The sequence below is a fragment of the Rhizobium sp. 10N414 genome (genome assembly GCF_056394785.1).
This window is the reverse complement of the sequence record NZ_JBFTIN010000006.1, coordinates 57,672-115,342: the sequence shown is the minus strand read 5'-3', so window position 1 is coordinate 115,342 and position 57,671 is coordinate 57,672. Positions and strand designations below refer to the sequence as shown.

The window sequence follows — 57,671 nt, the reverse complement described above, 5'->3', positions numbered from 1 at the left end:
CCTTCTTGCTGCCGTCGCCGCGCTGAAACCCGCCCCCTTTCTTGTGCTTTCGGGAACGCATGCAGATGCATGGGGCGGTCTGGTTGTCGTACTCCTTCCATCGCGTGAAAGACTTGTTCTGCTTGCGACTGCTCTGGAAGCACCCAACGCGAACGAAGTGTTCGGATTCGGACCCCGCAGGGCAGTCGGCCTTCGAATGCTGATGGAGCCGGATCTGATATTTGTTGAGCAGGGTTTCGCAGTCCTGGCCCCCGGCGCTCAATCCGGCCATATGGGGCCATGTAACCGTGTTGGGGCCTGGGGAGGAATGATTGTTGGTGGCGAGATCGGTGAAGCGGATGACCGGCTCCCCGTCAAATTTCACATCATTCGACCAGCTGTTGAAATACTCTTTGCCAGTGTTGTTCGATGTGATGATGCCCTTCTTGGTGGCACAGCCTGCTTCGGTGCCGGACGTTCTCGACAGGTCTGACTTGTTCTTGATATTGACGGTTTGCCCGCCGATTTTGACCGTGCCCGTGCCCTTCTCTGTGTCGCTGGCAAATCCGAAGCTGGGGTAGGGGATGGGCACGCCGGGTGGTGTTGCCGGGTTCTCAGGCGGGGTGAAGCAGGTGTCCGGGAAGACCGCGATGGTTCTGGCGTTCACGGCCCTGCCAGAAATTTCAAGGCCGTTGGCGAAGACGTTGGACATTTAAGCTGCCCTCGTCGCCAGGATAGCAGCGCCGCAGGCGCCAGAATCGCTGGAGGCTTCGATTAAGACCGGATTGCCGGCGGCGTAGCCCTTGCGGGCGGCCATGAAGGCCATGCCGATCATAATGGGCACAGCGGCCGCGCCGACATTGCCGAGGCTTTCTCCGGGCGACCAGATGTCCTGGAAGTCGTGCCGGCCACGCAACAGACGCAGGCTCGCCAATGCCGATTGTTTGAACCAGTATTGCTCGCCGACAAGATCAGCGATGCGGTAGCCCACCCGGCTCATTTCAATGCCGGCTTCGTGAAGTGCGGCACGGTAGGCCGAGGTCATGCCGTCGCCCCGCAGCGGTAGATCCTCCGCATTGTAAATGAAGGCCCGCTCGCGGGTCAGACCGAGCCCGGCCAGACCAAGGGCGCCACTATGTGAACGGGTGCAAAGCACGGCTGCTGCTGCTTCCCCCGGGATAAAGCCATTTGGATTATCCGCAGTCAGCAGGCGTTCGCTGGCGAGATAATAGGAAAGGGTCTCTGCCGTCAGATAGCTGTCGACGCCAGCGATCATCACAAAGGGCGCTGCATCCGCCGCCAGTATGCRGCGGGCCTGTTCCAGGGCGACATGCCCCGACGGACGACCATAGGGTACAATTCTCGAGCGGCCATGCGGCGGACATTCCACGATCTCAGCTATGCGCTGGAGCAAACGGGCACCTTCGGGAGCGGGGCGGCCGTGCCTGTCCTCCTCGGCGAGGCAGAGGATAAGCGCAGTCTGGCCGCGGGCTTCAGGAGCCGCCTCGAAGGCCTCGCAAATGGCACCCGCGGCGAGACGGGCCATACGCGTTTCGCCAAGCCAGTTGCGCGGCAGAGGTACTGGAGCTCCGATCAGCCATTCTCTACCAGGTCCCAGAAAACGCGTTTCTTGAAAGCCGTCCAGGCGCGCTCTCATTGCCGCGCAGGCGGATTGTGTGTCGAGGCCGACGGCCGTTGCCATTCCAACCGAGACGATGTCGATCGGGGCGGTCATGCCTCTTCCTCCTGCGCCGCGGGCGCACTGCTCGCGCGCACGTAGGTGCGACCGGTGGCCCGCGCCCTTAGCATCGATTGGGTCGGCGGTCCGACCCAGCACTCGCTGAAGTCGAGGATCGTTCGGTGGATGCGTTGCGACATGCGCCAGACCAGCGAGAAGCGCCTGTTCTCCGGATCGAACAAGACAGTGTCGGGCGCCAAAGCGCCCTCAAAGGCTTTCTCGCGCCCCTTGAACAATGTCATCGGAAGTCCAGTGGCTGGCAGCCGGAAACTCTCGCGCCCGGCCGGTGTCAAATTAACGAGTACCACCTCCTCGCCGCCCTTCGGACGTTCTATCTGCTGGTCGGATGGCGACATCTGGAAGTAGCGCTCGTCGAAATCGGGCGGAAGGAACGGGAAGATGTTGTCGATCCAGTTCTGATCATACGTGCCGCCGAATTCAATGCGGCCCGGCCACCCCCGCCCGTATGGGCCAAAGCTCATTGGCCGGTAGTCGCCAAACGGCGAGCGGATTTCCTCGCCTATCGCCTGTGTGTTTGGAAGGGGTAGACCGGGGACCAGATGCTGGTTCTTCGGTCGCGCCCATCCCCTGCCGACGGGGTTGAGCGGATAGCTCGCCGGAAGCTTGTCCTCCGGGTCGAGGCGGTCCGTACCGCCCCACGCAGTGTCGTAGGAGAAAGGTTGCCGCAGGAAGGATTGCGCACTCGTGGCAACGAAGAGTGGGCCGCGGGCGCGCCACTCGCGATGGCCGAGGACATCAAAGACCTTCGACCAGTTGCCGACCTTGATCCCGACACTGACGCGGTCGACTGGACGCCCGCCGGGAGCATAGGCAAATCCGTTAGCGATGACGTCGCAGCGCGGCTTGCGAAAGGCAAAGTCGGTCTCCCAGAGGGTGGCCGAAAAACCGGGTGCACCCGTGTATGTGTCAGCCATCACCAGCGGTGTCTGCACGGATGATTTTTGCACGGGACCACCTGGCGTCTCGGGAAAGTCGAAGGTTCCCTTGACGACGATGGCGATGTACTCGCGGCCCTCCTTGTCCATCCCCATCGTGAATTCGGTCGGGAAGCCTGTCTGGTTCCAGATCTGCATCAGCTCGTCTCCAGACTTTCGGGGAAGAGGTGGCGAAGCGCTGGTTCAGGTGCACCAGGATCAATCTCGATTGGCTCGCCAGGCTGCGTCCACAATGCCATGCCTCGGACCGCGCCGCCTGATATCTTGATCGCGGGATAGGGCAGGGTCGCAAGAAGGGCAGCGAGCCCATCGCCATCCATCGCGCCGTCGCGCGCAGATTTTCCCGCCGCTTCCAGTGCATCGAACCAGTCCGCGGCGGAGACGGCGATTTCGGTCGTCAAGGTCGGCGGCGCGGCCGCGATGGTCAAGGGAAACCGGCGGCCTGCGCGGTCGGAACTTGCCATCACGATGCCGGTCATGGGCCCAAAGGCCTCGGATCCGAGGATAAACCGCAACGCCGGATGAGAGGTCACCGAACCTTGAGAAAATCGATGAACCAGATATCGGCTGATCCAGCGATCCCACGGGCCAACGAAGACTGCCGGCAGACCGCGCGTCACGAAATCCCCCATCGCGGGCAGCTTTCCAAAGAAGCCTGGCAGGATCAAAGCCTCGTCGGGCATGAGAACCTCGCAAACATTTTCAGATCGTAGGGATTGGCCACGCTCGCGGCCCGCAGCTCGAAATCGGCGTAATGGCCCTGAGCGGCAAGCCGCAACTTGTAGAGTTCGGGCAGTTCCGTTCCGCTCAGACGACCGGCACGCAACATTCGCAGGAAAGCCCAGCTTCCGGTTTCGCTGACCATCACTTCCGGTGAGCCGTCGAGCGGTTGGAAGGCAAGGGTAATCACACCGGTCCCGTCCTTGCCTGGCCAGGTCATTGGCTGCGGGCGTGTCGGGTTGTTGAAATAGGTGAGGCTCTGGCCATCGACGTTTAACGTCACACGGCCGACGGTCGGAGAGAGATCCTTCGGTTCGAGCGTAAAGGTTAGGATCGGTCCGGCGCCGCCAGGAAAGAGGTTGTCGCGGATCAGCCGGGCCTGCTCCAACGCTGCCAAAGACGATGAATCGAGGTGGATGTCCGCTCGCCATTTCCACGGGTGGCGGGTCACGTCAATGTAGTTGATCAGGTGATTGTTGATGAAGCTGTCAATCAGCCCGCCCGGGCCAAAGACGCGTGCAAAGTCGACGACGTTCACATCGATTGCGCTGTCAGCAATGAATGGATAGCGGTTCGCGAGCGCTGCCTGGCAGAAGGGCAACACATCAGCGCGCCAGATGGCGTTGAGTTCCGAGGTCACCGCTTTCGTCGCAATGCCGCTCGTATCGCCAGCGATGCCGGCCAGCCAGTCGTCCAGTGGATCAGGCAGGGTTATGGCCTGCTTTGCCACTGCCCCCGTGAGCTCGGCCAAACCGCCTTGTCGCTTTATGGCATCCTGGGCGTCGGGGCTGGCCGATACTGTCTGCAGCATGTTCGAAAGCGCGGTCATCGCGGCCACGGCATCATTGAGTGCCGGAGGCTGGCCATCGACCTCGGCAATTGCGCCCTTGATGGATTTGAAGTGCTCGGCGACCGGAGCGCCCGAAAGGTCCACTTCGGCTTTGGAGCCGGCGGGTATCAACTTCACGCCCGTCTTGGCAAGCTTGCCGATCTTGCCGAGCTTGGACAGGAGCTTGGAGGTTGCCGCAGGAGGGACTTTGCCGCCACCCTCATCTTCGGGACGGGTCAGTTCCGTCTCATGCACGACGGCGTCCAAGAGCCGTTTCATGGCTGAGTCTGCGCTGGAGAGATCCTTGAGATTTTCGCTTGCCGTCTGCAGGTCGGTCAGTGGAGCGAGCCTTACGTCGCGCAGGAAGCTGTCCCACTTGGCAATGTAATCGTCGTAGTAAAGCTTGAGGATGTCCTGGGACAGAGCGGCGACAGAAGGGGTGGCGCTTTCCGAGCAACCGCCGGCAAAAACAGAGCGGTCGAGCGCAGCCTGCGTGGCGACGTCTTCCAGCCGCGCAAGAACCACGTTGTGGAAGCCGTCATAGGTGAAGGTACCGCTGATGCCTACCCGAAGCGTCTTGTCCGAGCGCCGAGCGAGTACCTTGAGGCCATTCGGGCCGACATGATCTGCCGGGACCCATTCCTTGAGCGCCCTGACTTCCGGGTCGGACAGCAGTGCATTATAGGCACGCACTGGAAGTGGAATTGAACAGATGGCCCGCAAGGCTTCGCTCACCAGCGCCTCATCGGGTTGAATAAGGGCCTGCTCCGCCGCCATGTTGTCGATTGCCGCAAGTTGATGATCGGTGGCCATGTCGGTGCGGAAAGGAGGAACCGGTGCGAATTCGGGCAGCCGCTCGGTCCACCATTGCTTGGCGAATTCGGGATCCATCGGCGATAAGCCCGTCATCATGCGATATGTCTTCAGCGCTCCGAGCAGGTATTCGGGGTCGCGGATCTGACGCCACATGGTCGCTTCGAGCAGGGCGACCATGCGTGGTTCCAATATGTTGCGCAGCGAGCGAAGGTAGGCGTCGGCCTGCGCCTGTCTGATCTCGGTTGCCGCGGAAGGGCCGATCAAGGCAGCCATGCCGCCTGGCGGCTCGGTACGGGCATTTAAGACTTCGGTTGCAGCTTCGAGCGCCACATCCAGATCGAGCGGTTCGAGTGGCGCCTGACGCGCAGCAATCGGAGTGAGCGGAATCTGCAGGGCTTCGAGCTGCTCGGCCTGTGCGGCAAGCGCGGCGCTGTTTTTCCGATAGGAGATCGTAAAGAACAGGCCGGCCACGAGAACCAACGCCGCCGCGGCCACTGCCGCACCGCGCCATATCCATATGCGCCGTTCCTCCGCCGCGGGATCAAACGTACCGAGACCTGCTTCCTTGAAGATCACTTTCGTGAGCAGGTCCTTCAGGAAGAAGCTGCGCGTTTCAACCCGAGGCATTGGGGTGGCGGGCTGTGCGGGCAGGCCGAAAGAAGAAGAAAGTGCTGCTGTCAGCCGGTCGATTGCGGTGCCTTCCTGAGTGGCGGAGGTCAGATAGATACCGCGCAGCCAGGCGCTCTCTGCATAGCGGCTTTCACCGAAAATGGTCTCTACCAGCACGCGAATAGGCTCGGAAAGGCTCTCGACCTGCGCCGGGAAGCGGAAGATCTCCGCACGGGCATTAAGGTTTTCTTCGCTTTCCAGACGGGGAATGAGGCGTCGTTCGAGCACGCCAGCCAATGCTTCGAGTTCCCGCGTGACTTCGCTGCCGTCGATGCGAGCGCCCGGTGAGAAGGTTGCTCCCCAGACCTGCTCGCGTCCCGCCGTCGACAGGCCTGCGAAGAAAGTCTCGAACCCCTTGATGAGATCGGCCTTGGTCAGCATCAGATAAACGGGCAGACGAATTTCCAGCCTCTCCTGCAGTTCGGTGAGCCGTTTGCGGATCTGGCGGCCATGTGCCCGAATGGCCGCGTCACCTTCCGCCAGCGTGTCAATTGCCAGTGCCACGATGACGCCGTTCAGGGCTCGGCGGCCCCGGTGCTTTTTCAGAAGATCGAGGAAGCCAAGCCATTCGGCTGCATCGACGTCGGGCTGGCTTTCCTGTTGAACGTAGCGGCCTGCAGTGTCGATCAGCACAGCCTCTTCAGTAAAGAACCAGTCGCAGTTGCGCGTCCCACCGACCCCATGCAAATCATCCGACAGATCAATGGGAAAACTCAGTCCAGACTGCCGCAGTGCGGTTGTCTTGCCGGTTGCCGGGGGCCCGATGATGACGTACCACGGCATCTCCCGTAGAAGTTTTCGGCCGCCGACTTTCTGGCGTTTCAGCTCCGCCATCACCTCTCGGAACTTTGCGCCGACAGAGGCGACCCCTTCTTCCGCCGGGCTTGGCGGCGCTTCCGGTGGGGGGGCGATCTCGGAAACGAAAATGCGATTGGCCTTGATCGCCCGGCGTTGCGCCGCGATCCACCAGATGAGAAAGAGGACGACGAGAAGGCCGATGACAACCAGTCGTACCGTCTCAGAAGCCAATGGCGCGCTTTCTGCGACACTGATGATTGGGCCGAAGATCCAGATGATCAGGGACAGCAGCACGAGCCCGATGAAGGTCCAGAGCCAGCGCGAGGTGAGGATTGCCCAGAAGAATCGGAAGAACGCCATCTCAGAGCCCCTTTTCGATCAGGAGCTCGATGCGGCGGTTGGCAGCCCGGCCTTCGCGACTGTCGTTTCCGACCAGAGGCTGCGTTGCTGCACGTCCTTCCGACCTCAGGCGATCCGGCGGCAGGCCGCTGGCACGCAACAAGGCGGCAATCGTTGCAGCGCGCGCCTCCGAGAGGCGCTGATTGTTGGACAGGGGATTGGTGGCCTGGAGCGGAACATTGTCGGTGTGTCCGACGATCGTGACACTTCTGATCAGCTCGGCGTTGTCCTTGAGCACAGCCGCAATCGATGCGACGAGGGGTTCGAAGCTTTTTGTCAATTCGGCCCGGGCAGAAGGGAAGAGCTCCGGAGTGCTCGACTGAAGCAGGAGTGTGACCCGAGAGGCGTTTTCATTGCCTTTCAAAGCCGGAAGAAGCGCAGGAGGCGCGGCGGCACGGAACTCTGGTAAAAGCGCAAGGACGACGGGTTCGACTGGCGGCGCGCCCGGCGGCGGTGTGCGTTTCTCCGGGCGATAAATTTCGGCGCGCTCCGGCGGTGGTAGCGCCCGAACGAGCGTCGCAAGCTCTTCCGCCTTGGAGCCCAACCGCGTCGATAACAGCACGTAGATCGCCGTCGCGAGTGCGACCGCCACGACAGCGAGTACCCAGATCGGAATGGCAAAGCCGGAAGGCTCGTCTTTCGCCGTAACGCCCTCCCACCTCGGCGAAAGCGGCGCACCCTCGGCATCCACGTCCCGCAAGAAGCGCGCGGCCGCAGCACGAACGGCGTTAATGGAGCGATCGCCGGCACGCCCCGGCACCCGATATTTGCCGCGGAACCCAAGCGCCAGGCACATATACTGCAGCTCCAGCAATTCACGATCGCGACCGGGATGGCGTTCCAGCTCCTCCAGCCTGGCGAAGAACTGCTCCCCGGCATCCACATCGCCGCGTAGCATGACGACCAGCGGCTGGCGCGGCCATGCGCTGGATCCACCCCAGGGCGTGTTCAGTGCCAGATCGTCAAGCAGTGCGGCGACAGCCCAAGCGGCCGCATCAGCGCGGGCCAGGCTTTCGCCAGACGCCACGGCCGCATCGCGTGCCGAAACGAGTTCCTCCATCAGCCTGGTTCGCAATGCTTCCGGATTGCCGGGTGGCAATGCATTCTCGAGTTCGGGGGCAAATTCGAACAACCTGGCGAAGGCATTGACCAATGGATTAGGATGGGATCGGGCGCGTCGAGCCAGTGTGCCGGTGGCAATGACCGGCATTGCGCCCGGGGGGACGGGGCGGATACGCGTACGACCTTGATCTTCCGATAGGCCGAATGGATCCTCACTTGACATGGTACTACCTGTTTACCGAGTAGCAGTCGATCTGTGGTTCGTTGGGCAAAACACCGGAGACTCCAATCACAAAACCGGGCGAGCGTAGAAGCGACTCCCAGTGCTCGCTGCGTTGATCGAGTTCGAGGCAGAGGCGATCTCCGTCGTAGGGAATTTCGCGGGGCTGAGAGTGAAGAGGTTTGAGGCCGATACCGGGCAGTCGAGACTTCCACAGCGCCTCGAATTCGTCCGCAGCACCCACAGTAACCTGGTTGACGAAGATTTTGCGCAGCGCCTCGTCGGACATGTCGCATCCGACCCGCACGACAATGCGGCTGGCCGTCAGAAGTTCGGGATTGTCGATGCGGACCTTCCAGACATTGGTGGCGTGTTTCAAAACAGGCAGCGCCCGCGACTTCGGCTCGACATAGCGCAGGCTCAGGATCAGTGAGCGCAATGTGTCGGCGAGTGCAGCAAAAGCTGGTCCAGGCGCCATGTGCTCATAGATGGGAAGCTCGCTCAGTCGCCGAGAGCCCGACCCGTAGGTCGCCATCCGGCCAGCCAGACCGCTGAGCTCCAGAAAGAGCTCGGCCGGATGAAAAACCTCCTGAGGAAGCATATGCGCCAATCGGGCGCGGGCGCTGTTGGCAAGATCGAGCACCAGCAGATTTTCTACGCTGCGGCCGGGGCCGCCGAGCACCATCTTGCCATGGGCTTCAGCTATGCGGTCAAGCCCAGTGATGACCTCCTGCAGGAGTTGGCCATAAAACAGCACGGTACCGGTTGCGAGTGCGGGCGGCAGGAAGTTTTCGGAGATCGCCACCCTGCCATCGGACAGGAGCCCGGTAACGTTGGTCACCGGCATTGCGGTGTAGCCACCGGTCGCCTGCGCCGGGGAAAGGAGCAGGGCTTGCGGACGGGCGATCTCGATCTCTTCGGGATCAGCGCCGCCATGCACGGCATCGCGAACCCACTCGATCCTTCCTCTATACCTCGCACCGGTGGGATCCCGGTGGGCGGGATCGAAGCTGGCACCTCCCGGAGGTTCGAGCGGCAGGGCGAGCTGAACAGCGCCGGCGCCCATGTCGTTGGTGATTGTCAACGGGGTGGGGGCGTCCATCGTTTCGGGTATTGCGAACGGGGTGCCATCCGGGAAAATGCCACGGGCCGACGTCACCGCTATCCGTCCGGTTTCCAACTGCGCGGCATCCAGCATCAGGGACTTGAAGCCGAAGGTCTGCAACCGTCCAGCCTGCAGCGAGCCGCGTATCAGCGCTTCGGTATAGCGGTCCTGCTGCTGGAAATGCTGCGTTCGCAGAAAGAGCCCCTCGGACCAAAGAACCTTGTTGGTATCGGTCATGCTAAACGCCCTCCATTCAGGCGAGCGCGAGCGTCATACCGCCGCGGCTGAGTACGACATTCGCCGTCACCGTCGATTCCGGCCTGATCGGAACACTCCTTCGCCACGTACGGCTGCCGGGTTCCCGGAACAGCGCGACAATCCCGAGGAAAGTGGCCTCCGGCGGGAACGCCACCGTCTTTGAGGCGGTTGCACCGGGAGCGACCGTCAATTGCTCGGATCCGACGAGGTCTGCGCCGAGCGCACCGGACGGATCTGACTGAAGGGCAAAAATGTCAGCCGAGTTGAATTTCCCGACATCCTTCAGCCGGAGAACGAGGAGGGTTACGGGACGCTCCCCGCCACCGGCGGCAACATTCATTCCGGCCTGTCCCGTCGCCCTGACGATTACGGTCGAGGATTTGGGTGGACCGCCCATGCAAGCGGAAAGCAGGCCTGTCGCGCCGGTCACAATGAGAAAACCGCGTCGGTTAAGCATCAATTGTCCTCCCTCTCTTCATAGCCATCCCGAAAGTCGCTCCCGATTTCGCCGAGGAAGCGCGTCGACGCGCTCTTGGCGATTTCGCGATAGCGGTTCTCATAGAGCTCCCAGAGTTTCGCCCGCCGTCCACCGGCAAACAGGGCATCCAACGCTGAGTGCGACTTCAGTTCGCTTTCGAGCGCCGCCGGGTCGAAGCGGTCTATCATCCTGGCAAGCGCTGCTTGGACGCCACGCCACGTTCGCACATGGTGGTGGGCGAGATCGCGGATGGAATTGCCGATGGCGGCCTGCGGAGAAAGAAAGCCTGCGTTGCGCTGAGCCAGGAAGGTTGCGATTACATCATCCACCGTGGGAAGGAATTTGAGAGGGTTGACCTCGGATGCGCCAACCACAGTCTGGGCGATTCTTGCTTCGCCCTTTTCTTCGGCTCGTTTGCGCAAGAGGTGCATCAGTCCTTCCAGCATCAGCCGGTATTCCCGACCGAAATTCTCCATCTGGGCAACCGGATCGGATGTGGCAAACTCTTCAGCGCCAAGCCCCAGTCCGCGCAAAAAGGCTTCGCGCAAGACGGTTTCGGGTTGTCCGGTCTCTTTCGGCGTCGGCGTCGCCTGCGGTACTGGGGAATAACGAGGTTCGGGCGGGGGCTCGGAGACGGGCTGCGATGGCGTGCTGGGCAAGGAAAAATCCCAGGCGGGTTTGCCCTGGTCTGATGCTGGCAGAGGATCGAGGCTGAAGGGATCGTCGAATATCGGCGCCCTCTTTGCTGTCTCGCCCCTGTCCGACGCGACAAACGCACCCGGGGCTGGTTGTTCGAACGGGTCCGGTAGTCCAACCGGCCGCGGGGTAGGAACTGTCGGCTCCTTGCGCTCGGCGAAGAAGTCGTCCCGCTCGAGCCCACCCTGTGGCAGAGGATCCGTCTGTTCGGAAGCTCGCTCCGACGGTGTTGCCTGGAACTCAACCCGGACGACGTAATTTCCAAGCTGCAGGCGCGCTCCGTCATGCAGCGGGGCGGAATTCCCCAGTCCAAGCGGCGTGCGCGAGCCGTCAATGAAAAGCCCACCGCTGGAGGTGTCAGTCACCACATACCGGCCGCGAACGAAACCGATGGTGCAGTGAGCGCGTGAGATATACATGTCGGGGTCGTCAATCCGCCAGCCAGCGTCTGCGCTGCGGCCGATGACGAGCTCGCCATCAACAAGCCGCATCTGGCGAACAGCCTGGGGTCGGGGTGAGTGTTCAAGGGTGAGGATCAGGCTCATGCCGCGGCCTCCGGCATTTTTGGCCGCCAGCCAATGATGGTGCGCATGCACAAGTCATCCGCGTCACCGCGGTCTTTCGGTCGAGCAAGCCATGCGATGTGTCCGATCCGCATGGCTCCGATCCTGGCAGCGGGAACGTCGTCCCTCTTGAGCACCAGCCTGACATCGACGTCGAGCCCGTCTCCCACCAGATCGCGAACAGCGGATTGCAAGGTTTCGCGCCGTTCACCGCCCGGCAGAAAAGCGACATAGTCGGTAAACGTCAGCGGGCCGATCGAGAGCTCTATCCTCTGCTGTCGCTGGAACGACCTCGGTCCAATCGTGGCGCTTCGTCCGAGTTGCCCATGCCCGCCGCCAATCCGTGACTGAAGCTCTGGCGGTATTGACGTCCAGGAGCCGACAAATTCGCGAAGCCGAACCGGCACTTTCAGCAGGTCGGCGAGAAACAGCGTAAGTCTCTCTGGTCCATCCACCTGATGGGCGAGGGCCGACGCGTGGGAGATCTTGGTGGCGTCGATTTCCGAGGGCTCGGGCCCCGTTCCGCACAAGCCGAGACCCGCCAGGGCTGCCGACATCGCGCGAATGCGGCCGCCGTCGTTGCGTGTGACCTGAACCGGCGGATGAGCGTCGGCCCAGGCCCGATAAAAGAGTGCGATCATGCGATGCTGAAGAATGTTCACGAAATCGACGAATGTTGTATCGGAGACCTCCCGCATGTCCGCCCTTGCGAACCACCGCTGCGAAAGTCGGTCCAGCACCCAGCGCGTCAGATGGAGGGGCATCGGGCCTTCTGGCCCGAGCAAGCCGATATTTGCCACCGTGACACGGGCCGGCGCGCTTTCCGTGGCCGGCTCGACCTTTGCGACATCCTGCACGGCAAAACCAAGCCGCACGTGCTGTCCGAGCCGGGCCGGCTCCCGGTCCGGTCGCCCGGCCTGGCCAAAGAGCTGTCCGTCGTCTTCGAGGTGTCGCAGGAGCTCGAAGAAGTCGAATGCCTCAAGGGATGGAGTGGCTTCCTTCGTCAGATCAGGAAGCGGTTGCCCGGCGCTATCGGCCATAGCACATCCTCCTGTTTCTGTATGATGCGCGTGCGGGTGCGCACGAATGCGTTGATTGCCGAATAGCGCGCAAAAAGCTTCGACAGCAGCGCTGGAAGCAAAAAGGTGCTGTGCCCGGCAAGCACAGATTGATCGATGTGAAGCGTAACCTCAGTGCCGCGCGCAAAGCACATCGGCCCGGCAATTGCCAGGCGCTCGATCACGGGCCGAGCCTCGACGCGGGCGATCGCGCGAACGTGCCTGCTCAGGCTTGGATCCCCACGGTGCGCGTAAAGTTCAAGCAGCGCATGAAGCGGATCCACGCCGCGACCTTCTTCCGCCAGGCTAAGAAAGTTCAGCGAAAGTTGCGCGATGAGCCGCCAGGCGAGTTCATCGGCCCTCGAGCCTTCCACCGCTCCAGCCGGAAGCGTCGCTGGAATCGAAGGCCACGGCGGCCGCAGCGCCCCGAGGAGCTGGACGCTCTCGACCGGGTCGCCGCTTTCGAGCGAGAGGGACGGTGTGTCGTCCAGGATAGGCAGATCGCGATTGGTACAAAGCGCCGTAACCTCAATCCGCTTCAGTTGCCGGGCCGCTGTCGACTTGGCAGGGCGCGAAAGCGTGAGGAAGACATCGTCGCCGGTATAGGATGTCCGAGTTTGTCCTTGGCGCAATTCGTCCTCACCCGGCCGCCGCGGACGGCGCTCGGCGAAATAGACCCAGCCGTTTCCACGGTTCTGGCCCAAGCTAAAGAGTGCCGGTATTTCCGCATCAGGGCCTTCGGCGTCGGCGTCTTCGACGCCGATTGTGCGATAGATTTCGAAGTCTCGTGGGCGCGTGCGATCAGCGTGAAGTACTTGCCGGGTCCGGCGTGTATCGAGTTCAATGACGTTGCAGCTGCGCTCGAACAGATTGATGATTGGCGTTACGAAGAGTTCGAAATCCTTTGTCGTGATATTCGCAAGCTCTGGAACGGGACGCCGTAACAGAAAGACCAATTCCAAGCCGCTCCCGCAGCGCCGAACGACCGGTTTCAGGCTTCTCACGCGCGCATAGTGAAATCTTTCCGGCGCCATGAAGTATTCGCGCAAAAGCCTATAGCCTTCGAATGTTTGGCGCGTGCGCGGCATAAGTGCTTCGTCGTCGCAAATCCCGACCATCTCTGGATCCGGAAGTGCGCTCAGAATGTTATCGCGCCCTTCAGGGCGGGCTCCGACGGCCGCGCAAGCGCCAAAGAGCGTATCGAAAAGCAGGGGCGCCTTGCTCTTGTCGCCAAAATGCAGATCCAGACAGTCGAGCGACAACTCGCTGAGCTTGCCTTTGCCGGTTCGATTGACGATGACGCTCAGCGCCGCCGAACCGCTTGCCCCTTCAATTGGGGCTATCCCGGCCGCTGCAAGCGCGCTTCGATCCTGAATATAGGAGACCGAGCTTATCGCGAGCGGCCAAAGGGTAACGTCCTGGGCCGTCGTATAAATGCACCGGGTGGGTACTCCAGGGCGGACGCTCGAGACCAGTCGGGTTCCTCGCTTTACGAGGTGCCCTGCGAGCATCGTCTGGACCTGTTGGCCCGGCTTCAGCAAAGCCATGGCGGTCGCGGGGGCAGGCGCGATCAGGTCCGGATAGAAATTTTCGAGCACGCTTCGTGCGAAACGCGAGCTCTCGGCATCGACCTTCTGGCGAGTGCGCGCAGCAAGATAGGCCACACCGTCAAGAAGGCGTTCGACGAAGGGGTCGGKACACGGGATCGTGTCGAGGGAGAGGTTGCGCGCGATCGAGGGGTGCATTCCCGCGAACTCGGAGGCGAGTGCCCGAATGTGGGTGAGTTCTTCCTCGTAATACTCCAGGAAGACCCGGTCCATGGTCAGGTGTCCTTCAGCTCAGTCCGCGCCGAACCGTTATCGAGGTTGAGTATTGTGCGCAGCAGCAGCCGCTCTGGTGCGGGGGAGGTAAGCAGCAGCGCGTCGATGTCGATCCTGAGACCGGCTGCCCTGTCGCCAAGACTGACGGTGACTTTCGTCGCGCTCTCCTTGAGCCGGGGTTCAAATGCAGCGAGCACGCTTCGGATCTCTTTGGCCAGTTCATCGCGGTCGAAGTCACGCGAGGAACGGCCGGAAAAAGGCGGGACGCCATAATTGATCACGCTGCGGCGTACCTCCGGGAAGTCCTCGAGCGATGGAGGGTCGTCTCCTGCCTGATCGGCTTCGAAGTCGGTCAAGAGTGGCGAGGATTCGAAGCGTTGCGCATTGAAAAGCGCCTCTATGTCGCGTCGCACTGCTTCGCGCAGCACATTGATCGAGACGACGACGCCACGGCTTTCCAGTTCCGCCTGCCGTCGCTCCAGAGAGAGCAGACGGTGGATGTTTTTCTTCTGCTCGGAACTGATATCCGTGGCAGCGTCGATCTGATGGAGGCCTCCCGCAATCAGCGCGTTGAGACGTTCCTCGTCCATTTCGTTCTGGATCGCCTGCCGGAGTTGATGGATTTCCGAACTGAGCCCCGGCAGGTCGTTCACAAGGCGATCCCACAGGGACGGCTGGATCGCTTCGCGAGTTGCCCGCGGGTGACCTCCGGGCGGTCTTGCCTCCCGTCCCAATCCTTTTTGCCAGCTGTCACTTGCCGACATAGACATCCATTTCGACCTCGTCCTTGTCGTCATAGTTGAACGTGATGTTCTTGTAGGCGAAACCGATCCGCTCTTCGAGCACGTCTGGTTCATCGGCACTTGGCTTCATGTGGTAGTTGGTCACCGAAGCTTCCTTCAGCGTGATGACCAGGTAGTCGCTCGTTTCGCCTTCGATCGTTCTGCGCGCCGAAAACTTCACCTCGTCCAGAGGCGTGTTGTCGAAGAGAGCCTTCTTCAGATAGGGCGAGGACTTGTCGTAATGCTTGATGAAGTTGACCATTCCCAAGCTGACGCGGCCTCTGCGCGACAATGAATTGGGGTCGAAGGGAGCCACCATCTCAAACTCCACTCCGTAGACCTCGATTTCTTCCTCGTGGCCATCGCGAACGCTGGGTCCCGTGATATCAGGTACTTTGAGAAATCCGTCAATTTTCATGAATAACCTCCCATCAGCTATCTGTTGCTCATGACTTCATGGACGGCAGCTCCGAAACCAGCCGGAGCGAAGCGTTGATACCTTCCAACTGGTAGTGGGGCCGCAGATAGAACCGGGCATTGTACCAGCCGGGACGGCCCTCAACACTGTCAACCTGGACCTCGGCAGCAGCAAGGGGACGTTTTGCGCGGGCCTTTTCGTCGGCAAAGACAGGGTTGGCGAGAACGTAGCGGTTGATCCACTCCGTCAGCCAGATCTGCATGTCGGCACGTTCCTTGAACGAGCCGATCTTGTCCCGGGCGATCGCCTTCAGATAATGGGCGAACCGCGAAACCGGGAACAGGTAAGGCAGGTTTGCACTCAATCTCTCGTTGGCCTGAGCGTCCGGGTCGACCAGCCGGCCGGCCCTCGTTTCGTCGTCCTGCAGTGAATGGGCGCCTATGAAGGCGGCAATATCGGTGTTCTTGCGATGGAGGATCGGCATCAGCCCCAGCTTGGCGAGCTCGGCCTCTCGCCGATCGTCAATGGCGACCTCGGTCGGGCATTTCATCGCCACCGTGCCGTCGTCGGTCGGGAAATTGTGGACAGGCAGATTGATCACTGCCCCGCCGTTCTCGACACCACGGATCTGCGTGCCCCAGCCAAACAGCTTGTGGCTGCGGTTGATGTTGACGCCCATCGGAAAGGCCGCGTTCATCCAGACATACTTATGATGATCGCCCTGGACTTCTTCCTCAAATGCAAAGCCCTTCACCGGAACGGTTTCTGCACCATAAGGCAGCCTTGCCAGCACGCGCGGCATCGTCAGGCCTATGTAACGGGCATCCTCGCTCTCGCGCAGCGACTGCCATGAGGCATAGGCCGGCGACGAGACGATCTGTTGGAGGTCTTGCGGGTTCGGCAATTCCTGCCAGCTTTCCATGCGAAAGAGACGAGGGGCGGCTGCCGCTATGAACGGTGTGTGCGCCGAGGCGCAGATGCCGGACATGTTGCGAAGCAGACCGACATCCTTCGGGTGGTTCGAGAATTCATAGGCGCCGATCAGGCAGCCGAACGGATTAYCCCCAAGCATCGAGTATTCGTCGGTGTAGACTTTTTTGAATATGGGACTTTGATCCCACATCTGACCTTCGTAATCCTCAAGCGTATCAGCCAGCTGCTCCTTCGAAATGTTCATGACGCGGATCTTCAGCTTCTGATCCGTCTCGGTATTGTTGACGAGGTACCACAGCCCGCGCCATGTCCCTTCCATCTGGAGCACTTCAGGCGCATGCAGAATTTCGTTGGTCTGCTCGGTCAGCAGCTTGTCGATGCCACCGATCAAGGACTTGATCGATTTGATCGCGTTCGATGAGATGACGGTCGATTCCGCGCGGGCGCGGGCAGCAAGCGCCAGGTTCCTGACCAAGGTTTGAAGCTTGTCGCTGTCATCCTTCTTGACCTTGAAGTCCTTCTCCAGAAGACCGCTGAATTCCTGAAGGTCGACTCCCTCGGCTTCCGCGACACCAGCGGGAGCGGCTTTTTCCTGTTCGGCCATGGCTCAGACCTCCGACTTGCTGCTATCGTCGAGCGCCTGGTCGGCGATCTTTGCTAGCAGGGGCTCATTGTTCAAAAGTTGCGCGATGCGTTTTTCAGCGTCGACGCGTCCATCCATGAAGCCGAGCAATTCTTCGAGTTGGCGGCGCATTCTCAAGAGTTCTGCAAGCTGCGGGACTTGTTCGGCCACACGATCGGGCGCGAAATCAGCCATGCTGGTAAAGGTCAGGTCGATTGCAAGCTCTTCATCGCGCTCTTCACCCTCGGGTTGGGGAAGGGTGTTCTTCACGCGAGCTTTCACACGTGGACTGAGCGCTTCCATGAAGCRGCCAAACCTGTTTGCGTCCGTTTCGACAAAGGCGCGGTCCCGGACGGACTTGCTGGCCTCCGGCGTCTGGGAGGCGCCTGCGAGATCGGCCATCACGCCCATTACAAACGGCAATTCAATGGTTGTCGGGCTGCCGTAGGTTTCGACTTCGTAAGCTATCTGGACGCGAGGCGCCCGGTTTCTTTCAATTACCTTGGCCTTAGTTTCGCTCATTGATGGTCACCTTTCGTCCCAGGGACAGGTTTCTTGCTTTCCGGCACCCCGGCCAGAAGCCGGAATTCCTTCAAACCGGAGGGCGCCAGGTCCTCCATGAGTTCCAGAAAATCCATCGGCACCATGCGTTTGATCCTCCGCGCCAGATGGGGGATGGGGCTCGACGGTTCAGTACGGTCGTAAAAGGCGATGATCAGGTCGATGCACTTTGTGACATCCTCGCGCGATGTAAGCCGTGACGGAAAGACTGCCGGTGCTCCGATGTAAGTCGGAGCGGCGGGGGCGGTGGCTATTGCGGGCGCACCCTCACGGTCGAGGCCTTCATCGTTTGCGGTTTCCTGCCTGGGGCTCGGCTTTACTCGTTCAAGCGTGGAAACCGCTCGCTGCAGGAACCGGCTCAAATCCGGCAATGTGACACGTACATCCTCCCCGATTTGCCGATTGAGCGATGTTTCAAGCGCCTCCATTGCAGCCGCCGCAGCCTTTGCGCTCTCAAAAAGCGCTATCGCCTCGTCGGGGGTTTGTTCTGCAAAGGCAGCGCAACCGATCCTTACACGGTTCAGCAACTGGTCATGGGCGCTTACAAGCGACGCCTTCTCGGCCTCGCTCAGTCCGGGTGCGGCCTCGCTGAGAACGGTTCGGGTGTCGATCGCCCCGCGATCCAGATCGCGCCCTGTGACAGGGCCGACGCCCCGCGGCGTAAAAAAGGTCATCTTGCGAAGATCGCCGAGCAAGCCATCCTTGTCGTTCTGAAGCTGTAGAAGAGCGTTGATCCGACGTAGGGCGGCGTCGCGGAGTGGCAAGCCCTCGCGAAGTTCCGGATGCATCGTTTTCCAATGCATGTCGAAGGTTCCAGTGATCAGGTTCAGCCCGTCAGCGAGCCCGGCAAGACCCTGTTCGTTGGCAAGCGCGCGCGTCACGATCACCAGGAGCCTCAGATCCCGTCCATGGGGGCGCAACTCTTCAGATTTTCGAAGGACTGTCGACCAGTCGACCGGGACCTCGGTCCGTGAAACGGGGTTGTTGCGCTCGTCACGGCTAATTTCTATCTGCGGTTGCACGAGGCGCTCGAGCTCGTGAAACCGTCCGTCATTCCGCAAGCTTTCACCTGACGGGTTCACACCGTCCAGCGGACTTAACCAGAGAGCAGAGTCGAACAACCGAACCCCCGTTAACCGACTAGTATTCCCTTGCAATTTGCTTTTTACCACAACTTCCCGGTCTATACTAATGCCGTGTATGTCCGGCTTCTAATTAATTCCGGGTGTCGATCAGCCGGGTGCTCATCGAGAGAATTGACACATGCCCATTAGCTATCGCAGCGCGTAAATCTTCGGCAAACGACTTGGTGGACTCCGTTGTTGGTCGAAGCTGTGAGAAAAGTGGCTGGTCGGTCTGCATGACAATTATCAGACTTCTGCCGAACGTCGCGTCGACGGAAAAGGAGAGCTTGGAAGGATCGGCTGCACCCTCTGCGGCAGGGTAGGCAACACGGATAGTGCGCATGCCACCCGACACGGACCCAATTTGGGCAAGGGCGTGATCGGGCCTCTTTATGTTCGGAAGAACATTGAAAAGATTGCCGGTGACGTCGGCGATAACGACCCACAGGTATCCCTTGTCGAGCGAGGCCGGCGCAATTACGTCAATGACCGGGTTGTCGCCGACCGAATAGACGCCTGCCATGTTCGGTTCGGTCCTGTCGCCGTAGCCGAGAACGATCGACATTTGACCTTGCGGTGCATCTGGCAGCAGCTCTTGAACAACGCACAGTTGGCTGTTGAGCACTGTGGCGTCGAAGCGTAGCTCGCGATCTCCGACACGAGGGGCGAGCGTCTTTTTCAGGGCTTCGACGTCATCGCCGGACGCGACATTTCCACGGACGACCAGCGTCGAGCCGAGAGGAAAGCTGCCGCTCGCCGGAGGTTGAACGAGGAGCGGACCGCAGGTTTGAAGTGGCACGAGAAGAGGCTTCAACTGGTCCGGCGACAGGTCCCGCGGACCGGCCGCGATCCGGACGATACTCTGGTAACCGGTCGACTTTGCCGCAGCGTCAAAGCGGGTGACCGCATCTTCGCGTGCAGCTTTGTCCGCCGCCAGACCGGTGAGGCGAGCTGTCCGATCAGCGACTTCGAGCTTCCACTCGACGAGTGGAGCGGCGGCTTTAAACAAGGCGTCAATGTCCTGCGCCCAGCGTTTAGATGGAGCACCCTGGGCAAGCGTCAGAGCGCCATTGGGCGGAGGAAGCCCGACCGTTCGGTTGAAGGTCGACAGGATTGCCTGTTGCTGCTCAGCATCCGGAGCAAAACCCGCAAGCATGGGGCGGCTTTGGGCATCCACCCCGGCCGTGAGTTTGTAAGGGGTTGCGATCGGAAGCGCAGTCGGGGACAAATGCTCAAAAACCCCGAAAAACCAAAGCCCGGCGATTGCCGCCAGCGCCACCAGGGGCAGGATCGCGAGCCATGGCTGCCACCTGGGCCTTGCTTGATGCCCGGTCTCCCGCCGTGCCTTGGCGAGACCAGGCTGCAGCAATCTGCCGATTTCCTTGACGACTGCGGCAGCACTCGGAGGGCGTTGGGCAGGGTCCGGCCTGGTGAGATCGTCGATCAGCGACTTCAACGGTTCAGGAACACCCGAGGTATCAAGTCGCCGTTCCTTGTGACGGACAACCTCGCCGGGACTGGTTCCGACGTCAGGAATCCTTCCTCGAAATGTGGCAAGCAGCGAAGCGCCCAGCGCATAAAGGTCAGAGCGTGGCTCCGCCTGCCCATGCAACTGTTCCGGCGCCGCATATTCGTATTTGCCCGCAAATTCCTTGCCGACAATTGTACGAGCCCCTGTCTTGCTGTCCTTCGCGATACCGAAGTCGATGATAACGGCTTCCTCCGGCCTGCCGTCGCGCAGGATGATATTGTCAGGGGAAAGGTCGCGATGAACGATCTTGTGCTCGTGCGTCGCGACAAGGCCTTCGGCCACTCTGTGGGCCACGACCAGCAGATCCCGAGGCGACGCCCCGCCACGTTCGAGCCACTCGCTGAGAGGTGTTCCGGCGACGTAGTCCATCACCAGATAGACGTGGCCGTCTTCGGTCTGGCTGCAGTCGGTGTAGCGCACAACCGCATCGTGGGAGATGTTGCGCATCTCCTCCTCACGCTTCATAAGCTCCAGATACCCGGCGTTTCCCGATAGCTCGCGTTTCAGCGCCTTTAGCGCCACCACACGGCCTGTGATCCGGTTGCTTGCCCTGTAGACCTCACCTGTGCCGCCGCGGCCGAGGATACCCTCGATCTCGTAGGTGTTGTTAAGCACCTGAGCTTTGCGAAAGATGTCGCCAGGCAGCGGATCGATCATCTGGAGCCTCCCAGCGCACCCAGTGGAAATTACGCGAGACTGTTCACCAGGAACACGTGGCCCTGAATATTTGTCAAGAATACTCTAATGTGGCACGCTGTGACCAGCGATCAAAGACGAGGCTCGGGACCTCTTTAAGATCACCTGGGCAGGAGCCGATCGACATGGAGCAGAACATGTCTTCGCAGAGCTTCAAGCGCAAGGAACTGGTCGGAAAACTTAATCCCGTTTGCCTGCGCGCGTTCAAGGCGGCGGCCGACGCGGCCAAGCTTCGCGGCAATCCCTACGTCGAACTTGTTCACTGGGTCGAACAGCTGGCTCTGGTGGACCGTGCGGATTTTCAGCTTCTCTTTGCCGATGCCGGCATCGATCTTGGCCGGCTTGCTGCCGACATGGCAAGGGCAATAGACAAGCTGCCTTATGGCGCGACCTCTATCGAGGAGTTTTCCGATCACATATTTCATGCCATCCAGGAAGCCTGGAGCCTGGCAGGCCTGCAGTTTGGATCCGAAGAAGTCCGCGGGGCTTATGTGCTCCTGGCATGCAGAAAGGTTGCGGTGCTTGACGGCCTTCTGTTGAAGATCAGCGCCGAATTCGATCGGATCGAGGCGGATTCGATACTTCCACGGCTGGATGACCTGCTTGCCGGATCACTTGAAAATGCCGGCAAGGCCGAGATCCAAGAACAGCCCCGGAAAAAACGCCCGGCAGGCGGTGACTCCGCATTGGCGAAGTATGCGACGGACCTCACCCGTCGAGCGCGCGATGGGAAAATTGACCCGGTCGTCGGCCGCGATCCCGAGGTCCGCCAGATTGTCGACATTCTCATGCGACGGCGACAAAACAACCCGATCCTGACTGGTGAAGCCGGCGTAGGCAAGACAGCTGTGGTCGAGGGTTTTGCGCTTCGCCTTGCAGCAGAAGATGTCCCGCCTCCGCTGAAGGGCGTGGCGCTACACATGCTTGACATCGGATTGATGCAGGCGGGGGCAAGCGTCAAGGGTGAGTTCGAAAAGCGGCTAAAGATGGTCATCGACGAAGTTCAGGCATCGGAGACGCCGATCATCCTCTTCATCGACGAAGCTCATACCTTGATCGGGGCAGGCGGGGCAGCGGGAACGGGAGATGCTGCGAACCTTCTCAAGCCAGCCTTGGCGCGTGGCGAGCTTCGCACAATCGCCGCAACGACATGGGCAGAGTACAAGCAGCATATCGAAAAAGACCCGGCGTTGACCCGCCGGTTCCAGGTGGTCAAGATTGAAGAGCCTGATGAGGAAGCTGCCATCCTGATGCTGCGTGGGGTGGCCGGTGTATTGGAGAAACACCATCAGGTGCAGATCCTGGACGAAGCGATCGAGACGGCCGTCAGCCTGTCACATCGCTACATTCCCGCCCGCCAACTTCCGGACAAGGCAGTCAGCCTGCTCGATACGGCCTGCGCGCGGGTGGCGGTATCGCAGCACGCGACGCCGGCTGAGGTTGAAGACCTTCTGAGGCGCAAGCAGTCCCTTGAGATCGAGCAGGGCATTATCGGGCGTGAAGCGGCAATCGGCATTGAAGTCGCCGAGCGCCAGTCCAAAGTTGAAGCCGCTCTCGCCGAAATAGAGTCCGCGTTGCTTGCTGCAAAGGCTCGCTGGGAAAGCGAACAGTCGATGGTCGACGAGATCCTTGGTCTGCGAGCTAGCCTGCGAGGAAGAGGAGTTGCGCTCGATGCCGCGCTTGCTGAATCGGAGGCAGGCGGGGAATTGCCGGGTGCCGCCGACGTAGAGCGTGCCGGGCGGGAGGCCGCCGATGCATCGGATCAACGCGCCGAGCTTGAACGGCTCAAGGCCCGGACGGCGGAGCTTGCCGGGGTTCAGGGCGAGGCACCGCTGGTCCTCCTTTCCGTCGACAAGAACGCTGTTGCCTCTGTCGTAAAGGACTGGACGGGCATTCCTGTCGGTCGGATGCTGACCAGCCAGACCGAAAAGGCGCTAAAGCTTGCCGCGGTTCTGGGCGAGCGTGTCGTCGGCCAGGAGGACGCAATGGAATCGATCGCCCGGCGTGTGCAAACCAGCCGTGCGGGCCTGGCCTCTCCCGAAAAGCCGGTGGGCGTGTTCCTGCTATGCGGTCCGTCGGGCGTCGGCAAGACAGAAACGGCGCTGGCTCTCGCCGAAACCCTATATGGCGGCGAGCAGAACCTGATCTCCATCAACATGTCGGAGTTCCAGGAGGCCCATACGGTCTCGACCCTTAAGGGCGCGCCTCCCGGCTATGTCGGCTATGGCAAGGGGGGCGTGCTGACCGAGGCCGTGCGCCGGCGGCCCTATTCCGTCATTTTGCTCGATGAAGTGGAGAAGGCGCATCCCGATGTGCACGAAATCTTCTTCCAGGTTTTCGACAAAGGAATGATGGACGACAGCGAGGGCCGGCGGATCGACTTCAGGAACAGTCTCATCCTGCTGACGTCGAATGTCGGTTCGGATGTTATCATGAAGCTTGCCGACGGCGGCAAGAGGCGGCCGCCGCCCGAGGAGCTCGAACGCGCACTACGTTCACCACTGTTGAAAGTGTTCCCGCCAGCCTTCCTCGGACGTGTGATTGTCGTTCCCTATTATCCGCTCTCGGATTCAATGATTGAGGCGATAACACAACATCATTTCGCGAAGATCGCGCGCCGGCTTCGCGCCAACCATGACGCCGAGCTGGTCATCGGAGACGGGGTCCTGGAGTTGATCAAGGCACGGTGTACCGAGGTCGAATCGGGGGGGCGCATGATAGACGCGATCCTGACCAATACACTTCTGCCGACCCTCAGCCAGGGTCTTCTGAACTGGTCCCTCGAGGGTAAACGCCTTACCAAGGCCACGATCGGAACATCCCCGGAAGGCTTCACTTACGCATTCGAATAGGCAAAGACGTGGCTGTCGCCGGGGAGCGCCGTTAGCTCACCGCCTGGAATTCCACGCGCCTGTTTTCGTCGGCCTTCGGGTTTTCCTGGTTGAGAAGAAACTGCTCGCCGACACCAACCGCTTCGAGCCGCTCGCGCGGGATATGGCAATCATCCGTGAAAAACCGCGCAACTTCCTTCGCCCGCAGAACCGACAGATGCTGGTTGTAGCTCGCGCCACCGACAGAATCCGTGTGACCGATGATACGGACGAGTTTGATGTCCATGTCCTTTACGACTTCGCAAAGCTGCCTCAGCATTGGTCTTTGCTCCGAAGCGATCGCCGCAGAGTCAAATGCAAAATTCACCCGGACGTTGATCTGGTCATCAGGCGGGAGCTTCCAGTATGTCTGTGGGTCTGTCGTCGCCGCGGCCGCGGACACTGCCGTTGCCGACGACGTCGCCGTCGGCTTCGGGGCAGATGGCTGAGCTGTATTGGGGGCCGCTGGAGCAGTCTGGGTGCCTTGGGACTCAACGGTTGCATGGGAAGAGGGAGCTGGAGCGGTCTTGGCCGGTTCAGTCTCGGGCGTTGCAATTGTCACCGGGACGGCTTGGGCGTTGGGCGCTGCGTTGCCGTTGTTAAGAACCAGGCCGCGCGTCGCTCCGAGGCGTGCCGCCTTGAACAAGTCGATCTGTCGCTGGAATCGTTCCTTGAGCGCGGAATCGTTCAGTTCCTGTGCACCCAAACCACCTTGTGTCACGAAGAACAGAGCGAGAAACACCGTCAGCTTTGTGGTCATCAGGCGCTTCATCTCAGGCTCCTTGGCAAAAAGGTTTCGCCCCCCTTGAAAATACTATAGGATCATTGTGGCTGCAACCGATCCGGCAGTTGCGCTCACGACGGATCGATCAATGGGGTTATCCGATCATGACCCCGGATTCTCGGGACAATCCTTCGACGCGCTGGCCCTCCAGGCCGCAAGGAGCGGGACTGAGCCATACCGGGCATGTGCGCACAAACAACGAAGACGCGATTCTCATTGACCCCTCAGGCGCACTTTGGGCGGTAACTGACGGGATGGGCGGATACGGCCACGGGGATGTCGCGGCAGACCTGGTCATCGAACAGCTCGCCCTCCTTCCGCATGCACCCATTTCCGGCGCTCATCTCGTCGCTGCACTGCAATCAGCCAATGCCGCCATCCGTCGTTGGGCGGCGTCGGCCAATGTCGCGCAGATGGGCGCAACAGTGGTGGTCGCACTTATTGATGGTGGAACAGCGACGATCGCGTGGGTGGGCGATAGCCGGGCCTACCGTTTGCGGGCAGGGGATTTGTTGCAGCTCACGCGCGATCATTCGGTCGTGCAGGAACTTGTCGATGATGGACGTTTGACGCCTGACGCTGTCTGGCAGCATCCGCAAGCGCACGTTGTTACCCGCGCGATCGGTGCCGCCGAACGGCTCGATGTCGACTCTATCGAAGTCCCTCTCAAGCCGGGGGATTATTTGCTTCTTTGTTCCGACGGATTGACTGACTGTGTTGCCGAGCCAGAGATCATCGCACAGTTGAGCGCGCCAAACCCCGACGTCGCCTGCCAGCGACTGATAGCCGCCGCTCTCCATAATGGCGCTCCGGACAACGTCTCTGTGGTGGTCGTTCGGATTGACGGAGCTGCAGCGCCTTGAGGCCACTAGATCCGATTGCAGCCGTCGTCATTGGAATGAGCATCATTCTTGCGGCGGTCGCGTTCGCGTTGGTTGGAGACTTGCTGCGAAATACCGAGCTCGATCCGAATGAGGGAAGGATTGATCGGGCAACGCAACAGCTTGCCAAACAGGACGCGGAAATCCAGGACCTGCGCGCTGAACTGAACTCATTTAAGCGAAGGGTGACCGATCTAGAAGGAAAGGTGAAGGAACTGGCAGAGGCGCCTCGTCCCGAACCCGTCCCGCAAAGCTCTGCGGTTTCGCCGCCGCCCGGCGAACCTGTGAGCCCGCAGTCGTTTTCGATCGATCAGTTCGGTGGCATTGCGCCGCCGGAAGAAACCGAAAATATGACGGAGCCCATGCAATTGGCGAAGAAGCGCTTCAACGAGCGTGTCATACGCCCGACCCCGGCAGTGTTACGCGAGGTCCTTGGCGAGCCACGAAGTGTCTATTCCACAAGCTGCCAGCCGGTCACCAACCCAAAATTACTGAGAACCCTGGAAAGCCGAGACATAGGGCATTTCCGCCTGACGATGATCAGGCCTGCGCTCGATTCCTTGGGGCAGATCATGGAGCGTCTGCGAAAGGAAGAGCCAGACATCTACGCCGCGATCGGAACGGCCGGTGCGCTTTGCGCGCGTTATGTGCGCGGCTCCACGAAATCTGTCTCCTCGCACGCCTGGGGCGCGGCCGTCGACCTGACACTCAAGAAGAACCTCGACCGAATGGGCGATGACAACACGCAGTTCGGACTTGTTGTCCTTGCGGAGTTTTTCAACGATGCCGGCTGGTACTGGGGTGCCGGCTATAGTCGCGAAGATTCCATGCACTTTGAAGTCGGCGAGGCGCTGCTGCGCAAATGGGCTGCGGAGGGCAAGCTGTGAGCGACCATGGCCAACCGCCGGGTCGGGATTTCACGGGAGCGGACATGCTTCCCGCATTGGCCGAGCCGCTGCTGAGCCTCGCCAAGCGCGCCGAAAGCGAGAAGCGGCCGGATCCGCAGGAGCTGGCAGCGACTGCCCGCCTCCTTGTGGCCGAGTTCGAGAAAGAGGGACGCCGCAGGAACATTCCTCCTGACTGGCTCCTGGATGCTCGCGACGCGCTCGTCGCGCTGCTTGACGTGCGGGCTCGCAGCAATCCGGCGCTGCCGGCCAAGCGATGGGAACGTGCTCTTGCAGCCGCCCTTCCAATTGGCCACATGATTGGCGCCGATGGGCTCGCAGAACGCGCTGCCCAGGCCGCGAAAGGAGGCTTGGCGCGGCGCGATCTGGCCCGCTTTCTCGGGCATTGCAATGAGGCAGTGCAAGCCGCGCAGTCGAAGGCGGAGCAGCATAGAACGCGGGCAGACCGTGGACTCGTCTTGCTTGCGATTGTCCTTTTTTTCGCAATGCTCGTCGGCTGGGCTGGATGGGCGGAATGGCGGTTTCGCGAGCGGTTGTTGGCGCAATTGCCAGCCGTTGGAAGCGTTGTAGAAGCTGGCAAGGCCGCTACGCCGGCTGCGCGGGCGGCCCAACTCGATGCGTTCCTGGCGGCAGTCCAGCTTGTCGAGCAGGACGCGGGCCAGTCTCCGCTTGGCCTGATTCATCATATCGAGATGCTCGACCCGGCAGCGGCTGCACGTCGTCGCTATGGCGAGGCGGCCGAATCCCTTGTTGCCGAGCCACTCGCCGAGGCACTCGGTGTTGCGCTTGCCACCGAAGGCGAGGCCAATGCACTCTACGATTCCCTGCGCGCCTGGTCGATCCTGAAGGGCACTTCTGACTGGCAGCCTCGGTTTCTTGCTGGTTGGGTTGCCGACCGAGCCGAGGCCTTTCCCGAGCTTGCCTTGCTGGCCGAGCATGTCGCCGCCATGTCCGGGCCACAGCCGAGACTTCCATCTCCGGATCCCGAAACGGTCGCCCAGGCACGGCAGTTCGCTGCTGAAGGCTCGGCAAGCGAGCGCGCATTGCTTGAACTGACCCGTGCCGAAAAGGCCGCAGCACTTCCTGCCTGGTCTCTTTCCCAGGCAGTGCCAGGTCTCGAGACGATCCTGATCCACCGGTCAGGCGTACCGATCGGGCGCGGTATCGCCGGCCTCTATACGGAGGCTGGATGGAGCTACGCGCGGTCCGACGGTGCAAGCGAGGCGATCCGCAGGGCAAGGTCCGAGGCCGCTACTCTTATTGCCTCCAATGGCACGACGACCGAAGACGCGGTGATGGATCTGCTTCAAAAGCGTACGCTTGACGTATGGACGGAGTACCTGGGTGAGCTACGCGTCAGGCCGTTCACCGACCAGCCAACGGCGGTCGTGATCAGCGGTGCGCTAAGCGCACGCAACTCGCCGCTCTCGGCACTTATCCGTGAGGCCTGGCGCCAGTCGGGCGGGACGGATCGTGGCCGAAGCCACGCCAATCAGCTTCGGATCGCGGCGGCGTTGGGGCCGGCGATCCAGTTCGTCGAGCAGGGGCGGATGTCGGAAATCTCGCAACTTTTCGTATCGTTGAACGTCGCTCTTGCTGTTCTCGATGCAGATACACAGATTGGCAAGAAATCCCTCATGGACGCACAGGAGCGTGCGAACTCCATCGTTGCCTTGCAGCAAGCACCTCTTCTGGTCGTGCAAATCGTCGAGGATGTGATCTCCCAGACGGCTGCCCCGAGGGCCGCCGAACCTACGTTGGATCAGGCGCCGGACGTTGCAACGGATCATGTTGCAAAGGAGGTGCCGCAGCCCCAGCCCCAGCCCCAGCCCCAGTCTCAGTCCCAGTCACCTTGGGGTTCGCAGATTTCAGCCGCCTGCCGGGCCGCCGTGAATGGCCATTATCCGTTCTTCGATGGCCCTGACGCGGACATGGCCGAGGTCGCACGGATCTTCGCGCCGGAGGGCACGATCGAAAAGTATTTTCGGGCGCAACTGGCACATTTGATGGACACGTCGACGACACCGTGGCGTTGGAGACCGGAGGCGCGGCTTTCCGGCTATACACCGGAAAGCGCAGCATTCTTGCAGCGGGCAGTGGCCCTTGGGCAGGCTCTGTTCCAACAGGGAACACCGCCCAATGTCCCGATCGTGCTGGAGGCGCTCGCCCAACGAGGAGCTGCGACCGTCTCAATCGGCGGCGCTCATGCTCCGGTCGTCACTTCAGGGGAGGCAGTGACCTTGAAATGGCCAGGAGCGTCACCATCGCGCGGATTTGAGATATCCTTCGATAACGGCATTGCAGTCGACAAGAAGGGTGAAGCCGGACCGTGGGGCCTCCTGCGGTTCCTGGACGGATCACGGTTGCGGCCCCGCGACGCCGGCCGGCGGTTCCTGATCGATGTGCGCGCCAAGGGCGCGCGCGCCTATCTGCAGATGTCCTTCGCCGGGCCTGCCAATCCGGTGTCGGCGCGCTCGCTGATGCGCGGTCTGACCTGTCCGCTGACATTGTGAATTTCACTATCGTATCTTTCGCACGCGGGCGAAGCCTCGTGCGATTTGGAAGAGTGCGACCCCGTCGGGCCTACGCCACAAAATTCGTCTGGAAGATCGCTGAGCTCCCAGCGGTCAGAAGGATCGCGCCCGTTCGTTGTTCAAGCGATCAAAGGGACTTATCGGGGTCATCGATATTCGGAACTGACGGGGAGTGGTCCCAGTGCGCTCTTTGAAGGTTTCGTAAAACCGGCTGCTCGAGCCGAATCCGCAATCAAACGCAATTTGCAAGACTGACCGGTCCGTATCAGTGAGAAGTTGCATCGCCCGGGCGATGCGGTAACGGGTCAGATATTCGTTGACGGACATCCCGAGAACATCCCGAAACGCCCGGTTGGCGGTGGTCTCATGCATACCCGCGATCTTTGTGAGGTCCGGCACGCTGATTGCATTTGAAAACTGCGAATTGATCAGGTCGCTCAGTATCTCAACGTGCCGGACCGCGTGTCCCTTCGTGGTAGTGCCGACAGTATGTCGGGTCGAAGTCGCCGCGTCCGCATTATCCAATATCAATCGCCGAATTCGGACTTTCACCTCGTCCACAATCAATCTTTGCCGAACAGCATCAGCATTTTGCCATTCACGTTCCCACCGCGGAAAGGCGATCGCATCTGACCCATCCGATAGCTGATCTGCGAGAAATCTCCCCTGCATGATCAATCGTCTGGCGTCCTTGTCTATTGGCAGAGCCAGAAAATCAACGAGCGGAAGGTAAGCGCAAACAAGCGGCGCGTTATCGCTGACCAATATCGTCTGGTGCGGAATAGCGGCCCAGAAGAGAACCATTCTGCCCGCCTCAACCACTTCCTGTCGCCCATTGAAAAGGTAGGTCATTTGCCCTTCCAATAGCAGATTAATTTCCAAGTGGTCGTGCCAGTGAGCGGAGGCCATAGCGTCCGCGGTATGACACTCCACTAAAAAGGCGCCTCTGGAACCTGTCCATTCCCCGCGCTCACCTCTGCGTTTCATTAATATCTTTCGCGCTCGATTCTCGGAGTAAATTGGCATTTCGAAGGAGGAAATCCCTAATTTTAAAGCGCATTACGAAGCATGATCTGAAAGGAGATTGCAATGCCGAAGATTTGCCTCGTCGGTGCCGGCAGCACCGTTTTTGCTCAGAATATCCTTGGAGACGTGCTTTCATCGCAAGGCTGCGACTTCACGATCAGCCTGTTCGACATCGATCCAGAACGTTTAAAGACATCGGAAATTGTTGCGCGCCGGATTTGCGACGCCCTCAAACTCGTCGGGGTCAAAGTGGAGGCGACCCTGGACCGGCGAGTGGCGCTGAGCGGATCGGACTTCGTGATCCTGATGATGCAGGTTGGCGGCTATCGGCCAGCCACGGTTGCCGATTTCGAAATTCCAAAAAAGTATGGACTAAGGCAGACGATCGCCGACACACTTGGAGTTGGTGGCATCTTCCGAGGGCTGCGCACTATACCAGTGCTGGAAGCGATTTGCCGTGACATGCAAGAGGTCTGCCCGCAGGCAATCTTGATGCAATACGTAAATCCCATGGCCATCAACTGCTGGGCGATCAAGGAACTAGCCCCGGAAATCCGAAGTGTGGGTTTGTGCCATAGCGTCCAGCACACGGCCGGACACCTGGCGAAATGCCTCGGTGAAGACGTCGCAGACGTGAACTACGTTTCGGCCGGGATAAATCATGTCGCGTTCTTCCTGCGCTACGAGAAGGTTCATCAAGATGGGCGCCGTGAAGACTTATACCCGCGCCTCAAATCCCTGGCAGCTGAGGGGCGTGTTCCGGCGGATGACCGCGTTCGCTTCGACGTGCTCAAGCGGCTCGGTCACTTCGTAACAGAGTCGAGCGAGCATTTTTCCGAATACACATCCTGGTACATCAAGGAAGGAAGGGGCGATCTGGTTGATCAACTCAACATTCCTCTCGACGAATACATCCGTCGTTGTGAAGTTCAGATAGCTGATTGGCACGCACTGCGCAGGGGCCTTGAAGGCGACAAGCCGATCGAGGTTTGCCGGAGCAATGAGTATGCCGCAGGGATCATTCACGCGGCGACAACAGGCAGTCCAGCCCTGATTTATGGAAATGTTCCAAACAACGGACTGATAGAGAACCTGCCGAACGAGTGCATTGTCGAAGTGCCTTGCCATGTGGATCGCAATGGAATTCAGCCGATCAGGATAGGGCGGATACCCTCGCAGCTTGCGGCCGTCATGAGCCTGAGCGTTTCCGTTCAAAAGCTCACCGTTGAAGCCGCGCTGACAAAAAATCGAGATCGCATCTACCAGGCGGCCCTGCTTGATCCCCACACCTCCGCGGAACTCTCTCCCGATCAGATCTGGAGTCTTGTCAACGACTTGATCGAGGCACACGGAGACCTCCTGCCGACATATCACTGAATGGGATTCCCGCTCAGCGGCTGACCGTGCGCAGTTCCCGCTGCTCTGCTTTTCATCGCAAAAACATCAGAAACGATCAAAATTGTGATTGACTCTGATTAATTGCGGTGGGAGGGTGATTGATATTGTATCCTGGGAGATGTGAATGAGCCAACCAATCGGGGTTAAGGTCGATCGCCTGGATGCTATTCGCAGCCATTTGTATGCGAACGGATTTTCGACGATCCAGGCGCTGGCTGATGCAACCGGTTCATCGCTTGCGACCGTTCGGCGGGACCTCCAGATCCTTGAGGAAGAAGGTGCGATTGACCGGGTGCATGGGGGGGCCCGCATTGCCGAGGGATCGTCGGTAGAGATTGCATTTCAGGAGCGGGAAAAGCAGCACCTTTCGGCTAAGCGGGTCATCGCGACGGCCGCCTATGAATTGCTTCATCCGCGATCCGCAATCTTCCTCGATGCGGGCACTACCGTCCTTCAGCTTGCTCGCCTGATCCGCATTAATCCGTTGCCATTGAGGATCTTCACCAACGGCCTGACCGTCGCCCAGGAGTTCCTGAATATCCCGAACCTCGAAGTGGTCTTGCTTGGTGGCCAGTTACGGAGTGAAAACGCTTCACTCGTGGGCCCCCAGGCCGAGGCGATGCTGGACGGCATATGGTTCGATCAGCTCTTCCTTGGTGTCAGCGCCATTAGTCCTGATGGCGCGATCTACAGCGTTGATAGCGCCGAGGCGAGCTTGAACCGCCACATGCTCGCCAGATCGGCAAATCGCTTCGTCCTCGCCGATTCCTCAAAGTTCGGGACAATGGCCACCTACAAGGTCGCGCCGCTGAATGTCGCACAGGTTATCACTGACTCCGGACTAGCGGTTCATTGGCGAGACGACCTCGCTAAGCTCGGCGTCGCGACCACGATCGCGGAGTTGGGGGGAAGGAATGAGTGACGAGTTTGTCCTGGGAATTGATGGCGGGGGCAGCAAGGTCCTGGTCGCGTTAGCTGACAGGTCCGGACGTATTGTGAAGTCGTCTCGCGGTCGCGGCGTTAACCCGATGGATAATCCAAATTGGCTGCGGGAACTGGAAGAGCAACTTGGCCCGTTCCTCAATCACCAAAACGTGGCCGCAGTGGCCGCGGCCCTGCCTGCGTTCGGGGAAGTTGCACGCCTGTCGGAACTGCAGCAGCAAGCCATTGAGCGGCTGTTTCCCAACACGCGCCGACACATCCTCAACGATGTCGATGCTGCCCACCTTGGTGCGTTCGCGGGAAGGCCCGGTATTCTTATCCTCTCGGGAACGGGGTCAATGGCGTGGGCGCGCAACGCCGCTGGCCAATCTGCACGGATCGGCGGATGGGGCGATCAAATCGGAGACGAAGGTAGCAGTTACTGGATTGGCAGGAGCGCGCTGAGTGTAATCAGCAAGAGTCTGGATGGTCGCGCTCCCCCAACAGCACTTTCCAAGATTCTATTCGATGAATTGCAGATCGAAGCGGACGATCCGATGAATGCGCTGGGTGACTGGGTCACCTTGCTACCCAATCGAAGAGCAGGTATCGCAGCGATTTCCACATTGGTGGATAGGGCTGCTCGTTGTGGCGACGAGGTGGCGATCGGGTTGATCGAACAGGCCGCTGACGAGCTCGCCAGGCATCACAGTGCAATCTCTGGACATTGTGACAACGACGCATCGTGGACGTATGCCGGAGGCAGTTTCAATAGTGCGCTGCTCCTGGGATCTCTGGCGCGCCGAATAGGAAAGTCCCCAGTCCCCTCGAAGCTTCCCCCCATTGGTGGCGCGCTACTTGCCGCCGCCCAACTTCTCGACTGGTTCCCCGATGAGAGCTGGTTCGGGCAAGTCGCTGCCACCGCCGACAGCGTTGGCACGTCTGCGAATAAACTGAGCATTAAGAACAATGAAGGATGGGAACATGCATAAGTTTATCTTGCCATTACTCGCCTCGGCGGCCCTGGCGATCGTAACGCCAGCTCATGCCGATGACGCCAAGCCACTCGCCGGCCAGTCCATTACGGTTTTGATGCCCTCTCCGCAGGGCCCGAACATCGCGGCAGACTTCGAAGCTGAAACCGGAATCCATGTCGATCTCCAGACACTTTCGTGGGACGACATTCGACCGAAGCTTGTCACTGCTTTGGTGGCGGGTACTGCGCCTGCTGACGTGACCGAATTCGACTGGTCGTGGACGGGGCAGTTCAGTGCCGCTGGCTGGTTCCTGCCTCTGAACGACGTGATTGATGCAGATACCGTGAAGGATATTGGCGTCGCGAAAATCTTCACGGTCGACGGAAAGCTTCTTGGCGTTCCTTATACCAACGACTTCCGCGTCATGCTTGTCAATAAGAAGCACTTCGCCGATGCGGGCATTACGGAAATGCCGAAGACGCTTGACGCATTGGTTTCGGACGCCCGGAAAATCAAGGAAAAGGGCATCTCTGAATATCCAATCGGCCTTCCCGTCTCCGCGACGGAGGGCGCCTCGACCAGCTGGTACCTGTTGACGAAGGCCTTTGGTGGCGAACTCTTCGACAAGGATTTCAATCCACTTTTCACGAAGCCGGATTCGGCTGGCTACAAGGCGCTTGCCTTCGAATTGATGCTTCTGAAGGAAGGGCTGGTTGATCCGGCGTCGACCGGTCTGAAAGACAGTCAGATCAACGAAAGCATGTTCTCGCAGGGTCTCACCAGTATCATGATTTCCGGCGAGCCCGGTCGTCTCGGGCAAATGAATGATCCGAAGCAGTCGAAGGTTGCCGGTCAGGTAGAAGCAATCCTGGTGCCCACAGCAAGTGGTGAGACACGCAGTTTCGGTCTGCCGGAGGCGCTTGCTATACCGAACGTCTCTGCCAACAAGGATGCCGCCATCGCCTTCGTGAAGTGGTTTACCAGCAAGGACTTCCAAAAGAAGAATGTCGTGAATGGGTTTCTGCCAACACGCACTTCGGCCCTGTCGGAGCTCAACGATGCTGGAAAGCTGAACAGCGGAGCTGCACTTGTTGCGCAATCCAAGACAGTTGAGCCGCTGTTCCCGCAGGGAACGCCTCCATGGTACCCGCAGTTCTCAAGCGGCGTAAATACCGCGATCAATAGCGCAGCAAAGGGCCAGATGACTGTCGATCAAGCGGTGGCGGCGATCGCCGATGCCGCCAAGCAGGCCATGGCGCAATGACCGCTTTTGCATCGCAAGATGTGACCAGCAAGCGTGGGGTCGGCTTTAACGCCGACACCACACTCGGCCTGTTACTGGTGGCTCCGATTGCAATCACGATGGCCGCCCTGGTTTTCTACCCGATGGGTCGAACCGTGTGGGACAGCCTGCACAGGGTCAACCCCATGCAAGCAGGAACTCCGTTCGTGGGGTTGGAGAACTACACGCGGATGCTGTCAGACGCGCAGCTCGGAACGACGTGGGCAAACACACTCATGTACGTCGTCCTTGCGGTGGCAGCGGAAACTGTCTTCGGCGTCCTTGCCGCAGCGCTGATCAACCAGGTGAAGGTGGGGCGCCAGTGGGTGCTGGCGGCCGTTATTCTTCCCTGGGCACTTCCCGGTGTCGTGAACTCGGTAATATGGCTTTGGATCTATCAGCCTGGTGCAGGCCTGCTCAACGGCATTCTCTCAGCGCTTGGCCTTCCGTTCGAAAATCATGTCTGGTTCAACGATCGCACAAGTGCCATCATCGCTGTGACCGTCGTTCACGTGTGGCGCATGATGCCATTGACGGTCGTGATTGTTCTCGCCGCGATGCAGAGCATACCCGCTCATCTTTACGAGGCTGCGCGCATCGACGGGGCCACTCGCCTGCAAATGTTTGGATTGGTCACGCTTCCGCTTGTTCGAAGCGCAATCGCCGTTGCCATGACCAACGCCACCGTTAACGCCTTCAATCTCTTCGATGAGGCTTGGGTACTCGCCGGTGCCAGCCTGGAAACCAGGCCGATTCTCGTCCAGATCTACCTCGAGACCTTTCAGAACCTGCGCTTCTCATACGGCATGGCACTTTCTGTGGTGATCACGCTTGTATCACTGCTCATCTCCCTCGTTTACGTCCTTCGGGTCTATCGCAACACACGGTTCGACTGATGAAGCCCACAATTCAGTACCGCATCATGATTTGGGTCGGCGTTGCAGCGCTCTTGCTCTGGTCCCTCGGACCGATTTACTGGACAGTTGCGAGTTCTGTGACGCCAACCGAAGACTTTTCGACCCGGCCGATCCGCTTCTTTCCACAGCACTTCACCCTCGATCACTATTCGAGGCTTCTCGGTATTAATATTGCCCGGATCGGTGGGGTCGAGGTCTTCAAACAATTCCGAGCCGCATTGATCAACAGCGTGGTGACGTCGGTGGCTGCCACCTTGCTCTGCGTGGCGGTGTCGGCGCTCGGAGCCTACGCGTTCACACGACTACAGTTTCCCGGTCGCAAAGTTCTCTTTGTGGCGGTTGTTGCGACCCTGGCGGTCCCTGCCTATGCCGTTCTGATCCCGCTTTACCAGATCATGATCAAACTGCATCTGGTTGATACATATGTCGGGGTTTCTTTGATCTATGTGTCTGCCTTTCTGCCCCTGTCGTTGTGGCTACTTCGCAGTGTCTTCGAAGCCCTTCCGATTGCGCTTGAAGAAGCAGCCCAACTCGATGGGGCAGGGCGACTCTACATTTTCTTCAACATCGTGTTGCCCCTTGCCGGCCCTGGATTGACGGCAGCGGCGATTTTGACCTTCCTTGGCGCGTGGGGACAGTACTTGGTGCCGCTGATCTTCTCGCCTCAGGCAACGAAGCCAATGACGGTGCTCATTCCCGAGTTCGTCACCAAGAACTTCATCGACTACGGCCTCATCACAGCAAGCGGATCGATTGCAATCGTCATCCCCGCTCTCGTCGTCATTTTCCTGAATCGTTACCTGGTCAGCGGCCTGCTGGCCGGCTCAGTCAAATAAATCGGAGTCCACATGAACACGACCGAGAAGGTTATTTTCGAACAGTTCCCCTACTGGGAAAAGGCTATTGGCGCCAACACGTCCGTAGAGGGTGCCGAGTTGTTGGTGTTCGTTGGCTGCGGCACGTCCTATAATCTCGCGCTCTCGCTCGCGGCGTATGCCAACATGTCAGGTCGCAAAGCCATAGCCGTGCCCGGCGCGGAATGGCAGAGCCGACCGTCCGCCTTCTGGCCTGATTGGCAAGCGACACACGTCATCGCCCTATCGCGCAGTGGCGAGACAACCGAGACCGTCGCAGCCGCGAAGGCAAGCCGCAAAGCTGGCGCCTTCGTGACGGCTATAACCGTAGAGGCTGAAAGTTCGCTCGCAAGGAACTGCGATCGGTTGGTGACATCCGAGACTCATCCGCAGGAGGGGATCGTCATGACGGTTTCGGCAAGTCTAATGGTCCTCCTCGGTATGCAGGCAATTGGGCAGCCAATCCCCGGCTCCATTGGCGCTTCCGCCCGCAAGCTCGCCAATGCACTCGATGCAGTCCTTCCGACAATTATTGCAGACCGATCGCATTTCGTCTTTCTCGGCGGCGGACCGTTGTTTGGTGTCGCTCTGGAAGGTGCGCTCAAACTCATGGAAATGAGCCAGACGATGACACAGGCGTTTCATCCGCTGGAGTATCGCCATGGCCCAATCAGTCTCGTCGACGAAAAGACCGCGGTGGTCATGCTTTACAGCTCAGACCAGAAGGAGGCTGAGGTGAAGCTGGTCGAGGAATTGAGGGAAAAGGGCGCGGCTGTCATCGGAATTGGCGGACCAGGAGACGTTGGGCTGCCCATTGACGTCGACCTTTCGCTGACAGGACTGATTGTTCTTCCAGCGTTGCAGATCCTCGGCGAGCGCGTCGCTCAGGCTCGCCAAATCGATACCGTTTCTCCCAGACACCTGACCAAAGTCGTGAAGCTCGCATGACACGGATCGAAGAAAACCGGCAGACCGCACTTGGAAAGCTTTTCGGAGGAAGATCGCTTCCTATTCCCCGCGGCATCACTTCGGTTTGCTCGGCGCATCCACTTGTCATCGAGGCCGCGCTTCGGCGCGCCGGGGCCGAAGAGCAACCAGTTCTCATAGAAGCCACGTGCAATCAGGTAAACCAGGAGGGCGGCTATACCGGAATGACACCGGCGGGCTTTCGTCGATTTGTCGAGGGCATCGCTACGGAACTGGATTTCCCGACTGAACGGATCATCCTTGGCGGCGATCATCTCGGCCCAAACCCCTGGAAATTCCTGGCGGCCGAAGAAGCCATGGCGCGCGCCGAGGCGATGGTCGTCGCTTATGTAGAGGCCGGGTTTGAGAAGATTCATCTAGACACATCGATGGGTTGCGCGGGTGAACCAATCGCTCTTCACGACGAGTTAACAGCTGCACGCGCCGCGCGGCTGGCCAAGGCAGCCGAGGAAGCTGCTCTTCGTTCAAATCGTCGTCCGCCGGTTTACATCATCGGAACTGAGGTACCACCACCCGGTGGAGCAACCCATGAAATCGCGGACATCGACATCACACGTTGTGACGCCGCTCTTAAGACTTTGAAGGTCCATCAGGAGTCCTTTGCGCAAGCAGGAATAGCTACGGCGATCGCTCGCGTTATCGGCATCGTGGTCCAACCCGGTGTCGAATTCGGCAATTCAAATGTTGTGCTCTACAAACCCGAACGAGCAAAGAGCCTGATTTCGGCCCTGGATGAAATGCCCGGGTTGCTGTTCGAAGCACATTCCACCGACTACCAGACAACCGAGGGCCTGGCTGCCCTTGTTGACGGCGGGTTTGCTATCCTCAAGGTTGGGCCTGGTCTCACCTTTGCCCTTCGGGAGGCGTTGTATGGCCTCGATGCCATTGCCTCGATTACTTGCGGAGACCGCGAAACGACACTGGTCGAATCCATGGAATCCATCATGTTGGATCGGCCTTTGAATTGGGCGGGGCACTACGGTGGAACCGCCGAAGAAATAAAGCTTCAACGTCACTTCAGTTACAGCGATCGAATCCGCTATTACTGGCCAGATCCGCGAGCGAGCGCCGCGGTAGACGAGTTGTTCAGCCGTTTTCACGGCGATATCCCGCAGACCTTGATCAGCCAATACCTCGGCCGGGTCTACTCCGATGTCGTTTCAGAGCGGATCGGTGCGAGCGCTCGCGATTTGTGCCTGGCAGCGATCGATGCAGCGCTTGCCCCTTACTCAATGGCAACGAGCAGGTAACGATCAGTACCGACCCTCGAACGAGACGACTATCGAACATCGATAACTGCCGGAGAACATGATGGCGTCAGTAACAGTCGCGAATGCCCGAAAGAGCTATGGTCATTTTGAAGTGCTGCACGGGGTGGATATTGATATCCAGGATGGCGAGTTCGTTATTCTTGTCGGTCCGTCCGGCTGCGGCAAATCAACCCTCCTGCGAATGATTGCAGGGCTTGAAGAGATCTCGGGCGGTAGGATCTCCATAGGCAGCAAGATCGTGAACAATGTCGCACCGAAAGAGCGCGATATCGCAATGGTGTTCCAATCCTATGCGCTTTACCCGCACTTGACCGTTGAAGCCAACATGGGGTTTTCGCTCAGGCTTGCGAAGGCCCCGAAGGAAGAAACAAGGAGACGTGTTCGGGAAGCGGCACAAATACTTGGTCTCGAGTCACTTCTGGAAAGATACCCTCGAAATCTCTCGGGTGGACAGCGGCAGCGTGTAGCGATGGGCCGCGCGATCGTGAGAAACCCGCAAGTCTTTCTGTTTGATGAGCCGTTGTCGAACTTGGACGCGAAGCTGCGCGTGCAGATGCGCTCCGAAATCAAGCAACTGCATCAGCGGCTAAAGACAACGACTATTTACGTGACCCACGATCAGATTGAAGCCATGACCATGGCCGACCGGATTGTAGTCATGCGCGACGGATCTGTTGAACAGATTGGCTCGCCACTCGATCTTTACGACTGCCCCGCAAACTTGTTCGTAGCCGGATTTATCGGCTCCCCGGGGATGAATTTTATTCACGGCAAAGTTAATTCATCGGGTCCGCTTGAGTTCATCGCTCGTGGTGGTGCGAGGCTGCCTTTGCCCGAAAATCTCAGTGTGACGCGTGGATCCGAGATCATTTACGGGGTTCGACCCGAGCACCTCTCGATCGGTGCCGGTTCGGTTGCTGCAAAAGTTATCCTGACTGAACCCACAGGGGCCGAAACGCAGCTCACGGCCAAGCTCGGTTCCGACAATGTCATCGTATCGGTAAGGGATCGACTTGACGTCCGTCCGGGCGATTCACTGCTGCTGGCACCAGACCTGGACAAGATCCATCTATTCGACGCCAGAACGGAAAAGCGCTTGCACTCAAACTAGACGGCGCTCTGCCGTTGGTATCGCCGGACAGCAAAAAGGGAATAGCTGCATCCTGATCGGTGACGCTATCTTCATTTTTCGATCGATTGTTGTTGCGTATTTGCCGGACAGCGGCAGGGGCCTTGAATACCTTGCCAAGCTGCACCGATGGTCGCGCCGCGTGACCATTTTAGCTCAATCGGAACGAAACCTGGAACAGTCCTATCGGACGCTCGCAGCTGAACGGGGCCGAGGCGTTAGGCGGAGCTCCGCAAGATGAGATCCGCATTGAGGAGTACTCTCTCTTTGTCCGAAGTGACTGCGACTTCGCCGTCGAGGTCAATCATCTCGAACAAAAGCTTTGTTGCCAGTCTGCCGATCTCGTTAAAATTCTGGGCGACGGTCGTGATCGGCGGACATGCGTAGCGTGAAAGCGGATGATCGTCGTGGCCGGCAATCCTGAGATCGCTGTCTGCCGTTCGGCCGACCTTCAGTCCGCGCTGATAGGCGGCGGCTATAGCGCCGAAGGCGATGCGATCGTTTGCGCAAAGCACGGTCTTGGTTGGAAAACCGCCCCCGTCAATCCAGCGTAGCGCCTCCTCAAAACCGATGCGCTCAAAGTCCCAATCCGCCTTCTCGGAAAGGGGCAGGACGACGGGCTCCATCTGCAACTCGCGCATCGCTTCCACGTAGGCCGCTTCACGAGTTCGGGCATTGGTGTTGACTGGCGGCATTCCGAGGTAGCATGGGGGCTCCCCGGACCGACAAAGATAGTCGACGATAAGCTGAAAGCTCTTGCGGTTGTTGGTGCCGACAAAGGGCGAAATGTCATCAAGTGGAGAGTCGACGAAAACCAGTGGGATCGCGGCTGCAAGGGTCAGCAGTGTTTCCTGATGAGACTGAACACCAAGTGGTGCAATGATGGCACCGGCCACGTTCATCGACTTCAACGTCTCAATTGCCCGAGCTTCCAGCTCCGGGTTGCCGTCAGAGGAGAGAATGAAGGCCAGAAAGCCGCTGGCATTTGCGATAAATTCCACGCGCCGCGTCAAAGCCATGTAGAAGGGATCGGTTGAGTCCGGGATGATGATCCCGATGATGTTGCTGCGGCGACGGTTCAGATTGACAGCGAAGATGTTCGGGCGAAACCCGCTTTCCTTCAACGCCGCTTCGATGATGTTGCGGGTCTTGATGCGGACCGAGCTTGGATCGTTGAAATATTTGGATACCGTCGGGCGGGACAACCCGACATATTCGGAGAAATCCTCCATGGTCCTGATCGGTTTGCTTGTCAAAGCCGGTCCCACCCTCGTTCATGCTTAATCGATTTAAACTATAGGAACACTTCAAGCAGATGTCTGCCCGTCGCGCAACCGTCGCACTGGCTAGGCGCGGCAGGCCTCGAAGTAGTCATCCAGCACGTGATCGATTGCGGCGATAGTCAGATCTTGCGCCCGTGGCTTGACCTTGCCTGCGCGCACCCCAGCGTAGCTTGCCTGAAGGTACTGGCTGATCAGAGTCTCCGGAATATCAACGCCGTCGAGGAGCGTGAACATTGCAGTCACTGCGGCGTCGATCTCGGAATGGGGCCAGTAATAGCGGACGCGGTCCGAATAGCTGAAATGGCGCTGAATATGCCGGTCGGCCTCGGAGCCATGATAGTATTTTTCCCAGTTCTTCGGCTCGGCTGTGAGGACGCGCTCGATGGTGGCCACGAGCGTTTCCTTGCGCTTGCCGGCAAACAGGAACTCGGCGATCCGGTCCAGCCCGTAATAAGCTTCGCGCAGTGCAAAGGTCAGCCCCGGCCCGACCTTCAAGATGGCAAAGCCATCAAGCACGAGGCGACGCAGAGCATCTTGCGTCTGGTAGTCGGTCGAATGCGCCTCGAATACCAGACCCGGAAGATCGGATAGGGCGGCGCTAAGAGCTGCGGCTCGTTCCGGAACATAGGAAATGACGTTCTCGTTGCCAAACTCGACGCCGGGCTGCACGACTGCGCCGACAACACGGGAGAAGGCGTCCGGGACACCGGCCGCCTCAAAGGCATCCCGATGGACGCTGATCGTCTCGCGCGCAGCTTCCGGCTTCGTCACGTCCAGTACATCAAGCTCCTCCATCGCACCGCCAGGAATTGGAACCTCGGTGCCGACGATGTAGACCGGCTTGATGCCGTTGATGCCGTCCAATGCCTCTTCGGCAACGGCGGCAAGTCGGGCAGCGCGAGAAGCCGTGATTGCGTCGGGGAGGGCCACTGGCTCGCCGGCGCAGCCCATGCTGGTGTCCAGGTGCAGCTTGGTGAAGCCGGCCTTCGCATAGGCTTCGATCATCGTGCATGCCTTTGCCATTGCTTCGTCGGCTGGCAGATGTTTCCACGGATTGGGTCCGAGATGGTCGCCGCCGAGGATCAGCCTTCCAAGATCAAAGCCCGTTTTAGCGGCAATATTCTCGACGAAAGCGCGAAAGTTGGCGGGCGTCATTCCTGTATAGCCGCCGTCCTGGTTTACCTGGTTGCAGGTCGCTTCGACAAGCAGATGCACGCCGCGGCGCCGCGCATGCAGCATCGAGGCCTCGATGACGGCAGGATGGGCAGAACATACAGAGGGAATGCCCTTGACGCCGTCGCGTCCGCGCCACTTTGCGATATCGGATAGGTAGCTTTTCTGCATGTTACGCATTCCCTTGCGATTGGATGAGCGCGTCCAGTTCTGCGCGGGTCGAGGCGCCCTCCATCGGGCCTGCCTTGGTCAYGGCGCGTGCACCGGACGCATTGGCGTAGCGCAGGACTGCTGCGGGTTCCAAGCCGGCGAGCCAGAAGGTCACGAAAGCTGCGCCGAAGCAGTCGCCGGCGCCGGTCGGATCGACCTCCTCGACCTTGTAGCCCGACTGATCGAGCCACGTATCCTTGTCGAAATAGCTGGCCCCCTTGTCGCCGCGCTTTATGACGATCGCCTTGATGCCCTTGGCAAGCAGTTCGGCCACGGCCTCCTTCTCTGTCTTGGCCTCGGCAAAAAGGAACAGCTCCTCGCCGCTCGGCATGAAGAGGTCGGTCTTTGCGAGCACGGCTTGCAGCGCCTCGCGCATGCCAGGCGCATCAAGTATTTCGGGCCGCAGGTTTGGATCGAAGGATACCGTTCCGCCAAGGGCCTTGACCCTTTCGGTCGCCGTCAGGATGCTCTTGACGACGCTCGGAGCATAGAGCGCCGTCCCCATCACATGCATGTGGGTGCAGGTATCGATGAGGGCGAGCGTGTTGTCCGACAACTCGATGGTGCCGCAGGCGCTGTGACGGATGTTGAAAACGAACGCCCGGCTCCCGTCCTCGCGATAGCGCACGAAAGCACTGCCTGTCGTGCCCTGCGGCACGATCTCGATACCGGAGATGTCGACGCCGTCTGCCTCTAGCCGGTCGATGTTGACCCAGCCGAAGTCGTCATCGCCGACGCGGGAAATGATCGCGCATTCCTGGCCGAGCTTACCGACCTGGTCGATGAAGATCGCTGGTGCGCCGGACGGAAAAGGTCCGATGAGTGGAACAGCCTCGCGGAAGCCATCGCCGCGTTGCGTAGCGATGATCTCGACGAGAATTTCGCCAATGGTAAGTATCTTGGACATGCCGGGTGCTTCCCTTTTCTTATTGCTTCGCCCGCTTCGCGCGCACGTCGAGATAGACGGCCACGAGAATGACCAGGCCCTTGACGATGAGCTGGTAGAAGTAGGGAACCGATAGCATGTTCATGCCGTTGTTGAGCACTCCGATGATGAGCGCGCCAATCAGCGTGCCGATCATGGTGCCGACCCCACCCGACAGGCTTGTGCCGCCAAGAACAGCCGCTGCGATTGCATCAAGCTCGTAGCTCATGCCTGCATTCGTCTGGGCAGAGAACAGGCGGGAGGAAAGCAGGATGCCACTGATCGCCGCCATGATCCCCGAGATCATGAAGATGACAATCTTCAGCCGGTCCACCTTGATGCCGGAATAAAGGGCCGCTTCGCGGTTACCGCCGGTCAAATAGGCACGGCGCCCGAAGGTCGTCTTCGACAAAAGGATGTGGTTGAAGACGAAAAGCACGGCAACGAACCAGATGACAAGGGGAATGCCGAGAAGGCTCTGGGTGCCAATCGCAGTCCAGCTCGGATCCATGATCATGGCTGGCGCGCCATTAGTCGGCAGGCTGACGAGGCCGCGATAGATGCCCATGGTCGCGACGGTCACGATGAAGGACGGCAAAAGGAATTTCGCCGTCAGCACGCCGTTCACGAAACCGAGAAACGCGCCGGCGAACAGCGTTAGCAAGACCGCTGGCACGAAGCCGAGGCCGAATAGAAAACATTGCGCGCCGACCATCCCGGCAACCGCGATGATGGAACCGATCGAAAGATCGATCTCGCCGAGAAGGATAACCCAGGTCATGCCGAAGGCCGCAATGGCGATCACAGCGACCTGCTGCAGCACATTCAGGAAGTTCGCCAGCGACATGAAGCGCTGGTTTGTGATCGAGAAGATCACGCAGAGAACGATCAGCGACAGGAAGATGCCGCCATATTGTTTCATTACGCGCATGAAGGCGGCGTTTGCCGCGAGCTTGTCATTCATGATAGGAATCCCGTCGCAAAGCTCATGATCTGTTCCGGCGTCATCTGGCTTTTGTCTGCGATCGCCGTCATGCGGCCTTCACTCATGACCACGGTTCGGTCGCTCATGCCGATGACTTCGGAAAGTTCGGAGGAGACAAGCAAGATTGCCGTACCCTCCGCCGCCAGCTGGCGGATGATCTTGTAGATTTCAAATTTGGCACCGACGTCGACGCCGCGTGTTGGTTCATCAAGGATGAGAATTCTCGGCTTGGTCAAAAGCCACTTGGCGAGCACAATCTTTTGCTGGTTGCCGCCCGAAAGTGAGCCAGTTGTCGTCTCAAGCGAGGTGGTCTTGATCGCGAGCCTGCCGATTTCGCTGGCAGCGGCAAGCCGCTCACGCCGACGCGCTAGGAAGCCGAGCCGACCAGCAAACTCATCGAGCGCCGCCATCGATATGTTGCTTTCAACGCTGTGGCTGAGAACCAGGCCTTCCTCCTTGCGGTTCTCGGTGACGAAGCCGATGTGCCTGTTGATCGCGTCGACAGGCGAGGCAATTTTCACCTCCGCACCGTCAATGGCGATTGAGCCTGCCGATGAATGGTGCACGCCAAACAGCGTGTTCATCACCTCGGATCGTCCGGAGCCGATCAGGCCGAAGAAACCAAGAATCTCGCCGGGTCTGACATCGAAGGAAATGTCCTGAAACTCACCCTCGCGCGACAGACCCTTGACCGCAAGCACCGGCTCCACGTCGATCGCGGGCGCTGGCACGGCGCGGGGCGGATAGATCTCGTTCATGTCGCGACCGACCATCAGCGCGATCAGCTCGTCGATCGTCGTCTCGGTCTTGTCGCGGGTGGTGATATAGCTGCCGTCGCGAACCACCGTTATGTCGTCGCTCAACCGCATGATTTCCTCCATGCGGTGGGAGATGTAGATGATGGCGACGCCCTGCGCCTTCAGGCGCGCGATGATCTCAAACAGGATCTCCGCCTCGCTGTCGCTGAGTGATGAGGTCGGTTCATCGAGAATGACGACCTTGGCGTTGATGCTGAGGCCCTTGGCGATCTCGACCAGCTGGCGCTGGGCGATCGACAGGTCCCCGACCTTATCGGTAACGGAGACCGGCAAGCCAAGTTCATTTACGAGCTCGGCGGCTTTGCGCACGAGCGCCTTGTCGTTGATGAAGCCGGCGCGTGTGGGCTCGCGCGTGGCGAGGATGTTTTCCGCGACAGTCAGGTTGTTGCAAAGGCTAAGTTCCTGAAAGACGATGGTTAGGCCGGCATGGGCCGCATCCTGGGGATTGGCGGGATGATAGGGCGCACCGTCGAGGACAATCGTACCCGACGTCGGCTGGTAAACCCCGGCAAGGATCTTCATCAACGTCGATTTGCCGGCTCCATTCTCGCCGAGGATGGTGTGTACGCGGCCGCGTCGCACGCTGAGCTGCATGTCCTTCAACGCCAAGACGGCGCCGAACACCTTGGTCACACCCTTGATTTCGAGGATTGTACTACCGCATGCGGCGTCCATGACGTCATCCTTCAGGTCGAGCGTTACGATGGCCCACGGCAAGGCGTGGGCCATCGGAAGTGAGCGGTCCTTTTCTCTGGAAAAGCCGTCTCGGGAGGAGGAGTGTTACTTCTTGACGTAGACGCCCGGGACGATCGGTTGGCTTTCCGGAACGGTTTCGCCGGCCTTCAATTTTACCGCGGTATCGACCGCGAGCTTGCCCATCTGGTCCGGGAACTGCTGGATCACGCCGACCATATCGGGATCGCTGTCGACCGCCTTGATTGCCTCAGGCATGCCATCAAAGCCGATCACCTTCACCTTGCCGGTCAGGCCTGCCGACTTGACAGCAACAGAAGCGGCAAGTGCCGCATCGTCGCCAAAGCCGAAAATGCCGTTGATGTCGGGATTGGCCTGAAGCATGTTCTGTGCGACGGCCAGCGCTTCTGCGCGGGTAATGCCGGTCTGAATTGAAACGATCTTGATGTCGGGATGCTTGGCAATGGCGTCCTTGAAACCGTTAACGCGATTCACGACAGACTGCACGAGCGGGTAGTCAATGATCGCGACATTGCCCTTGCCGCCCAGCTGCTCGGCCATGAGTTCGCCGGCCTTGACGCCGCCAGCATAGTTATCGGTGCCAATGTAGGAGGCGACCGTGGCGCCTTCGACGGGAACGTCGACAGTGACAACCTTGATGCCCGAGGTCTGCGCACGCATGACAGCGGCCAAAGCGCCCTTGCTGTCGACCGGCGACATGATGATTGTGTCGACACCCTTGACTATAAAGTCTTCGATGTCCGCCAGCTGTTTGTTGAGATCCTGGTTGGCGATGGCGATTTCGGCGTTGACGTTTTTTTCCTTGGCTTCGGCGGTAATCGCCTTTGCCAGCTCGTTGTAAAACGGATGCTGCTGCGTCAGCAGTGACACACCAATTCCGTCAGCATGCGCAGATGCGGCCGCAAGGGCAAAGGTTGCGCCGGCAAGCAGGGATTTTGCGAAAGAAGAAAGAGACATGATCCTCCCCAGTGTAACGAAGGCCGTTGAGCCACATCCGCGAGACGGGCCTCCTGTCGTCGGCGGATGGCGGGAGAGATACTTTCAAAATTAACGCGCGTCAACTTTAAAAGATACGCGCGATAAAATATGTACAAAGCTGCTCTCCTTGACAGCTTTCCGCGACATCACCTTGGCAACCACCTCGCGCCAATACATGGGATATCCATGAGTTGCAGCGGCACCGTCGCGTCACCACGGCAGTCGGGAGTTCGACATGCAGATATTGACGGCTTGTCATGCATGGAATGCTGACGATCCCGGCCTTATTGTTGTCGCAGGAGCAACACATGACGCTTGCCTGGCCCTCGAAATAGAGGCTGGTCAATACGCCTGGCGAAGTCGCCGAGGCCTTGCCGGCCGCCTGGCCAATCGACGATGGTGAAGACTACATCGTCGTCGTCAGGGGATGTCTGACATCAACGGAAATTCGTCCGCCAGCGATGCGCGCTCAGTCCTCATCCAGACGGCGACGGAATAGGGGATCTATGATGACCGTCGTTCGCTAAAGCTGCCGAAAATGCTTGGCAGCCCGACGTTTGGGACCATCACTTTCAAACTAAGGTGAGGTCGCAAGAGAGGCGTTGTATGGACCTCGATCCGAGTCGAGAATGATCAGGCGTCGATGACCATACGGTGCAGAAAGGCCCGGCGCCCTGTCCGGCAAATGCAGAGCCCAACTTAAAAGCCGCCTTGCCGAAACGCTCCCGATACCAGCTTGAAGTTCCGACGATCCGGACATTGGCAACGAGGCAGCGGACCGTGCGGACAGCGTGAAGCCAGACGTCGGACCTTCCCTGAGCAAAGGGAGGAACTTTCGTGTATTTTGCTCCGGTTCCGCGGCACCGATAGATGCCGTCTGAATTTGATCAATCGCTGCACCCACCGCCTCTTCCGGAGGCCGGAGATTCGGGATCGGAACGGCATACAAGGAAAGATCCGCGATTGGCGCCTGGCCGTTCGCCCGGGCAGTGACCGAATTTGGGCCTGCCTGGTGGGAAAGGGCCCTCTCGGCGCGGCTGGATGGGACTGGCACGAGTGCGACCTCAATGGGGCCGGCCGAAGGGCTCGCCTGGCCGGGTTCGACAGCATCTTCCTCGTCGGCTGTTGCAGCGTTCTCGATCGAGCCAGATTGAATGCGCTTGTTGTGGTTGGCGACAGCCTGGGCGTAGCCCGGAAGGGGTCTGCCGTCAGCCGGGACATGCATGGTGCGCCCATTCGGGAATATGCTTGCGAGTTCCTGCCGCGACATCCGCGGCCACGCCCTTACTCGACCGACGTCAAGGTGCACGAAGGGGGACCCGGAACGGGGATAGTATCCAACACCGCCGATCTGCAACTGCATGGCAAGCGCCCGCAATGTCTGCAGTTTCACACCAGGGATGTAGAAGTCCATCGCTTTGCCAAGCATATGCTGGCTTGTCTTTGCAACGCCGGAGCTTCGAGAACGCGAGCGCAGCATCTTGTTCGTCGTCGGAGATCTGTAAGCTGATACAACGTGGATATAGTCACGCGCACCGCTGCGATGATAAACCTCCCAGACGAGATCTAGCAGACGCGGATCCATCCGCGTGGGTTCGTTTTTCCGCCAGTCACGCAAAAAGCGATTGATCTGCGCGAGCCCTCTCGGATCAAATCTTCCGTCGCGTTTGAACGTGATCGTGGTTCGCTCTCCGGTGTGCGTAAAAAAGAGCTTCAAGGCACGATCCTCTGCCTCGGCGGTCATTCCTGATAGGAGAACGGCGAGTGTTGCGATCGCCGCTTGCCGAGCGCGTCTGGCGATTGACCATAGCGCTCTGCCGACAGCACCGAAGATGCACGGCGTCAACCGCCTTTCCGGATCATCAGACATGGCCAACCTCAACCCTTTGGCCTGGCAGGCGTGCAGACGGTTTGCAAAGCCAGGCATGCGAGAGGCAATTATGGTCAACAAAGTCCTAACAACCTGTTGACGCATCCAAGGGGATGCGCATTTTGCTGCATGCTTGGCGGGTAGAGGAAGTGACCAGGCGTAGAAGCTTACGCCTTATACCTTTCCAGCGCAGTCAGGTGCTGGACCGGCGGGTCGGCATCGTCCCAACGGTATATTTCAGTTCGCAGGAAGTGAAGTTCGTCTGCCAGAAGATCCTCGTCGACTTCGATCCACCAGGACTTCGGACGACCGTCGCTCCCGTCAGACCAACGATATCCCCGTGCTTTGAGGTGATCCTTCATGTCGAAAGGACTGTGTTCGGCAAACAGACGAGCGCGCGATCGCTCGGAGGACCTGAGGAGTTCGGCGAAAGGCTTCTCAGCTTCCGCTTTCTGATGGTCGAGGACTTCCAGCAGCGCGAAACAATCGTCAACGGCGCGATGGCCAACGTGGAAATAGCCTGCCTGACCGACAAGGTAGCCGAGCTTTGTGCCCTCGAAACCGCGCGCGCTCCAGTCGATCTCAGAGACCGAACACGCCCAGGCCTTGTCCTTGAAGTCCGGAGAAAACCTCTCACAGAAAGGGCGGTCAAAGCCGGCATTATGGGCAATGATGAGATCTGCCGGTTCGATAATCCGCCGCAACGACGCCATATCAATCTGTTGCCCCGCCACCATCTCGTCGGTGATCCCCGTCAGTTGGGTAATCCCCGAGGGAATAGCGGTTTGTGGCTGCTGCAGTCCAGAATAGACATCAACGATGTCCCCGATTTGGCCTTCGTCATCGAACGTGAAGCTTACCGCACCTATCTCGATGATCTCGTTCTTGCGGTGATCAAGGCCGGTCGTCTCGGTGTCGATGAGAACGCCCAGGCGTCCAAATTCCGGTCGGCGACGTGTGGGAGCGGAACGGGGAGCAAGCCTGCGTAACACGCGGTAGTCCCCGGTTGCCTCCAGGCATTCAACCATTTCCTCTGCACTCCAACCGATCGACTTCCGATCGGTTCGGCGAATACGCTCGATTTGCAGTTCGCTGGCCGCCAGCGTCGAAGCAAACATATCGAGTTGTTTTGTCATTCAGTCCTTCGTTCAGCTCAGCCGCATTTTAGAACGTGGCGCCGTCCCACATTACATCAATGCAAAGCCAGGTGTTTCTCGATGACGGACAGTATCCCCACCTTTTCTGCATGGAACGGGGTCACCTCCAGGGGGCACCGGGGCCCGTCCAATGGGATCGCGCCTGCGAATTCCCGTGCTCATCGTATGCAACCAGCTTCGGTCCGTCCTTGAGCGAAATTCGGTGAACTCCGGCATTCATCACATTCGCGCCCGGCCAGATCCAGTTACTCTTGACCTTTTCCGGGCGATCAGCCGGAGCGACCAGAATGTTGACGGTCCGACAGATCGTCAACAGGTTACGCGCTTTGCAATCGGCGTGATTACGTCGTCCAGCAACAGAATGAACGGCCATTTCGATCACAGCATTTAAATCTCAGCGTCTGTGCCAACGCAGTTCATCGCTCCTACTCCGGCGCCATATGTCGGGACCGTGCAGTACTGTTTTCTCGATAGATAGCTCGTGTTGGTTCCCGTCTCGGCGCAGCCGTTTGTCTCGACCCGCAAATCTGCGAGTTCAAATCTCTGTCACCTCCGTTCACGCTGATTGCGTAACCCAAATTGCGGAGGATTTTGATCATGCAGGCAGTCGCACTCAGTCAACCCCGAACATCCCGTGACCTAGATCTCCTTGAACAAATGTATCGGCTGCGCGCCCGTGTCTTTGCGCAGCGCTTAGGCTGGGTCGCGTGTAAGGGCGAGCGCGAGTGCGACGAATTCGACGCTCTTGAGCCGACCTACATTCTGGCAATCGATGAGCAAAGCAATGTCGTTGGCTGCGCGCGCCTTCTCCCTGCCTGTGGCCCAACGATGCTGCAAACTCTATTTTCATGCTTGCTTGGGGGTGGTGACACGTTCCGCCCTCATGCGTCCATGATCGAAAGCTCGCGCTTCTGTGTCGACATCGACCATTGTCACGGAATGGAGGGGCGTCCGCTGCATCTGGCGACCCGGACCATGTTTGCCGCAATTGCGGAATGGTCCTTTCTCAACGGCTACAACGAGATCGTCACAGTAACCGATGTCCGGCTCGAGCGACTTCTCAATCGCTCCGGTTGGCCGATGAGACGTCTGGGAGAACTTCGCCTCATCAACGAAACGCCAAGTGTTGCGGGTGTTCTCGCCGCCGACCAGGCAACCTTCGAGCGGATCTGTCCCGCCGACTACCATTCTGAATTCGTCGAAAGGGTGAAGGTGGCGTAAGGCAGACATTGGATCGGCGTCCGGCGCATCCGCACTTGAGGGATGTGTTCATCTCGCCATCAAGAGACGCCAAAGGACTGTTCGGCCGCGGTGGCCGAACAGGTTCTTCGATAGGAACTGTCAGATCAAACCCAGTTGCAGCGCCAGGGAAAGTGCCTGTTTCAGGTTCTTTACGTTGAGTTTCGCGCGGATGTTGTCGAGATCCCAGCGAACGGTGTGGTAGTTTAAGCCAAGGATCTCGGCGATGTCCTGCATCGACTTCCCCGCGGCTATCCATCCCAAGCACAGCGCCTCGCGGTCGGACAATCCTGGCTGACGCTGGGTTGTCGGACAATTCGTCGAGACGAGACGCGAATGCAGAAACGTCGCCGAGGTTGCGGCGACGGCGCATTCGGTTTCGCAGAATTCTCTTGGACGCAAATTTTGAGAGGAAGCCAGGGTCAGCATTGCAACCTGCCCGTAGCACACGCGTATCGGCACAGTCACCCCTGCGCGAATGCCGAACTGCGACGCCGCGTCCCAGAAACCGCGCTCGTCTTTCGTCGCCCGTCGTCGTTGCTCATCGACGCACCACTGAAACGCCCGCATCATCCGTTTGCCCATAGTGACGACGGGATCCAGCGCCATGTATGAGCGGCCGAAATACATCGCCTGCCAGTCCTGCGGATAGTTCGATACGGCAAAGCTCCTGGCGCTTACGGCGTCGAGATTGAGATATGCGAAGCGCTCGAAACCATGCTTGGTGGTGATCCTCGCAACGGCGGCGCGAAGCGAATCCTCGGTGGACGTTGTCGCGGTCGAATCGATCATTTCGTGAAAAAGAGTACGCATATTCATAGCCGATAAGCTCCCCCAGGATGCGCAAAGCTCCATGTGGACGCTGATGTCGACGACCACCCTTGCGCAATTCAATGAACCCCGTCGTCGCCTGCGCGACGCCAACCCAGCTTTCAGCCCGTCCATGACGATCAGGCGTGCATACGATTAGTTGCATGGTTCTCGCGCATCAATTGGAACGGTGTCCGGAAACAAAACTTAATAGTTCGCGGACATGGCCTAGCCCGCCATCACGTCGGCCGTGAAAACATATCCTCCAAGTCTCACTGTCTTGAGCAGGCGAGGGTTCGGCGGATCGTGTTCTATCTTTTGACGCAGACGGCTGATGTGGACGTCGATGCTGCGCGTCACGGGTCCTGCAACACCGGCATGCGTTGATGTCAGCAACTCTTCGCGTCGCATCAGCCTTCCCGGGTTCCGGCACAGTGCCAGCAGCAGATCGAATTCTGCAGAGGTGAGATCAACGATCTGGCAGTCCGGACCCCAAAGCTGGCGTTCAAGAACGCTGAGACGAAAGCCGGCGAAGGTGAATGCTAGCGGTTGTCGATGTGTGGGAATGCGGGCGTATGAGGCACGTCTCAGAAGGTTGTTGATCCTGGCGACAAATTCAGGGATCGAGACGGGCAGCGACATGCAATCATCGGCCCCGGCTTCTAGCGCCAACACGATCAGATCCGCTTTGAAGGGCTCCACAATAAGGAAGATCGGGATGGCGCTGCTGGTCCTGATTTGCCGACAGAAGTCGATTGCTTCGTTTGGCGATGAAACGGCATCGACGATCACCGCGTCATATTGCGATCGATAGAGATGCCTTCGCAGTTGAAGGATGGAGTGTACCACCGACACAGCCATCGCCTCCCTTTCGATTGCAGCAAAGATTGGATGAGCATCCGTGCCGCCGTTATCCGCAAAGATGATCTTCGCTTGAATGAGTTCTCTCCGCCTGCCCTTATGGATTGAATGCCATGTCGGAAGCGTATGACAGGTCCGACGATAATCCCTCTAAGGTTGCGGCCAATATTTACTCTTGCCAACTCGCATAATTGCTAATCCTGCCTTCTCAGGCTTTTCGATTAATCTTTAAAGGCGATTGGCAACCTTTGCGTGTTACTTATGTCGAGAAGACTAAACTCAAGATGATCGCACTATCACTCGATGGGCTCATTCGTTGGGGCCGTGCCTTTGGCGGTGCCGTCCAGCTGCGGCTGAGCCTTGCGTCCTTTACAGGAGAGGTTGCGACAGGTCACGCAGGGTAGGGGTTTTGCTGCCACATGGGGATCATTGCAGTGCTCCTCATCCTCCAGTCTGCTTTCTTCCGACGACAAGTTCGACATTTCCAAAGGGGTACACATCTGGTTCTCCGGAGGGACGAGGTGAGAACAAAATTATGCAGCCGTTCCTTTGCAGCCTCCAATTTCACGACAAATCAATTCATTGGCCATTCATATCAATGGAAAACCAGCACTTGGGGATACCAAGGCGTAATGTACGACAGGTGCCGTCTGCTTCGTCCCGTTCTTAGATGTCGTGTGAACATCGAAGAAATATTTCTTAATCGAGCGTTGGATATCAATGTTTGAAGCGCACCCTCTCTCGTGAGATTGTACGGGTGCCAAAACACAACAACAGCGACAGTATGCCATGAGACCGACGATTGTTATCGGCTCAGGGGACGGCGATCTGTGCTTCATTGCCCGCCACCTTCTAGAGCATTCCGGCTTTGCGACGAGCCTGCAGTCAGAAGCCAATGACATCGTTATCGCCGCGCGCCAAGACAGCGTCTGTGCGCTTCTGATTGACGGCCGGGTCAGGGACGCAGTTTCGGCCTGTGCGCAGATTTGCGATCTTCGAGCAGGCAGCGCGATCATCATTGTCGCCCTGGTTGACCCGGGGGCGCATGGCCAGGGTCTCGCCTTCCTCAACGCGGGCGCCGATGAAGTCTTTACCCGACCGGTTCCGCCCAGTCATCTGCTTCGGGCATTGATGATGCAAGGCACGACACAGCGCCTGAGATATGGCGACATCGAGATGGACGTGGCGGCGCGGCGCGTGTGGCGTGCCGATTGCCCCGTCTACCTTCCACGGATCGAGTTTGCCATCCTGCGCTACTTCCTTCTTCAGCCCGACAGGATTTCCGACCGCAGGGAGATCATCAGGCAGTGCTGGCCAAGTGGAATATACGTCGATTGCAAGACGGTGAACGTCCACATCGGGCGACTGCGCAGGTGTCTGAGGATTGAGGGAGCCCCTGACCCCATTCGTACGGTGCGCGGCATCGGCTATGGCATCGGCTCCGTCTCCCTGCCCGAAAGGAGAGCGCGATGGCGTACGAAACCTTGATCCTCAATGGCCGCGTTGTCACGGGAGATGGATCAACAGTTCACACCCGCGGTTCCGTCCGTGTTCGCGGCAGAACGATTGTCCAGGTCGCGGAGGGTCAGCTTGCGGCCGCCGCGGGATCGCTTGTCATCGACGCCGACGGCTACACGATCATTCCCGGCATTATCAACGCGCATGCGCATGGGTGTGTGCACGGCCCCTCGATGCCGAGCGGGTCCAAGCCCTTTCGGTCGAGCGACGTCGATTACTTTCGCAACCGACACCTGCTTTCCGGCACCTCTACTCTCCTGAATGTCTGCGGCCTCGCACTGGCCGATGAAATCGACGATGGGCGAAACAACCATCCTCTCGACATACATATCACGAGCGCGCATACGCCGAGCAACCTTCGCGCCGCACTTGCAATTGACGGCGCCGGTCTCAGCGACCGTCATCATGCAGCGACCATCGAGACGATGATTGGTGCTGGGGTGCGAGCGCTTGGCGAAGCCGGCGGTGGTCAAACGCTTGGGGGAGGGGCCCAGGACTATCGCTTCATACCGGACGCGATATTTGCATTGTCGGGCATCAGGCTCTCCCCGAAATGGGCGCGAAGTCTCAAAGAAGCCGTCCTTGGACGCACCCTCGACGGTAAGGACGCAGCTCCAATTGAACTGATCGAAGCACTTCTCGCCGAATGCGGTCTGTTATCGATCATGTCCGCCCAGAAACTTGTGGAGCTGATAACGAAAACCGTCATGCCCCCTGTCGCGCTCTCCTTGAGAGGACTGGAGGAGATTGCCGCAGCCAGTGCGCACTATGGCCTGCCAGGCATATTCCACCACGCGCTCCCAACAGCACGAACATTACTGAACCTGGCAGTGCGATATCCATCAGCCCGCGTTGTGGCGGCTCACGCCAACCATCCCTCGTTTCGTCCGGATGAATGTGTTGCCTCCGCACGCGAACTCAAGAAGCGTGGCGTCGTCATCGACGTTTCAACACTCGACTGCATTACAACCCGCTGGCGCAACGAGGCGACCAACATCGACCTCCTGGTCCGTGAGGGGCTTGTCGATACCTTGTCTACCGATTTTGCCGGCGGCGATTGGGACAGCATCCTTGCAGCGATCAACCGCATGGTACAACGAGAGCAGACGACGTTGCCTGGCGCGATAGCGCTTGCAACCGGCAACGTTGCTCGGATTTTCCCCGAGTTTGCGGGAGACAGGGGCATTCTCGCTCCTGGAAAGCGTGCCGATGTTGCGATTGTCGAAAGCCACAACCTTGCTCGCGTGCGGCACCTGATGATCAATGGCCGCTTTGCCGTTTGGAACGGTGCGAGAAGCGACAAAATCCCCAAGCACCCATGAAGCGTCCGGTTCCAGCATCAGGACGTAGTGTGCCCACATGAGGCGCTCACATTGCGATGAACCCTGTCAATCCTCGTGCATGTCCAAATACTGTGGCATTTCCGCAAATAGCGGTCCTGCCTCGCCCTGCGCCAGTGCCAGCACGCCGTCGACAATGGCTTGTCGCTTCCCCGGCGTAAGCCTGGCGGCTGTCAATCGACAGAACTTCTCCTCTATACCGTGCCACAGCAGCGGCAAGCCGGGATCTCCGAGTGGGCCACCCAAGTCGGAAACAAACTTGCCATTTTTTGTTTGAACAGTGACGCGTGCCAGGGTTTCGGCAGGAAAGAGGCGGTCGCTCTGATGATGAACCACGAGCTGAACCTTCTTTGCAGCAGCAACGAGATCCGGGCGTGCAAGGCACTCGGTTGTTATCGGCAACAATCCGGAGGAGCCGTCAACAAGGGCAATCGCGAGACAGTAGGGAAGACTATACTGGACATCGACGAGGTTCTCCGGCGAGGTGCGATTTGCAAGCCGGAGCGCCCAGCCGAACGTCTCGACATCGATCGAGATGAGGGTCTCTGACGTCAGACCATAGCGTTCAACAAGCTCAAGAAGCCGATCGAGAGCCGGATGTATGTAGCGGCAGCACGCATAGGGTTTGAAGTAAGTGCCGAGGATCTCCCAACGGTGACCGAGTTCTCCGAGTAGCAGCCTTGGGTCGTAGTAGTCAGGGTGATCAAACAGATCAGAAGGACCCGTAAAACCGCGACGCGCAAGCTCGAGAGCCATAAGCCCCGTGGCACTACTCCACGGGATGCCTTCCTTGACGTCGTTGCCGGTCATCTTCGAGTAACCCGAGCTACCATTTGCCTGCTGGTTCGGGGCAAGCACGCCGGCAATGGCAAGCGCCTGAGCAGTCACCCCTGGTGAAGCCTTGAGCAAGACCGCCGCGGTTGCGGCGGATGCGATGGCAGCCCAGCGTCCCGACTGCCGCGTGGAAATAGTTTGCGGGTTCTGTGCCGCTGCCGTCCTCACTCCAATGTCGTAGCCTGCGACAATTGCAGCGATGATGTCGTCGCCGCCAAGCTGTTGCATCGAGCCGATGGTAAGGGCAGTCGTTACCACTGAGGCTCCGGGATGGCCTCGTGCTGCCCGGTGACCGTCATCGATATCAAGGGCGCAGGCCGCTGCTGCGTTACAGAAAAGGGCGCCGACAGCGGCCAATTCCTGTCCCGAAAACCATATCGGCGTCTCGCCTTTGCCAAAGAGGGTAGCTGCGGATCGACGCGCTGCCGTTGCACTGTCGGAGGAATGACCGACGATGGCAGCACCGATAAGATCAAGAACACACCGGATTGCCATGTTGCGCGTCTCGGCAAGGGGAGGTCGAGCGGCGACAGCCGAGATATGTTCGGCGAGTATTTCGGAAAGGTACAATGAACCGCCTCCCTTTCATCAAGTCCGGGTTGCCAGCATGTGATCGTTGAAAGCACGGTATTTTTTGTAGGTTGCCTGTGCGACATAGAGATCGAGCATCGGGAGGCCAACGCAGGTGACGCAGGTCGGACCTTCCTGCTCGACGTGCAAATCACCGGAGCCCGAAAGCTCTGCAACTCCGATCAACGGGCCGACCTGCTCGAGGGAAAGGCCGCGCCTGGAGAAATGCAGCGCAATACTTTGCGAATTTCGGCGAGAGACGGTCGCTACGTCATCGCAGACGACAAGACCCGATCGAAGTGCTCGCTGGAGGTAGGTCTCTGGGACCTCATCTCCACCGAGATGCAGCGATATGGCGCGTCGATGAAGGGCGCAATCGTCAAACAGAGGTGTTCTGGAATTCGTGGCCGTGATCACAAACCGGCAGAACGGTAGGCGTGTGGTGTCGCTTGCAGGGATGACTGGGATCGTCGTGCAACCCGCGATGTCTGCCATCAGTGCCTCAAGGCCTTCCCTGCTACGCCCACGCACCACGATCTCTTCGATCCTGTCTGCGAAACGGAAATCAAGGCACTCAATCACGCTGCGGGCGATTGGGCCCGACCCGAACAAAAAGACTGATAGCTTATCCGTTGGATTCGTGAACATGCCCAGAACCGTCGTTGCATAGGTGCCCGTGCGCCGGGCGGACATTGCGGTTCCTTCCAGAACCGTCACGAGGCGCAGGGTTCGCTTCTCCAGCAGCAGTACGGTCGAGGTCGATCGCGGAAAGCCGAGATTGCGGTTGAACGCGTTGGCACCGATGATCTTGACGCCGCC

At 59.2% G+C, this 57,671-nt stretch carries 47 protein-coding genes (2 of these 47 cut by a window edge); 16 read left to right on the top strand and 31 right to left on the bottom strand.

Going from position 1 to position 57,671, the window contains the following annotated elements; translation table 11 throughout:
* From AC1DE4_RS08675 to AC1DE4_RS08595, 17 genes are all read right to left on the bottom strand, one after another.
* On the bottom strand, nt 1–691 hold the 5' portion of the coding sequence (locus AC1DE4_RS08675; protein WP_025659195.1) for a DUF4150 domain-containing protein. 266 nt of this gene lie to the left of the window's left edge; the window shows 691 of its 957 coding nt (coding positions 1–691); its start codon is at nt 689–691; the stop codon falls past the left edge of the window.
* Nucleotides 692–1,714 carry a 3-oxoacyl-ACP synthase gene (locus AC1DE4_RS08670; RefSeq protein ID WP_477880995.1) on the bottom strand — a complete coding sequence of 341 codons (1,023 nt, stop codon included), beginning with the start codon at nt 1,712–1,714 and terminating at the stop codon, nt 692–694.
* Nucleotides 1,711–2,811 (bottom strand): DUF2169 family type VI secretion system accessory protein, encoded by a 1,101-nt coding sequence (locus AC1DE4_RS08665; RefSeq protein ID WP_477880993.1) that lies wholly within the window; start codon nt 2,809–2,811, stop codon nt 1,711–1,713. The genes AC1DE4_RS08670 and AC1DE4_RS08665 overlap by 4 nt, the downstream gene beginning before the upstream one ends.
* Entirely contained in the window at nt 2,811–3,356 is a 546-nt protein-coding gene (tagF, locus tag AC1DE4_RS08660) for a type VI secretion system-associated protein TagF (protein ID WP_169680775.1), read from the bottom strand. The genes AC1DE4_RS08665 and tagF overlap by 1 nt, the downstream gene beginning before the upstream one ends.
* A complete protein-coding gene (gene tssM, locus AC1DE4_RS08655) occupies nt 3,338–6,865 on the bottom strand; it encodes a type VI secretion system membrane subunit TssM (protein ID WP_477880991.1) in 3,528 nt (1,175 codons plus the stop codon). Before tssM ends, tagF begins: the two co-directional genes overlap by 19 nt.
* A gap of 1 nt (nt 6,866) precedes the next feature.
* The gene (gene icmH / locus AC1DE4_RS08650; protein WP_192240453.1) at nt 6,867–8,189 is read right to left on the bottom strand and encodes a type IVB secretion system protein IcmH/DotU; all 1,323 of its coding nucleotides are present in this window, start codon (nt 8,187–8,189) and stop codon (nt 6,867–6,869) included.
* A gap of 4 nt (nt 8,190–8,193) precedes the next feature.
* Nucleotides 8,194–9,528: a type VI secretion system baseplate subunit TssK gene (gene tssK, locus AC1DE4_RS08645; RefSeq protein WP_169680781.1), complete on the bottom strand. Its 1,335-nt coding sequence runs from the start codon at nt 9,526–9,528 to the stop codon at nt 8,194–8,196.
* A gap of 16 nt (nt 9,529–9,544) precedes the next feature.
* A complete protein-coding gene (tssJ, locus tag AC1DE4_RS08640; protein WP_477880988.1) occupies nt 9,545–10,006 on the bottom strand; it encodes a type VI secretion system lipoprotein TssJ in 462 nt (153 codons plus the stop codon).
* On the bottom strand, nt 10,006–11,268 hold the full coding sequence (gene tagH / locus AC1DE4_RS08635) for a type VI secretion system-associated FHA domain protein TagH (RefSeq protein WP_477880986.1): 1,263 nt from the start codon (nt 11,266–11,268) through the stop codon (nt 10,006–10,008). The genes tssJ and tagH overlap by 1 nt, the downstream gene beginning before the upstream one ends.
* The gene (gene tssG, locus AC1DE4_RS08630; protein ID WP_192240451.1) at nt 11,265–12,326 is read right to left on the bottom strand and encodes a type VI secretion system baseplate subunit TssG; all 1,062 of its coding nucleotides are present in this window, start codon (nt 12,324–12,326) and stop codon (nt 11,265–11,267) included. Before tssG ends, tagH begins: the two co-directional genes overlap by 4 nt.
* Nucleotides 12,290–14,164, bottom strand: a complete 1,875-nt coding sequence (tssF, locus tag AC1DE4_RS08625; protein ID WP_477880983.1) for a type VI secretion system baseplate subunit TssF — start codon at nt 14,162–14,164, stop codon at nt 12,290–12,292. The genes tssG and tssF overlap by 37 nt, the downstream gene beginning before the upstream one ends.
* 2 nt (nt 14,165–14,166) lie before the next feature.
* Nucleotides 14,167–14,928: a type VI secretion system baseplate subunit TssE gene (gene tssE / locus AC1DE4_RS08620; RefSeq protein WP_025659185.1), complete on the bottom strand. Its 762-nt coding sequence runs from the start codon at nt 14,926–14,928 to the stop codon at nt 14,167–14,169.
* Nucleotides 14,915–15,364 (bottom strand): Hcp family type VI secretion system effector, encoded by a 450-nt coding sequence (locus AC1DE4_RS08615; RefSeq protein ID WP_025659184.1) that lies wholly within the window; start codon nt 15,362–15,364, stop codon nt 14,915–14,917. Before AC1DE4_RS08615 ends, tssE begins: the two co-directional genes overlap by 14 nt.
* Before the next feature lie 28 nt (nt 15,365–15,392).
* Nucleotides 15,393–16,901, bottom strand: a complete 1,509-nt coding sequence (gene tssC / locus AC1DE4_RS08610) for a type VI secretion system contractile sheath large subunit (protein ID WP_477880981.1) — start codon at nt 16,899–16,901, stop codon at nt 15,393–15,395.
* 3 nt (nt 16,902–16,904) lie between these two features.
* Complete coding sequence (tssB, locus tag AC1DE4_RS08605) at nt 16,905–17,441, bottom strand: type VI secretion system contractile sheath small subunit (protein ID WP_477880979.1); 537 nt, start codon at nt 17,439–17,441, stop codon at nt 16,905–16,907.
* Entirely contained in the window at nt 17,438–18,601 is a 1,164-nt protein-coding gene (locus tag AC1DE4_RS08600) for a type VI secretion system protein TssA (protein WP_025659183.1), read from the bottom strand. Before AC1DE4_RS08600 ends, tssB begins: the two co-directional genes overlap by 4 nt.
* 94 nt (nt 18,602–18,695) lie before the next feature.
* Nucleotides 18,696–20,792: a serine/threonine protein kinase gene (locus AC1DE4_RS08595; RefSeq protein ID WP_477880976.1), complete on the bottom strand. Its 2,097-nt coding sequence runs from the start codon at nt 20,790–20,792 to the stop codon at nt 18,696–18,698.
* A 164-nt stretch (nt 20,793–20,956) separates the two neighbouring features.
* Between AC1DE4_RS08595 and tssH the strand changes: the two genes are divergently transcribed.
* The gene (gene tssH, locus AC1DE4_RS08590; RefSeq protein ID WP_169680798.1) at nt 20,957–23,683 is read left to right on the top strand and encodes a type VI secretion system ATPase TssH; all 2,727 of its coding nucleotides are present in this window, start codon (nt 20,957–20,959) and stop codon (nt 23,681–23,683) included.
* 31 nt (nt 23,684–23,714) lie between these two features.
* On the opposite strand, the gene AC1DE4_RS08585 is transcribed toward tssH, so the two are convergent.
* Nucleotides 23,715–24,473 (bottom strand): OmpA family protein, encoded by a 759-nt coding sequence (locus tag AC1DE4_RS08585; RefSeq protein ID WP_169680800.1) that lies wholly within the window; start codon nt 24,471–24,473, stop codon nt 23,715–23,717.
* Between the two features lie 116 nt (nt 24,474–24,589).
* Here AC1DE4_RS08585 and AC1DE4_RS08580 point away from each other — a divergent pair, with 116 nt between their 5' ends.
* Genes AC1DE4_RS08580 through AC1DE4_RS08570 form a run of 3 tightly spaced genes read left to right on the top strand, consistent with a single transcriptional unit; the run spans nt 24,590 to nt 28,784 of the window.
* Nucleotides 24,590–25,348 (top strand): PP2C family protein-serine/threonine phosphatase, encoded by a 759-nt coding sequence (locus AC1DE4_RS08580; protein WP_169680802.1) that lies wholly within the window; start codon nt 24,590–24,592, stop codon nt 25,346–25,348.
* Nucleotides 25,345–26,253 (top strand): M15 family metallopeptidase, encoded by a 909-nt coding sequence (locus AC1DE4_RS08575; RefSeq protein WP_025659178.1) that lies wholly within the window; start codon nt 25,345–25,347, stop codon nt 26,251–26,253. Before AC1DE4_RS08580 ends, AC1DE4_RS08575 begins: the two co-directional genes overlap by 4 nt.
* A gap of 44 nt (nt 26,254–26,297) precedes the next feature.
* The gene (locus AC1DE4_RS08570) at nt 26,298–28,784 is read left to right on the top strand and encodes an ImcF-related family protein (RefSeq protein WP_169680804.1); all 2,487 of its coding nucleotides are present in this window, start codon (nt 26,298–26,300) and stop codon (nt 28,782–28,784) included.
* A gap of 114 nt (nt 28,785–28,898) precedes the next feature.
* Here AC1DE4_RS08570 and AC1DE4_RS08565 read toward each other — a convergent pair whose 3' ends face one another.
* The gene (locus AC1DE4_RS08565) at nt 28,899–29,792 is read right to left on the bottom strand and encodes a helix-turn-helix domain-containing protein (RefSeq protein WP_169680806.1); all 894 of its coding nucleotides are present in this window, start codon (nt 29,790–29,792) and stop codon (nt 28,899–28,901) included.
* A 102-nt stretch (nt 29,793–29,894) separates the two neighbouring features.
* On the opposite strand from AC1DE4_RS08565, the gene melA reads away from it, so the two are divergent.
* From melA to AC1DE4_RS08520, 9 genes are all read left to right on the top strand, one after another.
* Nucleotides 29,895–31,208: an alpha-glucosidase/alpha-galactosidase gene (gene melA / locus AC1DE4_RS08560; protein WP_169680808.1), complete on the top strand. Its 1,314-nt coding sequence runs from the start codon at nt 29,895–29,897 to the stop codon at nt 31,206–31,208.
* Between the two features lie 145 nt (nt 31,209–31,353).
* A complete protein-coding gene (locus AC1DE4_RS08555) occupies nt 31,354–32,151 on the top strand; it encodes a DeoR/GlpR family DNA-binding transcription regulator (protein ID WP_025659174.1) in 798 nt (265 codons plus the stop codon).
* Nucleotides 32,144–33,142: an N-acetylglucosamine kinase gene (locus AC1DE4_RS08550; protein WP_477880972.1), complete on the top strand. Its 999-nt coding sequence runs from the start codon at nt 32,144–32,146 to the stop codon at nt 33,140–33,142. The genes AC1DE4_RS08555 and AC1DE4_RS08550 overlap by 8 nt, the downstream gene beginning before the upstream one ends.
* Nucleotides 33,135–34,391, top strand: coding sequence for an ABC transporter substrate-binding protein (locus AC1DE4_RS08545; RefSeq protein ID WP_025659172.1), 1,257 nt, complete (start codon nt 33,135–33,137; stop codon nt 34,389–34,391). Before AC1DE4_RS08550 ends, AC1DE4_RS08545 begins: the two co-directional genes overlap by 8 nt.
* A complete protein-coding gene (locus AC1DE4_RS08540) occupies nt 34,388–35,305 on the top strand; it encodes a carbohydrate ABC transporter permease (protein WP_025659171.1) in 918 nt (305 codons plus the stop codon). The genes AC1DE4_RS08545 and AC1DE4_RS08540 overlap by 4 nt, the downstream gene beginning before the upstream one ends.
* Nucleotides 35,305–36,162 carry a carbohydrate ABC transporter permease gene (locus tag AC1DE4_RS08535; RefSeq protein WP_037215255.1) on the top strand — a complete coding sequence of 286 codons (858 nt, stop codon included), beginning with the start codon at nt 35,305–35,307 and terminating at the stop codon, nt 36,160–36,162. Before AC1DE4_RS08540 ends, AC1DE4_RS08535 begins: the two co-directional genes overlap by 1 nt.
* A 12-nt stretch (nt 36,163–36,174) precedes the next feature.
* Nucleotides 36,175–37,128: an SIS domain-containing protein gene (locus AC1DE4_RS08530; protein ID WP_025659169.1), complete on the top strand. Its 954-nt coding sequence runs from the start codon at nt 36,175–36,177 to the stop codon at nt 37,126–37,128.
* Nucleotides 37,125–38,417, top strand: a complete 1,293-nt coding sequence (locus AC1DE4_RS08525) for a D-tagatose-bisphosphate aldolase, class II, non-catalytic subunit (RefSeq protein WP_477880969.1) — start codon at nt 37,125–37,127, stop codon at nt 38,415–38,417. Before AC1DE4_RS08530 ends, AC1DE4_RS08525 begins: the two co-directional genes overlap by 4 nt.
* A 61-nt stretch (nt 38,418–38,478) precedes the next feature.
* Nucleotides 38,479–39,549 carry an ABC transporter ATP-binding protein gene (locus AC1DE4_RS08520; RefSeq protein ID WP_477881089.1) on the top strand — a complete coding sequence of 357 codons (1,071 nt, stop codon included), beginning with the start codon at nt 38,479–38,481 and terminating at the stop codon, nt 39,547–39,549.
* 236 nt (nt 39,550–39,785) lie between these two features.
* On the opposite strand, the gene AC1DE4_RS08515 is transcribed toward AC1DE4_RS08520, so the two are convergent.
* From AC1DE4_RS08515 to AC1DE4_RS08480, 8 genes are all read right to left on the bottom strand, one after another.
* On the bottom strand, nt 39,786–40,799 hold the full coding sequence (locus AC1DE4_RS08515; protein WP_477881087.1) for a LacI family DNA-binding transcriptional regulator: 1,014 nt from the start codon (nt 40,797–40,799) through the stop codon (nt 39,786–39,788).
* A 114-nt stretch (nt 40,800–40,913) separates the two neighbouring features.
* Complete coding sequence (locus AC1DE4_RS08510; protein WP_025659165.1) at nt 40,914–42,194, bottom strand: D-tagatose-bisphosphate aldolase, class II, non-catalytic subunit; 1,281 nt, start codon at nt 42,192–42,194, stop codon at nt 40,914–40,916.
* A 1-nt stretch (nt 42,195) separates the two neighbouring features.
* Nucleotides 42,196–43,140, bottom strand: a complete 945-nt coding sequence (locus AC1DE4_RS08505; protein WP_477880966.1) for a tagatose kinase — start codon at nt 43,138–43,140, stop codon at nt 42,196–42,198.
* 19 nt (nt 43,141–43,159) lie between these two features.
* Complete coding sequence (locus AC1DE4_RS08500; RefSeq protein WP_025659163.1) at nt 43,160–44,122, bottom strand: ABC transporter permease; 963 nt, start codon at nt 44,120–44,122, stop codon at nt 43,160–43,162.
* A complete protein-coding gene (locus AC1DE4_RS08495; RefSeq protein ID WP_477881085.1) occupies nt 44,119–45,636 on the bottom strand; it encodes a sugar ABC transporter ATP-binding protein in 1,518 nt (505 codons plus the stop codon). Before AC1DE4_RS08495 ends, AC1DE4_RS08500 begins: the two co-directional genes overlap by 4 nt.
* A gap of 105 nt (nt 45,637–45,741) precedes the next feature.
* Nucleotides 45,742–46,632: a substrate-binding domain-containing protein gene (locus AC1DE4_RS08490; RefSeq protein WP_169680818.1), complete on the bottom strand. Its 891-nt coding sequence runs from the start codon at nt 46,630–46,632 to the stop codon at nt 45,742–45,744.
* 598 nt (nt 46,633–47,230) lie between these two features.
* Complete coding sequence (locus tag AC1DE4_RS08485) at nt 47,231–48,523, bottom strand: peptidoglycan L,D-endopeptidase MepK (RefSeq protein WP_169680820.1); 1,293 nt, start codon at nt 48,521–48,523, stop codon at nt 47,231–47,233.
* 167 nt (nt 48,524–48,690) lie between these two features.
* The gene (locus AC1DE4_RS08480) at nt 48,691–49,659 is read right to left on the bottom strand and encodes a 3'-5' exonuclease (protein ID WP_477880964.1); all 969 of its coding nucleotides are present in this window, start codon (nt 49,657–49,659) and stop codon (nt 48,691–48,693) included.
* Nucleotides 49,660–50,277: 618 nt separating this feature from the next.
* Here AC1DE4_RS08480 and traI point away from each other — a divergent pair.
* The gene (gene traI / locus AC1DE4_RS08475; protein WP_026371687.1) at nt 50,278–50,901 is read left to right on the top strand and encodes an acyl-homoserine-lactone synthase; all 624 of its coding nucleotides are present in this window, start codon (nt 50,278–50,280) and stop codon (nt 50,899–50,901) included.
* 120 nt (nt 50,902–51,021) lie between these two features.
* Here traI and AC1DE4_RS08470 read toward each other — a convergent pair whose 3' ends face one another.
* On the bottom strand, nt 51,022–51,798 hold the full coding sequence (locus AC1DE4_RS08470) for an autoinducer binding domain-containing protein (protein WP_477880960.1): 777 nt from the start codon (nt 51,796–51,798) through the stop codon (nt 51,022–51,024).
* Nucleotides 51,799–51,957: 159 nt separating this feature from the next.
* On the bottom strand, nt 51,958–52,590 hold the full coding sequence (locus AC1DE4_RS08465; RefSeq protein ID WP_477880958.1) for a winged helix-turn-helix domain-containing protein: 633 nt from the start codon (nt 52,588–52,590) through the stop codon (nt 51,958–51,960).
* A 789-nt stretch (nt 52,591–53,379) separates the two neighbouring features.
* On the opposite strand from AC1DE4_RS08465, the gene AC1DE4_RS08460 reads away from it, so the two are divergent.
* Both AC1DE4_RS08460 and AC1DE4_RS08455 read left to right on the top strand, forming a co-directional pair.
* Nucleotides 53,380–54,078, top strand: a complete 699-nt coding sequence (locus AC1DE4_RS08460) for a winged helix-turn-helix transcriptional regulator (RefSeq protein WP_192240434.1) — start codon at nt 53,380–53,382, stop codon at nt 54,076–54,078.
* Nucleotides 54,060–55,430 (top strand): amidohydrolase family protein, encoded by a 1,371-nt coding sequence (locus AC1DE4_RS08455; RefSeq protein WP_477880955.1) that lies wholly within the window; start codon nt 54,060–54,062, stop codon nt 55,428–55,430. The genes AC1DE4_RS08460 and AC1DE4_RS08455 overlap by 19 nt, the downstream gene beginning before the upstream one ends.
* 66 nt (nt 55,431–55,496) lie before the next feature.
* Here the strand turns inward: AC1DE4_RS08455 and AC1DE4_RS08450 are convergent, their stop codons facing one another.
* On the bottom strand, nt 55,497–56,852 hold the full coding sequence (locus tag AC1DE4_RS08450; protein WP_169680830.1) for an MmgE/PrpD family protein: 1,356 nt from the start codon (nt 56,850–56,852) through the stop codon (nt 55,497–55,499).
* Between the two features lie 18 nt (nt 56,853–56,870).
* Nucleotides 56,871–57,671: the 3' portion of an ornithine cyclodeaminase gene (locus tag AC1DE4_RS08445; RefSeq protein ID WP_477880953.1), read on the bottom strand. The gene runs 282 nt beyond the window's last position; 801 of the gene's 1,083 nt are visible here — the last part of the coding sequence; its start codon lies off the right edge, out of view; its stop codon occupies nt 56,871–56,873.

Bases quoted from the DNA above. Each gene is read 5' to 3' on its own strand.
- AC1DE4_RS08665 (WP_477880993.1), bottom strand. From the start codon at position 2,811: ATGCAGATCTGGAACCAGACAGGCTTCCCGACCGAATTCACGATGGGG.
- tagF (WP_169680775.1), bottom strand. From the start codon at position 3,356: ATGCCCGACGAGGCTTTGATCCTGCCAGGCTTCTTTGGAAAGCTGCCC.
- tssM (WP_477880991.1), bottom strand. From the start codon at position 6,865: ATGGCGTTCTTCCGATTCTTCTGGGCAATCCTCACCTCGCGCTGGCTC.
- icmH (WP_192240453.1), bottom strand. From the start codon at position 8,189: ATGTCAAGTGAGGATCCATTCGGCCTATCGGAAGATCAAGGTCGTACG.
- tssK (WP_169680781.1), bottom strand. From the start codon at position 9,528: ATGACCGATACCAACAAGGTTCTTTGGTCCGAGGGGCTCTTTCTGCGA.
- tssJ (WP_477880988.1), bottom strand. From the start codon at position 10,006: ATGCTTAACCGACGCGGTTTTCTCATTGTGACCGGCGCGACAGGCCTG.
- tagH (WP_477880986.1), bottom strand. From the start codon at position 11,268: ATGAGCCTGATCCTCACCCTTGAACACTCACCCCGACCCCAGGCTGTT.
- tssG (WP_192240451.1), bottom strand. From the start codon at position 12,326: ATGGCCGATAGCGCCGGGCAACCGCTTCCTGATCTGACGAAGGAAGCC.
- tssE (WP_025659185.1), bottom strand. From the start codon at position 14,928: ATGTCGGCAAGTGACAGCTGGCAAAAAGGATTGGGACGGGAGGCAAGA.
- AC1DE4_RS08615 (WP_025659184.1), bottom strand. From the start codon at position 15,364: ATGAAAATTGACGGATTTCTCAAAGTACCTGATATCACGGGACCCAGC.
- AC1DE4_RS08595 (WP_477880976.1), bottom strand. From the start codon at position 20,792: ATGATCGATCCGCTGCCTGGCGACATCTTTCGCAAAGCTCAGGTGCTT.
- tssH (WP_169680798.1), top strand. From the start codon at position 20,957: ATGGAGCAGAACATGTCTTCGCAGAGCTTCAAGCGCAAGGAACTGGTC.
- AC1DE4_RS08585 (WP_169680800.1), bottom strand. From the start codon at position 24,473: ATGAAGCGCCTGATGACCACAAAGCTGACGGTGTTTCTCGCTCTGTTC.
- AC1DE4_RS08580 (WP_169680802.1), top strand. From the start codon at position 24,590: ATGACCCCGGATTCTCGGGACAATCCTTCGACGCGCTGGCCCTCCAGG.
- AC1DE4_RS08570 (WP_169680804.1), top strand. From the start codon at position 26,298: ATGCTTCCCGCATTGGCCGAGCCGCTGCTGAGCCTCGCCAAGCGCGCC.
- AC1DE4_RS08565 (WP_169680806.1), bottom strand. From the start codon at position 29,792: ATGAAACGCAGAGGTGAGCGCGGGGAATGGACAGGTTCCAGAGGCGCC.
- melA (WP_169680808.1), top strand. From the start codon at position 29,895: ATGCCGAAGATTTGCCTCGTCGGTGCCGGCAGCACCGTTTTTGCTCAG.
- AC1DE4_RS08555 (WP_025659174.1), top strand. From the start codon at position 31,354: ATGAGCCAACCAATCGGGGTTAAGGTCGATCGCCTGGATGCTATTCGC.
- AC1DE4_RS08550 (WP_477880972.1), top strand. From the start codon at position 32,144: ATGAGTGACGAGTTTGTCCTGGGAATTGATGGCGGGGGCAGCAAGGTC.
- AC1DE4_RS08545 (WP_025659172.1), top strand. From the start codon at position 33,135: ATGCATAAGTTTATCTTGCCATTACTCGCCTCGGCGGCCCTGGCGATC.
- AC1DE4_RS08540 (WP_025659171.1), top strand. From the start codon at position 34,388: ATGACCGCTTTTGCATCGCAAGATGTGACCAGCAAGCGTGGGGTCGGC.
- AC1DE4_RS08535 (WP_037215255.1), top strand. From the start codon at position 35,305: ATGAAGCCCACAATTCAGTACCGCATCATGATTTGGGTCGGCGTTGCA.
- AC1DE4_RS08530 (WP_025659169.1), top strand. From the start codon at position 36,175: ATGAACACGACCGAGAAGGTTATTTTCGAACAGTTCCCCTACTGGGAA.
- AC1DE4_RS08525 (WP_477880969.1), top strand. From the start codon at position 37,125: ATGACACGGATCGAAGAAAACCGGCAGACCGCACTTGGAAAGCTTTTC.
- AC1DE4_RS08520 (WP_477881089.1), top strand. From the start codon at position 38,479: ATGGCGTCAGTAACAGTCGCGAATGCCCGAAAGAGCTATGGTCATTTT.
- AC1DE4_RS08515 (WP_477881087.1), bottom strand. From the start codon at position 40,799: ATGGAGGATTTCTCCGAATATGTCGGGTTGTCCCGCCCGACGGTATCC.
- AC1DE4_RS08510 (WP_025659165.1), bottom strand. From the start codon at position 42,194: ATGCAGAAAAGCTACCTATCCGATATCGCAAAGTGGCGCGGACGCGAC.
- AC1DE4_RS08500 (WP_025659163.1), bottom strand. From the start codon at position 44,122: ATGAATGACAAGCTCGCGGCAAACGCCGCCTTCATGCGCGTAATGAAA.
- AC1DE4_RS08495 (WP_477881085.1), bottom strand. From the start codon at position 45,636: ATGGACGCCGCATGCGGTAGTACAATCCTCGAAATCAAGGGTGTGACC.
- AC1DE4_RS08490 (WP_169680818.1), bottom strand. From the start codon at position 46,632: ATGTCTCTTTCTTCTTTCGCAAAATCCCTGCTTGCCGGCGCAACCTTT.
- AC1DE4_RS08485 (WP_169680820.1), bottom strand. From the start codon at position 48,523: ATGTCTGATGATCCGGAAAGGCGGTTGACGCCGTGCATCTTCGGTGCT.
- AC1DE4_RS08480 (WP_477880964.1), bottom strand. From the start codon at position 49,659: ATGACAAAACAACTCGATATGTTTGCTTCGACGCTGGCGGCCAGCGAA.
- traI (WP_026371687.1), top strand. From the start codon at position 50,278: ATGCAGGCAGTCGCACTCAGTCAACCCCGAACATCCCGTGACCTAGAT.
- AC1DE4_RS08465 (WP_477880958.1), bottom strand. From the start codon at position 52,590: ATGGCTGTGTCGGTGGTACACTCCATCCTTCAACTGCGAAGGCATCTC.
- AC1DE4_RS08460 (WP_192240434.1), top strand. From the start codon at position 53,380: ATGAGACCGACGATTGTTATCGGCTCAGGGGACGGCGATCTGTGCTTC.
- AC1DE4_RS08455 (WP_477880955.1), top strand. From the start codon at position 54,060: ATGGCGTACGAAACCTTGATCCTCAATGGCCGCGTTGTCACGGGAGAT.